Below are 56,812 nucleotides of genomic sequence, written 5' to 3' on the forward strand. Positions count from 1 at the left end.
ATGACGGCGCTCAAGGGTCGCAAGACCACGGTGACCAACATCCTGCTGTTCGGGCTGTGGGGCGTGGCGATCTTCTTCCTGTTCGCCTTCTACAATCCGGCCAATCTCGCCGTCGACAAGATGTACTGGTGGTACATCGTCCATCTCTGGGTCGAAGGCGTCTGGGAGCTGATCATGGCCTCGATCCTGGCCTTCCTGATGATCAAGCTCAACGGCATCGATCGCGAGGTGGTCGAGAAGTGGCTCTACGTCATCATTGGCCTTGCGCTGTTCTCCGGCATCCTCGGCACCGGCCATCATTTCTACTGGATCGGCGCCCCCGGCTACTGGCAGTGGATCGGCTCGCTGTTCTCGACCCTCGAGGTCGCGCCGTTCTTCACCATGGTGATCTTCACGGTGCAGATGACGCTCAAGGCCGGCCGCAAGCATCCGAACCGCGCCGCGCTGCTGTGGTCGGTCGGCTGCTCCGTGATGGCGTTCCTCGGCGCCGGCGTGTGGGGCTTCCTGCACACGCTGTCCAGCGTGAACTACTACACCCACGGCACCCAGGTCACGGCGGCACACGGCCATCTCGCCTTCTTCGGCGCCTATGTGATGCTCAACCTCGCCGTCATGGCCTATGCGGTGCCGCAGCTGCGCCAGCGTGCGCCGTATAACCAGTGGCTCTCGATGGCGAGCTTCTGGATCATGTGCACGGCGATGATGACGATGACCTTTGCACTGACCTTCGCCGGTATCATCCAGGTGCATCTGCAGCGCGTGCTCGGCCAGAGCTACATGGACGTGCAGGACCAGCTCGCGATGTTCTACTGGGTGCGGCTCGGCTCCGGCGTGTTCGTGGCGATCGCGGCGCTGATGTTCGTCTGGGCCGTGCTGATGCCCGGCCGCACCAAGGAGGCTGCGCTGCCCGGCGCGCTGCAGCCGGCGGAGTGAAATCCCGCAGGCGGCGGCCTCGATGCCGCCGCCTGCATCCCCCTGATACGGAGAGTTGTCATGAAGCCCGCGCTGCACGCGATCCATACCGCCCCGTCGTTCCCCTCGTACACGCCGACCGGCCATGAATGCGCGCTGTTCGAGCATGCGTTCCGACATCGCCTGCCGGTGCTGCTGAAGGGGCCGACCGGCTGCGGCAAGACCCGCTTCGTCGCGCACATGGCGGCGCGACTGGGCCTGCCGCTGCACACGGTCGCCTGTCACGACGACCTCACCGCCGCCGACCTCACCGGGCGCTATCTGCTCAAGGGCGGCGACACCGTGTGGACCGACGGCCCGCTGACCCGCGCGGTGCGCGAGGGCGGAATCTGCTATCTGGACGAGGTCGTCGAGGCCCGCAAGGACGTCACCGTCGTGCTGCATCCCCTCACCGACGACCGCCGGATCCTGCCCTTGGAGCGCACCGGCGAGGAGCTGATCGCGCCCGACGGCTTCATGCTCGTGGTCTCCTACAATCCCGGCTACCAGTCGCTGCACAAGGCGCTCAAGCCGTCGACACGGCAGCGCTTCATCGCCATCGAATTCGGCTTCCTGCCGGCCGAGCAGGAGATCGTGGTGGTTGCCGCCGAGAGCGGGCTGGCGCCGGAGCGCGTTCGGCCGCTGGTGGCGCTCGCGCATCGGCTGCGCGCGCTGCAGGGCCATGACCTGGAGGAGGGCGTCTCGACGCGCTTGCTGGTCTATTGTGCGACGCTCGTCGCCGCCGGAGCATCCATCGCGGACGCCGTGCTCGCTGCGATGATCGAGCCGCTCACCGACGACGCCGACGTCAAGGCCGCGCTGCGCGAGGTCGCGCATGCCGTGATCGGGTGAGCCATGCTCGACTTCCTCGAACTGGAGGAGACCGTCGGCCGTGCCTGGCATCGCATGGTCGGCACGACCTCGAGCTATCCGGTCCATCCGGATCAGGCCGTCGCCCTGAACGAGATCAGCGGCCGCATCGCCGTGATGTTCCGCGCGCTGGGCGGCGAGAGCGGCGTGCAGGTCGCCGGAGCCAAGGCGCGCAAATCGGGCCATCGGCTCGGCTGGCGCCAGCGCATTGGCCTCGGCGACGAATGCCTCGATCAGGCCGGACGCGATGGCGCCACCGTGTTCCTGCCGGAGACCATCGCGCTGCTGCCGGGTCGCGGGCTCAATGCGCAGCTCTATCACTGGCTCGCGGCGTGGTTCGCGACCATGGCAGTCGAGCCGATCGCGGAGCGCGATCCGCTGCGGCATGATCTGCTGGCGCTGCGCCGGGCCTGTGAGACGACCTCGCTGGTGCTGGCGCGCTTCCCTGGACTGGCGCGTCCTCATGCGCAACTCGCCGAAGCGCTGGCTGTGGCGCGTCCGCGGCGGCCGCTGCCTCGGCTCGAGCAGCAGGTCGAGCACATCGTCATTGCGCTGCTCGGCGCGGGCGCGCCGCCCAAAGGCGCGCTGTGGAATGCGGTCATCGCCGGCGGCCCGTTGCCGCAGGCCGCCCCGCCCGGCTATCGGCCGATGCTGCCGTGTCCGCTGTGGGGCGATTGCTGGGGCCGCGATGCCGTTGCCGCGGCGCGCGAGGACGACGAGACGCAGACGCCGGCAGAGCAGGAGGGGACACCCGACACCCGCAAGCGATTCGCGCGGCGCGAGCGCGACGACACGGCCAAGCGCGATCCATTCATTCTCAACCGCTTCGAGAAGATCCTCGCGATGGCGGAGATGGTCAATGTCGATCGTCCGTCCGACGATGCCGACGATGACGACGCCCGCAAGGCCGCCGACGATCTCGACGAGCTTGCGATCGCCAGGCGCAAGGGGCGGCCGGCGAGCAAGCTGAAGTTCGACCTCGATCTGCCGCCCGAGGCGGTCGACACCGCGAGGCTCGACAGCGGCCGGCTGTATCCCGAATGGAATTATCGCAGCGGCGCCTATCTGCCGGATCATTGCCGCGTCGTGACCGGCGACGCCGCCGAAGCGGGCGAGGCGTGGGCTCCGGACGATGCGATGCGCCGGCGGATCCGCAGCGTCCGGCGCAGGTTCGAGACCTTGCGACCGCGCCACGAGATCATGCGCGCGCAGGCCGACGGCCACGACCTCGACATCGACGCGCTGGTGCGCGCGCGCAGCGATCTCAATGCCGGCCATGGCGGCATCGACCGCGTGCACCTCGCGATGCGCCCGCTGGCGCATGATCTCGCGGTGACTCTCCTGGTCGACGTGTCCCTGTCGACCGATGCATGGATCGATGGCGTGCGCGTCCTCGACGTCGAGAAGGAGGCGCTGCTGGTGCTGGCGCATGGGCTGTCGGCCTGCGGCGACAGCCACAGCATTCTCACCTTCACCTCGCGGCGCAACTCGTGGGTCCGCCTGGAGACCGTGAAGGCATTCGGCGAGCCGATGAGCGGGCGGGTCGAGCGCCGCATCGGCGCGCTCAGGCCCGGCTACTACACGCGTATCGGCACGGCGGTGCGTCACGCCGCCGGCGAGCTCGCCGAGCGATCCGAGCGCAAGCGCCTGCTGCTGGTGCTGACCGACGGCAAGCCGAACGACGTCGATCACTATGAGGGACGGTTCGCGATCGAGGACACGCGCAAGGCGGTGCAGGAAGCGCGACGCGGCGGCGTCGCGGTGTTCGGCGTGACCATCGATGCGTCGGCGCAGTCGTATTTTCCAACCCTGTTCGGTCGCGGCGGCTACGCCATCGTCGGCAACATCCGGCGACTACCGGCCGCACTGCCGGCGCTGTACCGGCAGTTGGCGCACTGACGCTTACGTCGCCGGCTCGCGCAGATTGCGCAGCGACACGGGCAGGTGGGCCATCAGCTTGTCGAACTCGCCGGGATCGAGCTTCTCCCAGAGAATCTCGAAGATGCCGCGCGCCGCCGTGAGCGGATCGACCGGGAATTGCGGCGGCAGTTGGCGGAAGATGTCATCGACGAAATATTCGAGATGGCGGTCCTTGGTCGGGGTTGCCGCGTGGTGCCAGCCCTCGTAGTAGATCCCGCGAATGAGCATCGGCAACTGGACGCCGAAATTCACGGCGACGGCCAGGGGCATGCGGTCGCGCAGCACATGGAGCACGGCACGCAGTGCATTGTAGGCCTGCTGCCGGCTCGCCAGCGCGAGGCGCTGCTCGATGGCCTTCAGCCAGATGTTGGTTTCCTGGACGGTGTGATCCAGGGCGGTCACGCCGGTCTCGCTCATGTGGTTCTCCATGATGACAAGTGCACAGGACCGTTCGAGGGACGCCGAACGAGGTAACGGCAAGGCCTGATTCGCTTGAACGCCTTGTCAGTAAGTGGTGCGTCCGGGCCGGGCATGTTGACCTGCATCAAATCACGATGTCGTGGTCGGACCGTGAGGTAAATGGCGGGTCAACGGTCTGCCCAGCCGTTTACGATCCCTGGCTGCCGGAGCGGCACCGGCGGTCGGCAAGCCCATCCGTCATCTTACGGAGATCGTCGTGCCCACGTGCACGGCACGCAACATTGGTCAGCAGTTCACTCTGACAAACAGCCATCGACAAACAGCCATCGACAAACAGAACGTCTACAAATCAGCACGTCGCGATCTCGCGGCGCGGATCGCGCCCGAGTCTTGCTTGACGGAACCCTCTTCAAGGGAGAGGGCGCAGGGAAGGCCGGGAGCTCGCCGCCCCCATGGCCCCCGTGCGGAAAGAATGCACGGGGCAGGAACCACAGGTTCGGCCGAGACATCCCGGCCTTCCCTGCGCGACGGTGTTACGGCTTATACGCACTCTCCCCGGTGAACGGGCTGTCTTGCCACCGTCACCCGCGCGAGGCTGAAACCTCGTCGCGAGCTTGACGCCAGCGTCGCGGCGCCAGGACCATGCGATTTCGCCGTCCGCACCGTGCCGTTCGTCCGCAGGCATGACACCCGCTGCGACACGTCGCGTCCATCGCATCCCGCACTCCACGTCTCGTGACGTTCGCGACACGCCCCTCTTCATGAGGCGGGATGCGCGGAAATGTGCAGGTGATTTGCCCGACGGCGCAAGCGCCAAACGTGCGACGAACTAACACGACGGGCAATTCGCGCATGGCGGCCATGCTGATTCGTTCGTTCGATGGTGGCGGGATTTTGCGTCTACCCGTGCTCAGTCGGAGAGCGCATCTCAAGTTGGCATCGGGCTGCTGCCTTGGGGGTGGTGCGAGGTGGGCGCTGCGGGCGCTGAGAGACGCGCGACCACAGCGCTCCTCGTTCGCGGTGGCGAGCATGATGCCGAGCCACCGGAACGTTCGCGTCGCAAGTCTGGAACTTGCGCGATTCGTTCGCGCTGAACATCCCGAGATCATCGCGGGCCGGCGCTGCGCCGTCAGGTTGAACCGTAGTTGTCCTGCTTGTGAAGAACACGTCTTCGCTTGCTCGTCGCGACAGACTCACCTTACATCGGAGTCGTCCGAGGCGGAGAGATCGCGCACTCGACACCCCTTTCAACTCACGAATCGACGTCGGCTCGCAATGCTCAAGTCTGCCCAAGAGAAGCCTGTTCACAACAAGCCTGCTCAAGACAAATCCGGCAAAGACCTTCCGCTGACCGGCTATGCCGTCGTGGTCGATGGTCAGATCAAGACCGAATTCAAGACCAAGGATGGCGCACACAACGGCGCGCATGACCTCAAGCGCCGGTTTCCGATGTTGCAGATCAGGGTGTACGACGCGGAGACGAAGCAGACCCACGACATCGAACTGACGCGGGCGTGAGACCGGCCTGCCGCGCGGGCCGTGGTGTTGTGAGGACGCAAGGCGTTGCACCTTGTCGAGCCCGCAATCGCTGTCGATGTTTGAGCGTATGGAGAGCATGCTCCTGATGTAGCCGAGGGTGCGGTCCGGGTTGCCGCGCCGTCACCCTTGTGGGAGAGGCCGCTGTATCGCGCAGTGGCGTGCAGGCCTGGCTGCACGCAGGCCACTGTCGGCTTGCGCGCAAGAGACGCCGAGATGGGCTGTTGCGGTCGCTGCGTGATCTGAGCCAATCTGCCTCATCTCCGACCACGCGAGCAGCCATCATGACCGAAACCGCCTGGAATAGACTTTCCGCCGCAGCGCTTCGCGCGCTCGCGGCCCGTGACGCGCTCGTGCTGTTGCCGGTGGCCTCGACCGAGCAGCACGGCCCGCATCTGCCGACGGGAGTCGACGACTTCCTGTGCAGCGAGGTCTGCCGCCGCACCGCGCTGGAGCTGGCTCCAGACCATCCCATCGTGGTCGCGCCGACTGTCTGGTGCGGGCTCGCCGACCATCACGTTCCATTCGGCGGCACCTTTACCCTCAGTCTCTCCACCTACCACGCTGTGCTCAGGGACCTTTGCCGCTCGATCCTGAATGCCGGCTTCCGCCGCATCGTGATCGTCAACGGCCATGGCGGCAACATCCAGGCGCTGGCCGCCCTCACCGGCGAACTGACGCGCGAGCTCAATGCCCCGATCGCGACCACGACCTATTTCATGGAAGGGCGGGAGACGATGGCCGAGGTCCTCGAGGATCAGGACGGTGTGATGCACGCCTGCGAAGCCGAGACGTCGATGATGATGGCGGCTCATCCGAGCCTCGTCGATGCGGCGAGGCTCGACGCGGCCTTCGGGCCGAGCTTCGACATCATGGGCTCGATGGTGCCGTCGCTGAAAATGTTCAGATCGTTCGCCGACATCACCACCTCCGGCGTCGCAGGCGATGCGCGCAAGGCATCTGCTGCAAAGGGCGAGAAGCTGCTCGTCGGCTGCGCGGCTGCGCTGGCGGCGCGATTGCGGGCGGGCGAGCCATGGTCCACAATGTCTCCTGCAACCATTCCGCCGCCAGCCGCAAGATGACGGAGGCGCAGAGCATCATCGCGAGAAGCCCGCCGCAGGCAGGCATTTCGGATGATGGACCGCAAACGATACGTCCACGGGTCTATTGGACGCGTCGTGCCGATCGGCAATCAGCCGCGTTCCGCGGAAGCGGCGAGACTCGGAGCCGCCGCGTCGAGGCCATCCGCGAGACTGCGGCTCGCGTTTCGCACCTCGCTGCGAAACGTCTTCGCCAGGTTCGACAGCGGCCGCGCCTCCGACCACAACACATAGGCCGAGACTTTGGTGCTCGGCGTGAACGGCCGTACCACGAGATCATGCCCGCCCTGGCGCGGCGAGAATGGATCGACCACGGCGACGCCGACGCCGGTCGAAGCCAGCACGCAGGCCGTGTTGCAGTAACGCACTTCGACCGTCGGCTGGAAGTCGGCGTCGGCTTGCCGGAAGCTCTCGCGCACGGCTTCGCCGAGGCGTGTGCCGCGTTCGAGGCCGATCAGCGGGAACCCGGCAAGGTCCCGCGCTGAAATCATGTCGCGTTCCGCAAGCGGATGCCGGGCCGGCATCACGCACACCATCTCGCCGGTGTGCACGACCTCGTGCGCGATCCCGGGATGGTCAGACAGTCCGAGCGCGAAACCGAGCTCGGCGACGTTTCCGAGCACGCCCTCGATGATGCCCTCGTAGCGGCGCACGTCGAAGAACATCCGCGTCTGCGGCCGGCGCCGCAGGAAGCCTGACAAGGTCGGTGGGATGATGCTGTAGGCGAGCGGCGGCGTGGCGACGATCGACAGATGACCCGTCTTCTGCTCGCGCAGGTCACGCACGCGGCTTTCCAGCCGGGCATGCAAGGTGAAGATCGCCTCGCTCTCCTCATAGAGCGTCATCGCCTCGGGCGTCGGGAACAGCCGGTTGTTGACGCGCTCGAACAGCGTGAAGCCGGCCTGCGCCTCCATCGCCTTCAGCGCATTGCTGATCGCGGGCTGCGACAGCGCCAGCTCCTCGGCGGCGGCGACCGTGGTGTGGTGGCGGATGACCGCCCGCAGGATCTCCAGCTGGCGCAGGTTCATGTGAACGCCCTATAAGCCCAGGTTATGGTCTCGGCCAAAATATCATAGCGCGCGGCCGTGTGGGCAGATTGCAAATCCCGCGCCGCTTTCGCCAAATGATCCCTTCTTTCAGTGCGCGCATTCAGGCGGCGTTCCGCCTGATCGTTCGGCATGACGCACAGATTGGAGGCACTATTGAGCCGTATCTTCCGCGCCGCCGCGGCCCAGATGGGACCGACCCAGCGCGCCGACAGCCGGACGCACACGCTGTCCCGCATGATCGCGCTGCTGGATCAGGCCGCCAGCGAGGGCGCGAAGCTGGTGGTCTTCCCCGAACTCGCATTCACGACCTTCTTCCCGCGCTGGATCCTCGAAGGCGAGGCGCTCGACGGCCACTTCGAGCGTTCGATGCCGAATCCGTCCGTTGCCGCGCTGTTCGACCGGGCGCGGGCGCTTCGCGTCGGCTTCTATGTCGGCTATGCCGAGCTGACACCGGACGGACGCCGCTTCAACAGCTCCATCCTGGTCGATCCCGACGGTGAGATCATCAGCAAATATCGCAAGGTGCATCTGCCCGGCTCCGTCGAGCCGCGCCCGGGTGCCAAGTATCAGCAGCTGGAGAAGCGCTATTTCGGCTATGGCGATCTCGGCTTTCCGGCCGTGCGCGCCGGCCGCGAGTGGGGCGGCGCCATCATGGGCATGATGATCTGCAACGACCGGCGCTGGCCGGAATCGTGGCGCGTGCTCGGACTGCAGGGCGTCGAGCTGGTCTGCGTCGGTTACAATTCCGCGGCCTACGATCCGAACGGCGGCAACACCGAGGATGCCGCGCTGCGCACCTTCCATTCCACGCTGGTGGCGCAGGCCAACGCCTACATGAATGCGACGTGGGCGATCGCGGTCGCAAAGGCGGGCGACGAGGATGGCAGCGGGCTGATCGGCGGCTCCTGCATCATCGATCCCAATGGCTGCATCGTGGCGCAGGCGAGGACGCTCGCTGACGAGGTCGTCGTCGCCGACATCGACCTCGATCTGTGCCGCCAGGGCAAGGACAAGATGTTCAACTTCGCGGCCCATCGCCGGCCGGATCAGTACAGGCTCATCACCGAGCGCGCCGGCGTCGTCGAGCCGGTCGTGGTCGATTAGCCGTTCACATGGGGGAGTGTTGCAGGATGCGCCGTTCGTTGTTTGCAGGTCTCGTCATCCTCGCCTCGTTTGCTGCGGCGGGGGCGGCGGAGCTGCCCGCTGAGATCAAGCAGGCTGGCGTGCTCAAGCTCACGGTCAACTCGACCTACGCGCCGATGGAATATCACGACCCCGCCACCAACGAGCTGAAGGGTCTCGACATCGACCTCGCCAACGCGTTGGCGAAGCGCCTCGGCGTCAAGATCGTCTGGAGCGAGACGCCGTTCGCCGAGCTCATTCCGTCGCTGCAGACGAAGCGCGCCGACTTCATCATCTCCGGCATCTCGGATCGTGCGTCGCGGCGCGAGACCGCCGATTTCGTCGACTATCTCGTCACCGGTCCGCAGTTCTTCGTGCTGGCGGACAGCGATGCCAAGGCCGCGACCGATCTGTGCGGCCGGAAGATCGGCACCACGCGCTCGACCAGCTTCCCGCAGGAGATCGAGAAATGGAGCAAGGCCAATTGCGAGGCCGCAGGGAAGCCCGCCGCGCAATATGTGCCGGGGGAGAACTCGATCGATGTCCGCAATCAGCTCAAGCAGGGCCGCATCGATGCTGCCGTGCAGGGCAGCGAGACCTTGCCCTATGCGCAGTCGCAGGAGGCCGGCAAGTATCGCATCGTCGGTGAGCCCATCGCCTTCGGCTACCAGGGCATCATGTTCCGCAAGGATGATGCCGCGCTGCGTGAAGTGGTGACCGAGCAGCTCAAGGCGATGATCGCCGACGGCAGCTACAAGGCCATCCTGGACACATGGGGGCTCGGGGCCAATGCGGTCCGCGAGCCCATGCTCAACGCGGCGCCGCAATGAGCCGCAGCGAGGCCCTGGCCGACGGCTTCCCGGATCTGTCCGGACACGGGATTGCGCGGCAGGCGCATTGGGGCCGCTGGCTCGCGGCCGCTGTCATCGTCGTCGTCCTCGTCGCGATCGGGCGGGCCTTCGCCAAGGGGCAGATCGAGTGGGTGTTCGTCGAACGCTTCCTGACGGCGCCGGTGATCCTGCGCGGCATCGTCAACACCATGGTCATGGCGGTCCTGGCGATGATGCTCGGAATCGCGCTCGGCGTCGTCGTTGCGATCATGCGGCTGTCGCCCAATCCGGTGCTGCGGTCGGTCGCGGCCGGCTACACCTGGCTGTTCCGCGGCACGCCGCTGATCCTCCAGTTGTTGTTGTGGTTCAATCTGGCGCTGGTGTTTCCGACCATCGGCATTCCCGGCCTGTGGAGCGCGCGCGCGGTCGACGTGATGACGCCGTTCTTGGCCGCGCTGCTCGGGCTCGGCATCAACCAGGGCGCCTACACGTCCGAGGTGATGCGCGCGGGCCTGCTGTCGGTCGATATCGGGCAATACGAGGCGGCGCAGGCGATCGGCATGGGACGATTGCAGGCGCTGCGCCGGATCATTCTGCCGCAGGCGATGCGCGTGGTGATCCCGCCGCTCGGCAACGAGTTCATCGGCCTGGTCAAGGCGACCTCGCTCGCCAGCGTGATCCAGTACCCGGAGGTGCTGCATTCGGCCGAGAACATCTACTACGCCAATTCGCGCGTCATCGAGCTCCTGATCGTCGCCGGCCTGTGGTATCTGCTCGTGGTCTCGATCCTGACGCCGCTGCAGATGCTGCTCGAACGCCGCTTTGCCCGCGGCATCGCGCGAGGCGGCCGCTGATGAGGCCGCTGGTCGCCATCCGCCAACTGAGCAAGCGCTTCGGTGAATTTCAGGCGCTGAAGCAGGTCTCGCTCGACGTCTCCGAGGGCGAGGTGGTTTGCCTGATCGGGCAATCCGGTTCCGGCAAGACCACCTTGCTCCGCTGCGTCAACCAGTTGACCACGGCCGACAGCGGCGGCATCTGGCTCGACGGCGCGCTGCTCGGCTTCCGCGAGCAGGACGGCCGGCTGCACCGGCTGTCGGAGCGCGAGATCGCGCGGCAGCGGCTCGCCTGCGGCATGGTGTTCCAGCGCTTCAACCTGTTTCCGCACATGACGGCGCTGGAGAACGTGATCGAGGGGCCGGTGCAGGTGCAGAGGCGCAGGCCGGCCGAGGCGAAGGACGAGGCGATGGCGCTGCTGCGCCGGGTCGGCCTCGCCGACAAGGCGGGCTCCTATCCGTCACAATTGTCGGGCGGCCAGCAGCAGCGCGTCGCGATTGCGCGGGCGCTTGCGATGAAGCCGCGGCTGGTGCTGTTCGACGAGCCGACCTCGGCGCTCGATCCGGAGCTGGTCGGCGAGGTGCTTGCCGTGATGAAGGAGCTCGCGACATCGGGCATGACCATGCTGGTGGTGACGCATGAGCTCGGCTTTGCGCGCGAGGTCGCCGACCGGGTGGTCTACATGGACCAGGGCGTGATCGTGGAGAGCGGCCCGGCCCGCGAGGTGCTGCGCGCGCCGCGCGAGGCGAGAACAAGAGCGTTTCTGGCAGCGGAAGTGGGGTGAGGTGATGGATTTGAAGTGGATCGTGTTGGCTGGACTCATGAGCGCCGCCGTGGCGGGCACGGCTCTCGCCGCCGAACTGCCGGCCGAGATCAATCAGAACGGCCTGCGCATCGCGGTGGTGCCGAACTATCCGCCGATGGAGTTCAAGGATCCGGCCACATCGACCCTGACCGGCTTCGATGTCGAGCTCGGCGAGGCGCTGGCCAAGAAGCTCGGCGTCAAGGCTGTCTGGCAGGAGACGAGCTTCGACCAGTTGATGCCGGGCCTCGCCACGCAGCGTTTCGACATCATCCTGACCGGCATGACCGACTACAAGAGCCGGCAGGACACCGCGACCTTCATCGATTATCTGCGCAGCGGCCCGCGCTTCTTCGTGCAGGCGTCGCGCGCGGCCGAGCTCAAGGAGCCGACCGCGCTGTGCGGCAGGAAGGTCGGCGCCTCCAGGCGCACCAAGTTTCCGGACCAGATCGCGGCCTGGAGCGAGAAGAACTGCGGATCAAGCCCGATCCAGTTCGTCGGCACTGAAGGCTCGGCCGACGCGCGGACGCAATTGAAGCAGGGCCGCATCGATGCCGCCGTGCAGGGCAACGAGACCTTGCCCTACATCATGGACCTCGAGCCGAACGCCTACGCGCCGGTCGGCGAGATGATCGCGCTGCAATATACCGGACTCGCGACGCCGGTGAAGGCGGACGAGCTCCGTGGCGCGCTGCACGCTGCGCTGGAGGGCCTGATCGCCGACGGCAGCTACAAGGCGCTTCTGGCGAAGTGGAAGCTCAGCGACAACGGAATCGAGAAGGTGCTGATCAATGCTGGACAGTAGGGCGCTCGCGGGGATCCCGGTCGTTCCCGCCAACACTGCGCCGCCGGCGCCGGACTATCCATGGCCTGCGCCGTACAGAGCGGCGATGTTCCTGTCGTTCGACATCGACGCCGAGAGCGCCTGGACGTCGAAGGATCCGGCGCACGCCGCGCGCCTGGTCACGATGAGCTTCGGCGGCTACGAGGCGCGCGTCGGCACGCCGAAGCTGCTCGAGCTGCTCGCCGAGCTCGATCTCAAGGCGACGTTCTTCATCACGGGATGGGCGGTCGATGCGCATCCGGCGATGGCGGAGGCCGTGCTGAAGGCGGGCCACGAGATCGGCCATCACGGCTATCACCATCTGCTGCCCGATCCGGGCGATCCCTTCATCGTCGAGGAGATCGAGCGCGGCTTCGAGGCGATCCAGCGCCGGCTCGGCATCCGGCCGATCGGCTACCGCGCGCCGTTCGGCGAGTTCTGCGAGGAGCTGCGGATAGCGCTGGTGCGCCAGGGAATCGTCTACACCTCGTCGTTCCGCGACGACGTCAGGCCCTATCGCCATTGCCTCGCCGACGGCAGGCCGGGCACGATCGAGATCCCGGTGACCGCGAGCTATGACGACTGGATGCACGGCCTGTCGGCGCGGTTCTCGCCGCGCTCGATCTTTCCGAAGGAGCACGTGCTGTCGATGTGGAAGGATGAGCTGGACGAAGTCCGCGACTGGGGCGCGATGGTGACGACCGTGCTGCATCCGCAGGTCTCGGGCCGGCCGATGCGCTTCCGCCTGCTGCGCGAGTTCCTGACCTACGCCAAATCGTGCCAGGACGTCTGGATCACGACCGGCGCCGAGATCGCCGCGAACTACCAGCGTCACGAGGCGGCGGAAGCGAAGAGCGCATGAGCACGACCGCGATCTTCGGCAGCTATGTGCTGACGCGCAGGGACGGCGCGCAGGACGTGCTGCGCGATCACTGGGTGCTGGTCGAGGGCAGGCGCATCGCGGCCGTGACGCGCGACAGGCCGGCGGCGGACGAGGTGTTCGATCGTCCGGGCCGATTCGTGCTGCCGGGCCTGTTGAACCTGCACAACCACGTCTTCAGCGAGGCGATCGCACGCACGCTGACCGAGGACGGCAACGGCCGCCGCAACAACAAGAGCATCGTCTACACGGTGCTGCTGCCGCTGTCCAAGCGCGGCGCGGAGATCCTCACCGCGGAGGAGCGCTTGGCGATCGGCCGCATGGGCGTGCTGCAGCTCCTGAAGGGCGGCGCGACCACGGTGATGGAGCCGTTCCGCAACGCCATCCCGGAGCTGTTCGATGCGGCATTCGAGATGGGCCTGCGCTTCTACGGCGCGCCCTATCTGTTCTCGACCTCGGACGCCAAGGCGGATGCCTCGGGCACCGTGCACTATGCCGGTGACGACGGCGAAGCCGACATGGCGACCTGGAACGCGCTGCATCAGCGCTGGCACGGGCAGGGCGACGGCCGCATCCGGCTCGCGATGAGCCCGCACGCGACGGATACCTGCGGGCCGGATCTCTTGCGCGCGGCCGCGAGCCGGGCGCGCGAGCTCGACGTTCCCATCACGACGCACATGGCGCAGAGCCCAGGCGAAGTCGCGACGATTGCGCAGCACCATGGCGGCCGCACGCCGGCCGAATATCTCGACTGGCTCGGCCTGCTCGGTCCCGATCTGCTGGCCGCGCACTGCCATGCCTCGACCGATGCCGACCTCGCGCTGATGGCGGCGCGCGGCGCCGGCGTGCTGAACTGCCCGCGCGTGTTCGCGCGCGCCGGCGTCACCGCCGCCTTCGGCCGCTTCGCCGCGCACGGCATACGCACCGCGGTCGGCACCGACGGCTACAACATGGATCTGCTCGGCGAGCTCAACGCGGCGTCGATGATCTCGAAGATCGCGCTGGGAAGCGCCGAGACGGCGAGCGCGCCGGAATTGATCGACGCCGTCACCACGACGGCCGCCGCCATGATCAAGCGCGACGATCTCGGCGTCCTCGCGGCGGGGGCGACCGCCGACCTCACCGTCGTCGACATGACGCATCCACATCTTCGGCCGCTACATGACCCGCGCCGCGGCCTGATCGCGCTCGCCAACCGCGCCAACATCGACCAGGTGATGATCGATGGCCGGCTGCTGATCCACGACGGCCGCTATCTCCACGGCGACGAGGCGGCCATCACCGCCGCGGGTACTGCTGCGATCGAGAGGATCTGGGCGCTGCCGGAGGCAGAGGCGGCATTCGCCGGCTGAATGCTGCTACCGCGTGCCGTAGGCGCGGTCGCCGGCGTCGCCGAGGCCGGGAACGATGAAGGCGTCGTCGTCGAGGCCTTCATCGATCGCGGCGGTCCACAGGGCGACATCCGGATGCAGGCCGCGGACGCGCTCGACGCCCTCCGGAGCTGCGATCATGCAAACCATGCGGATATCCTTGGCGCCGCGCTCCTTGAGCCGGTCGACCGCGGCGACGGCGCTGTTGCCGGTCGCGAGCACCGGGGTGACGACGACGGCCAGGCGCTCCTGCAGGTCGGACGGCGCCTTGAAGAAGTACTCGACTGCGGTGAACGTCTGCGGCTCGCGGTAGAGGCCGATATGGGCGACGCGAGCGGTCGGCACCAGATCGAGCATGCCGTCGACGAAGGTGACGCCGGCGCGCAGCACGGGCACGAACACCAGCTTCTTGCCGGCGATCTTGGCCGACTGCATCCGCGCCAGCGGCGTCTCGACCTCGACCTCGGTCAGCGGCAGGTCGCGCGTGACCTCGTAGCAGAGCAGCATGCCGATCTCCTTCAAGAGCTCGCGGAACGACTTGGTCGAGATCGACTTGTCGCGGATCAGGGTCAGCTTGTGCTGCACCAGCGGATGATCGACGACCGTGACGCCTTCCATGGCTTTCATCTCCGAAGCGGTGGTGGGCAAAGGCGCGACGCGCCGTGCCCACCGCGATCTTAGCTCAGCTTGGAATGGTGGGCACGCTGCGCTTTGCCCACCGTACGCGCAACTGATCAGTTTCGTCATGGCGAGGAGCGAAGCGACGAAGCAATCCAGACGTCCTTCCCGCTTTGCTCGCAATGACGGAACCGCGAGGTCGGCGACCTCAGGCCCAAACCCCTTAAAACACCGTGCCGTCGGTGAGGATGGTCAGCGGCGGCGAACCGTCCGGGCGGCGGGCGAAGGCGAGCTTGCGGCCGGCGGCCCAGCTGCCGCCTTCGAGGATGCGCGCCAGCGGTAGCTGCTCCGCGGTCTGGCCGGTGCGCCGGCGGATCAGTTCGGCCAGCCGGTCGAGCAGGGCGACGGTCAACGCGCGCCATTCCACCACCAGCGGAGAATCGACCTCATGCACGCGCGCGGCATCGGCGGGATCGCGCAAGCTCAGCACACCGCCGTCGACGAACAGGCCGCCATTGCGGTATTCGGCGAGGCCGGTGAGGCCGTCGATGTTGTCCACCACAAGGCCGGCGCGCTGCAGCGGTTCGATCAGCGAATAGCTCAGCCATTGCGACAGCTTGTGCAGCGGGACGAGACCGGTGGTCGCGTCATCGGTGATCAATGATGGATGCCGCCAGCAATCGCCGAGCGCCGTGCCGTGCAGCGTCAGGCGTGACGGCCAGATCGGGCCGAGCTGACGCAGCACCTGCTGCAAAATCGAAGGGGCCTCGATGCGGCCGCCAGCAGCCAACCGATCGAACAGGCCACCCGGCCGCGGACCGTCCTTCGCACCGAAGACCTCGGGGCTTGCCGCCACGACGGCGCCTAGCCGCCGCAGCAACTCCACGCGCCCCTCGAGCCCGACCAGCGGATTGTCGGCACCGACCTGAAAACCGCGTTCGAGATCCGCGACCGTGAGCTGCCTGAGCCTCGCCGCATCGGCCCGCAGCGGATCGCTCGCATTGGACGAGAACGCGCCGCTTGCGAACATCTCGAGGCTGGCCAGCGCCAGCCCCTCGGAGCGGCCGACGCTGAAGCCGCTGGCTTCGTCATGATAGCGCCACGCCGCGCCGGCGCCGGCGTCGAGCAGCACGCTCGCGATGGCGAGATCGAACTCGGCGCGCGCCCGCGACGCCGCATTCGGCCAATTCACTTTGTCGGCGATCGCGGCCCAGCGATCGACACCACCGACCACGAAATGCCGCCAGCGCGAGTGGAACGGCACCTCGCCGTCGGGATAGGCCTTGCGGGTCACATCGAGCACGACGTCGGCGATCGCGTCGAGCCGGGCGATGTCGATGCGGAAATGCGGCAGCTTGTCGGCGAGACCGAGCGCAAGCAGCTGATGCGACCGCTCGCGCACGGCGCGGGCCGACAGGAGATATGAGACGTCGTCCATGATCTGCTGCTGCGCTCAGTACTTCTCGAGCGGGCGGCCGACGGTGTCGCCGAGCGCCTCGGGTTTCTGCGGCTCCAGCGAGAAATAGCCGGCCGCCTTCTTGGCCGCGATCTCGACATGGGCGTCGGCGGGAATCAGCTCGTCCGGGATCGGCACGCGCTCGACGATGTCGACGCCTTGGCCCACCAGCGCGTCGTGCTTCATGTCGCTCATCGAGATGAAGCGGTCGATGCGTTTGATGCCGAGCCAGTGGATGACGTCGGGCATCAACTGCTGGAACCGGGCGTCCTGCACGCCGGCGACGCATTCGGTGCGCTCGAAATAGGCCGCTGCGGCGTCGCCGTCCTCCTGGCGCTTGCGCGCATTGTAGACCAGGAATTTCGTCACCTCGCCGAGCGCGCGGCCTTCCTTGCGGTTGTAGACGATGATGCCGAGCCCGCCGTTCTGCCCGGCCGCAACGCATTCCTCGATACCGTGGATCAGATAGGGGCGGCAGGTGCAGATGTCGGAGCCGAACACGTCGGAGCCGTTGCACTCGTCGTGTACGCGGCACGTGATCTTCGTTCGGCCGTCGTTCAGCTTGGTGACGTCGCCGAACAGATAGACCGTGGTGCCGCCGATCGGCGGCAGGAACACCTGCAGATCGGGCCGGGTCACCAGCTCCGGATACATGCCGCCGGTCTGCTCGAACAGGCCGCGGCGCAGACTGGTCTCGCTGGTGCCGAAGCGCGCGGCGACGCCGGGCAGGTACCACACCGGGTCGATCGCGACCTTCACCACCGAGACGCTGCCATTGGCATGCACGACGTCGCCGTCATGGACGAGCCGCTTGGCCGCGAGCGCTGCATGCAGCTCAGGGAGCTCGATCCGCGCCTTGGTCACGGCGATGGTCGGTCGGATATCGATTCCTTCCGCGATCTCGCCGCCGAAATTCTCGGCCACCAGATGGCCCCAGGGATCGAGCGCGACGATCTTCGCCGGATCGCGCCACTGCGCGAACGGGCCGATCGTGGCGGCGGGATGGGTGTTGGTGAGATCGGGGCGGCGGATCGGATCGAGCGCACCGGATGATACCGCGAGCGCGCGGTAGACTGTGTAGGAGCCACCATGGCTGCCGATTACGTTGCGGTCCTGCGGACGCGACACCGTGCCGATCACGGGTCCGCGCTCGCGCGCGTTCTCGGCGCCCCAGTGGAGCGGGAAGTTGTGCTTGGCGCCTGGCACCGGGTGCGAGGTCAGGCGGATATGATCCGTACGGTTGGAGCGAGTCATCGGACAGCCACCCCCAAAACGGCAACGGCCCGCCTTGACGACGGGCCTGAGCAGAACGCGTTCACGTTTTCCATGCATCAATATAGCAGTTTTTCCCCAGCGAACAAGTGGTCCGCGGCGGCCGTCTATTTGTAAACGAATGGTATCGGCCGCTGGCCGCGCGTTGCGGCGGAGGGACCTTGGCATGGCGCTTGCCTTTTTGTGGCCGGGCCGCCAGCTTGGCGCGCGTATGGAATCCCTGGTGGCAGCGGCAGCATGGACCTGATCATTCGCAACGCGGTGCTGGCGCAGCAGGGCGAGCTGCGCCGTGCCGATATCGGAATTTCCGACGGTGCCATCGTGGCGATCGCGCCGTCGCTGCAGGCCGACGGCGCGGAGCGTGACGCGGAGAATTGCCTCGTCGTTCCCGGCTTCATCGAGACGCACATCCACCTCGACAAGACCTGCATCCTCGACCGCTGCAGCATCCGGGAGGGGACAGTCGCCGAGGCGGTGCGGGAGACCGCGGCGGCCAAGCGCAACTTCACGCCGGAGGATGTCTATGCCAGGGCGAAGCAGACCGTTGAGCGCTGCGTCAGCCATGGCACGATGCGGATGCGCACCCATGTCGAGCTCGATCCCGGCATCGGCTTCATCGCGTTCGAAGCCATCCAACAGCTCGCGCGCGACTACGCCTGGGCGCTCGATCTCGAGATCTGCGTGTTCCCGCAGGAAGGCCTGACGAACTATCCGGGCACCGAGGAGCTGCTGATCGAAGGACTGCGTCGTGGCGCGCGCACCATCGGCGCCGCCCCGTATTTCGACACCAACCCGCCGGCGCAGATCGACCGCATCTTCGCGATCGCGCGCGAACACGACGTCGACATCGACATGCATCTCGATCTCGCCGAGACGCTCGACCACATGCAGATCGAATATGTCTGCCGCAAGACCGAGGAGTACAAGTGGGGCGGGCGCGTCGCTGTCGGCCATGTCACGCAGCTGTCGCTGCTGCCGCCGGAACGCTTCAACGCGATCGCCGCGCAGCTCGCCAATGCCGGTGTCGCCGTGACCGTGCTGCCCTCGACCGACCTGCATCTGATGGGACGGCGGCAGGATCATGCGATCCCGCGCGGCGTGGTCCCGCTGGAGCCGTTGCGCGAGAGGGGCGTGACCTGCTCGCTCTCGACCAACAACGTGCTCAACCCGTTCACGCCCTATGGCGACGGCTCGCTGATCCGGATGGCCAACCTCTACGCCAATGTCTGCCACGTCTCGCGCCCTGACCATCTCGCCGGCTGCCTCGACATGGTGACCCATGATGCGGCGAAGCTGATGCGGCTCGGCAACTACGGCATCACCGTCGGCGCGCCGGCCGATCTCGTCTGCATCGATGCCGCCGATCCGACCGAGGCGGTCGCAACGCTGGCGCAACCGCTGTGGGGCCTGAAGCGGGGGCGGCCGTCGTTCTCGCGCACGCGCCCGGTGCTGCATCGGCCGGGATGATGGCGGCACCAGGTACTTTCGGCATAGTGGCACACGCCGCTCTCTCGATATCGGTTCGGTGCCGCCGGTCATCTCAGCGCTGTCCGATGCAGCGCCCTCTCCCCTTGTGGGAGAGGGCATGTACGGCCATCCGCGTACGCGGTCGGGTGAGGGGTCTCGTTCGACGAGTGCCGCTCGTGGAGAAAGACCCCTCACCCAACCGAGCTTGCCGAGACGTCATACATGCCCTCTCCCACAAGGGGAGAGGGCGCATATACGAACTGATTGTGGAGTTCCATCATGCGCATCATCAACGTTGCCGCGGCCCAGATGGGGCCGATCCAGCGCGCTGACAGCCGCGAGGCCGTCGTCACGCGCATGATCGCGCTGCTGGACGAGGCCAAGCGCAGGGGCGCTGATCTCATCGTCTATCCGGAGCTGGCGCTCACCACGTTCTTTCCGCGCTGGTACATGGAGGATCAGGCCGATGTCGATGCCTGGTTCGAGCGCGAGATGCCCAACGCCGCGGTGCAGCCGCTGTTCGACCGCGCAGCGCAGCACGGCATCGCGATGTATCTCGGCTATGCCGAGCTGACGCCGGATGGGCATCACTACAACACGGCAGTTCTCACCGATCGCGCCGGCAACATCGTCGGCAAGTATCGCAAGGTACATCTGCCAGGCCACGAGGAGTTCGAACCGGAGCGCAGCCACCAGCATCTGGAGAAGCGCTATTTCGAGCCGGGCGATCTCGGCTTTCCCGTCTGGCGCAATCTCGGCGGCATCATCGGTATGGCGATCTGCAACGACCGCCGCTGGCCGGAGACTTATCGGGTCATGGGCCTGCAGGACGTCGAACTGGTGCTGATCGGCTACAACACGCCGTCGGTGAATTCGCTGAAGTCAGCGGAGGGACTGCAGCAGCGCCTGTTCCACAACCGGCTGTCCGCGCAGGCCGGCGCCTATCAGAACTCGTGCTGGGTCGTGGCGGTCGCGAAGGCTGGCGTCGAGGACGGTCATCACCTGATCGGCGGCAGCCTGATCGTCAATCCCGACGGCGAGATCGTCGCGGAAGCGCTGACGGAGGGCGACGAGGTGCTGGTCGTACCTTGCGATCTCGATGCGACACGGTTCGGCAAGGAGACGATCTTCGACTTCGGGCGGCATCGCCGGGTCGAGCATTACGGGCTCATCACCAGCCGCACCGGCGCAGTGCCGCCGGAGTGACCCAATGTTGTAGTTTGTAGGCGAAATCCTCGCGCGGATCTCGGTGCGCTCCCTCTCCCCGTTCTTACGGGGAGAGGGTTGGGGTGAGGGGCAGCCACGCGCACCGACCGTGCGGAGAGTCCCCCTCACCCGGATTGCATCTGACGATGCAATCCGACCTCTCCCCGCAAGCCGGGCGAGGTGCACCGAGGTCGCCGCGCGAGTGTTGCCACCAAACAATGCGCTCAGCTGGCAAACGCCACCGCGCCCAGAGCCATGGTCACCGCAGCCTGGGTCGGATCGATCACCGGAATCCCCAGCGCGTCCTCCATGTTCTTGCGATGCCGCGCCATGCCGGCGCAGCCCATCACGATGGCGCCGGCGCCGTCCTCCTCCTTCAGCGCGCGGCCGACCGCGATCATCTTCGCCAAGGTGCCTTCACCAGATGCCGTCTCGGCCACCGTCATGTCGAGCGGACGCTCGGCGGCGAGGCGGTCCATCAGCCCCATCTGGCGGAGATAGCGGATGTGGCGGCGGATCGAGCGCTGCGCGATGGCGAGCACGCCGAACGTATCGGCGCGGGTCAGCGCGGTGAGCACGCCGCATTCGGCGATGCCGAGCACCGGCCGTGCCGTGGCCTCGCGGCAGACATGCAGGCCAGGGTCGCTGTAGCAGGCGATCACGAACGCGCTGGACGCGTTGTCGCCTTCGACGAAACGTCGCAGCGGCAGGGTGACGCTGTCGGCGTCCTTCTGGCTCTCGATGCCGTAGGGTCCTTCCTTCAAGGTCTCGCAGACGATCTCCGGTCCGCCGGCGAACATCAGCGGCTTGAGCGCCGCCGCCAGGCCGTCGGTCACCACCTGGTTGGAGTTCGGGTTGATCACGGTGATGCGCGGGCGGGACATGGGAGCTACCTGCTTCTTCAGTGTTGACGGCGCGTGACAGGCAATCACTATGCCACGGCTGACGCAATAGGGCCGATGCGGCCATCTCGCGTCGACGGCGTTCCATTTGACAGAACTAGGAGATCGCGATGACCGAGCCGGCCTATGACCTGATCATCCGGGGCGGGCGCGTCGCCACCACCACGGATACGTTCGAGGCCGATGTCGCCGTATCAGGCGAGACGATCGCGGCGATCGGCCGCGCGCTCGGGCCCGCCAGGCGCGAGATCGACGCGCGCGGCAAATACGTTCTTCCCGGCGGCGTCGATAGCCATTGCCACATCGAGCAGCTCTCGGCTGCCGGCATCGTCAATGCCGACACGTTCGAGAGCGCGACGACCTCCGCCGCGTTCGGCGGCACCACCAGCGTGATCTCGTTCGCCGCGCAGCATGTCGGTATGCAGCTGCCGCAGGTGCTCGAGGACTACCACGCGCTGGCGCGCAAGGGTGCGGTGATCGACTACGCGTTCCACATGATCATTGCCGATCCGACCAAGGAGACCTTGGAGCGCGACCTGCCGGCGCTGATCCGGCAGGGGCACGGTTCGATCAAGATCTTCATGACCTATGACCGGCTCAAGATCGACGACGAGCCGCTGCTCGACATTCTCGTCGCCGCGCGCGAGGGCGGCGCGATGCTGTGCGCGCACGCCGAGAATCACGGCATCATTTCGTGGATGGTGAAGCGGCTGCTGGCACGCGGCTACACCGCGCCGAAATATCACGCCATCAGCCATGCGCGCTTTTCCGAGGCCGAGGCGTTCAACCGCCTGATCGGCATGGCGGCGCTGGTCGATCAGCCGATCATGATCTTCCACGTCTCGACCGCGGAAGGCGCCAAGGTGATCCGCGACGCGCGCGGGCAGGGGCTGAAGGTGTTCGCGGAAACCTGTCCGCAATATCTGTTCATGACGGCTGATGATCTCGACAAGCCCGGCATCGATGGCGCCAAGTGGATGTGCAGCCCGCCGCCGCGCCGCGCGCCCGACCAGGAGGCGCTGTGGCAGGCGCTGGCGCTCGGCGATTTGCAGACCGTCTCCTCCGATCACGCGCCGTATCGGTTTGACGAGACCGGCAAGCTGCGCGCCGGTCCCAACCCCAACTTCAAGCAGATCGCCAACGGCCTGCCGGGCCTCGAGCTGCGGCTGCCGCTGCTGTTCGACGCGATGGTGTCGAAGGGCGGGCTCGGCCTCAACAAGTTCGTCGAGCTGACGGCGACGGCGCCGGCGAAGATTTACAATCTGCATCCGCGCAAGGGGGCGATCGCGATCGGGGCCGATGCCGATATCGCGCTGTGGGATCCGGACAAGCGCGTCACGATCACGGATGCCGCGATGCACGACCTCGCCGGCTACACGCCGTTCGCCGGACGCAGCGTGCAGGGCTGGCCGGTGACCGTGCTGTCGCGTGGCCGGGTGATCGTCGATGGCGGCAAGGTCTCGGTGCAGCCCGGCTCGGGCCAGTTCCTCGCTCGCAGCGGCGGCGAGGCGGCGAAGCCGACGGGACGACTGGTGGCGGACATGGACCCGGAGCAGAATTTCGGGGCGACGCTGCTGTGAGGGCGCGAGCACACGTCGGCCGGTGGCCTCGTGCTTCGAGACGGGCGCTACGCGCCCTCCTCAGCATGAGGAGCGAGGGCGAGGTTCGCGGCGCGCGAGCCGTGTCCCCTCATGGTGAGGAGGCTGCGTCAGCAGCCGTCTCGAACCATGAGGCCCTCGGGGAGGCGTCTTTCGCATGCATGTCCTGATCTTCGGCGGGGCCGGCTTCGTCGGCCTCAACATCGCGCAAGGCCTGCTGGAGCGCGGCCATGCCGTGACGATCTTCGACGCAACAGGTCTGCCCGCGGCGGCGCAGCGTGCGTTTGAACCCTATCGCGAGCGTCTGCACCTGGTGCAGGGCGACGTCACCGATGCGAGCGCTGTGGCGGCCGCGATCGGCAATGGCTGCGATGCCGTCGTGATGGGCGCTGCGATCACCGCCGGAGCCGAGCGCGATGCCGCCGACCCCGAGCGCATCCTCGCGGTCAATCTGCTGGCGCAGGTGCCGATCCTGCGGGCGGCGCGCGGCAGCGGCATCCGCCGGGTCATCAACCTGTCCTCGGCGGCGTCCTATGGCGCGAGCGGTCAGCGCTTTGCCGTGCTGGAGGAGACGACGCCGTGCGAGCCGGTGTCGCTCTATGCGATCAGCAAGTTCGCCTCCGAGCGCGTCGCCGCGCGGCTGAGCGATCTGTGGAAGACGGATGTCATCAGCGTGCGCCTGTCCGCCGTGTTCGGCCCGTTCGAGCGCGGCGGCGGCGTGCGCGACACGCCCTCGCCGCAGGCGCTCATCGCCGCCTGCTGCGCGCGCAACGAGTCGGCGCTGTTGAACGAACCCGGTGACAAGGACTGGGTCTACGCGGTCGACGTCGCGGATGCTGTCTGTCTGCTGTTGGAGGCTGAGAAGCCGCAGCACGCGCTCTACAACATCTCCAACGCGGCGACGTTCACAGCCGAAACCTGGGGCCGCGCCTTCGCGACCGGTCGAGCTGGATTCACCTGCCGGCTCAAGGAGCAGGGGGAAACGCCGACGGTGCCGGTGTTCGCGCCCAATCGCGGCCGGCTGTCGACGACGCGGCTGGCCGAGGAGTTCGGCTGGCGCGCGCGCTTCGACTGCGCGGCTTCCGCCGAGCATTTCGGCCGCTGGTTCGATCAGTACGGGAGAGACTGAGATGAGGCTCAAGGCCAAGGTCGCCGTCATCACCGGCGGCGGCTCCGGCATCGGCCGCGCCAGTGCCGTGATGTTCGCGCGCGAAGGTGCGTTCCTCGCGTTGGTCGATCGCGATGCTGCAGGCGCCGAGGAGACACTGGCGCTGGTGCGCAATGCGGGCGGCGACGGCAGCGTCCATGTCGGCGATGTCGGCGACGCCGACTTTGCCAAGGCAACCATCGAGAGCGTGGCCGCCGCGCGCCGCCGGCTGGACGTGCTGATGACCGCGGCCGGTTTTTCCTGTGGCGGCACCGTCGTCACGACCGATCCGGCGGATTGGGATGCGGTGTTCCGAGCCAACGTCGGCGGCACCTGGCTGTGGGCCAAGGTCGCGGTGCCGATCATGCAGAAGCAGAAGGCCGGCTCGATCATCACCGTCGCATCGCAGCTCGCGGTCGCCGGCGGCAAGGGCAATAGCGCCTATATCGCCGCCAAGGGCGCGATCATCAGCCTGACCCGCACCATGGCGGTGGACTTCGCCACCGATGGCATCCGCGTCAACGCACTGGCCCCCGGCGCGATCGACACGCCGCTGCTGCGTCGGAGCTTCGCGCGCCACGCCGATCCCGAGCCGGTGCGCGAGGCCTCGCGCCAGCGCCATGCCATGAAGCGGTTCGGCGCGGCCGACGAGGTCGCCGCCGCCGCGTTATTCTTGGCGAGCGACGAGGCGTCGTTCACCACAGGCATCGTGCTGCCGGTGGATGGCGGCTGGCTCGCGGCGTAACTCAACGCTTCGTAGCCACAGGCTTGCGATCCCGCCCTCGCAAAATATCCGCGAGCGCGGCTGCGTTGCGCGACAGCGGCTCGAACCGAGGCGTCAGCAGATAGGCCCGCATCGGCGTCTTGGGCGCCAGCGGCCGCGCGATCAGGTCGGGCCAGGCGCGGCCGCGCAGCACGAACTCGTCGACGACGGCGAGGCCGGCGCCGGCGCGCACCATGGCGCAGGCGTCGGGCGTGTAGCGCACGATCGTGGCTGGCTCCGGGCCGCCGGCCAGGGCCGACGTGACGATGTGACCATAAGGCGTCTGCGGGCCGAAGCCGACCAGCGGATAGGGCAGCATGTCCTTCGGCCTGATGCTGCGCAGCCTCGTCAGGGCATGGTCGGCCGGCATGATCACGTGTAGCGCGCCCTCCGCGATCGTCTCTACCGCGACTGTCGGCTCGTCGACCGGCAGCACAGTGATGCCGAGATCGGCGCGGGCTGTGCCGACGCGGCCGACGATCTCCAGCAGGGTCAACGATTCGAACTCGACGCGCAGATCTGGAAAGCGGCCGCGCAGCCGCGACAGTGCCTCCGGCAGCATGCCGTGGCCCGCGCTCGGGCTCGCCACCACGCGGATGGTGCCGGTGCCGCCGGCGCGCAGTTCGTCGGCGAGGTCGTTGATGCGCGCGACGCCGCGATGGACGTGCTCGACCTCGGCGAATAACCGCTTGGCCTCCGGCGTCGGCTGCACCCGGCCGCTGATGCGCTCGAACAGCTTGAGCTTGAGGCCATCCTCGGTATAGGCCAGCAGCCGGCTGATCGCGGGCTGCGATACCGAGAGCAGCCGCGCAGCGCCGCTGATCGAGCCTGTCATCATGATCGCGCGGAACACCTCGATCTGGCGCAGATTGAGCGGCATGCGACCTCTTGTCTCGCTGTGGATGGCTGTCGACTCTAGCCGCGGCTGCCGCCCCATAACAAGCTGTTATGGGCGGCGGACAAATCGGTATGGTCGGTCCCAGACCTGCTTTGCTAAGCTTCGCGTGCCGGGTGACATGACTGATGGAGAGAGCGTGAGCGACAGCGAGCGTTCCGATCGCGATTGCGCGTGTTTCATCCGGTGGCCGGCATGAGCGACGGTCTTGCCGCGCTGACGGCCCAGGTTCGCAGCGATCTTGCCAGGATCGCGCATCCCAGCATGCCATGGCTGACGCCTGTCACCGGTCCCGATGGCGGACCTGCGTTCGATGTGCTGATCGTCGGGGGCGGGCAATCGGGTCTCGCGACCGCCTTCGCGCTGCTGCGCTCCCGCGTCGGCAACATTCTCGTGCTCGACAAGGCTGAGGCAGGCCGCGAAGGACCGTGGCTCAGCTATGCGCGCATGCCGACCCTGCGCAGCCCGAAAGACTTCACCGGACCCGATCTCGACATACCTTGTCTGACCTATCAGGCGTGGCACGAGGCGAAGTTTGGCGGCGAGAGCTGGCGCAATCTTGATCTGATTCCGCGCGAATATTGGGCAGACTATCTCGCCTGGTATCGCGAGGTGCTCGACCTTCCCGTGCGCAACGGCTGCGACGTCGTCGATATCGCACCCGCCGCTGACGGACTGCTGCAGGCGACCGTGCGCAGCAAGGATGGTGAGACGACGATCCATGCCCGCAAGATCGTGCTGGCGACCGGGCAGGAGGGGATGGGCGACTGGAGCATTCCGGAGCCGCTGCGCTATCTGCCCGCCACGCGCGGCGCCCATTCCGGCGCCGAGATCGATTTCGACAGCCTGCGCGGCCGCCGCGTCGCCGTGATCGGCGCCGGTGCCTCGGCGTTCGACAATGCGGCGGCTGCACTCGAAGCCGGTGCGGCGCGTGTCGATCTGCTATGCCGCCGCGCGGAAATCCAGCTGATCCAGCCCTATCGCTGGCTGACGTTCCGCGGCTTTCTCAGGCACTTCTCCGAGCTCGACGATGCCTGGCGCTGGCGCTTCATGCGCGCAGTCCTGGAACTGCGCGAAGGTTTTCCGCAGCACACTTATGATCGCTGCGCCCGCCACGCGGCGTTCCGCCTGCAAGAAGGCGCGCCGGTCACGGGCGCGCGCGAGACGGCCGACGGCGTCGTGCTGCAGACAGCGAAGGGCGAGATCACGGCGGACTTCGTGATCAGCGCAACCGGCATCTCGATGGACTTCGCAAAGCGGCCGGAGCTGCGGCGCTTCGCGGCCAACATCGCGCGCTGGTCTGACCGCTACACGCCCGATGCGAGCGAACGCAACGATCGGCTCGGCGCCTTCCCTTATCTTGCAGACGACTATGCGCTGTGCGAGCGCAACGCGGGAGAGACGCCGTGGATCGGCAACATTCACGTGTTCGCCATCGCCTCGACGATGAGCTTCGGCGCGTCGGGATCGTCGATCAACGCAATGACGACCGCAGTGCCGAAGCTCGTGCATGGTTTGACGCGTGGGCTGTTCACGGCTGATATCGACAAGCATTGGGCGAACTTCCGGGCCTATGATGTGAAGCAGGCGACGGTGCGCCGTGGCACGTGATTTGCTGTTGAGCGTCGATGCTGAGAGTCGATCTTGTGCGTCGATCTCATGGTAGCGCGTCGCGGATCTCCGCCGACGCGCGATTTCAGTGCCGGATTTTGAGACCAATGAGGGAACAGGGGCGATGAGTTTCGAGATGTCCAAACGTTCGTTGTTCGCGGCGACCGCGTGGCTCGCGGTGATGCTGGCTGCGCCGTCGGTGCATGCGCAGAGCCGCGCCGAGACTCTGCGCTACGTCACCGGCGCCACCGTCAACACGCTCGATCCGAACATTCCGGGCTCGACGCGCGAGGCCTTCGCGCTGTCGATGTCGAGCTACGACCGGCTGGTGTCGTTCGGCCGCAAGCAGCTCAATGGTAAGTGGGTGTTCGATCTCGACACGATCACCGGCGAGCTCGCCGAATCCTATTCTGTCAGCGCCGACGGTCTGAAGATCACCTTCAAGCTGCGCCCTGATGCGAAGTTCCAGGACGGCTCGCCGGTCACCGCCGAGGACGTCAAATGGTCGCTCGACCGCTGCGTCACCGCGCCGATCCTCGGCAAGGCGCAATTGCTGACGGGGTCGCTGACGTCGGCCGATCAGTTCAAGGTCATCGATCCCCTGACGTTCGAAGTGACCTTGCCGAAGCCGGACAAGCTGGCACTGCCGAATCTCGCGACCGTCTACCCGATCATCATCAACTCCAAGCTCGCCAAGGCGCATGCGACGGCCGAAGATCCGTGGGCGCTGAACTGGACCAAGGAGAATGCGGCCGGCAGCGGCGCCTACATCGTCGAGACCTTCAAGCCCGGCGAGCAGGTGATCGCCAAGCGCAACGAGGCCTGGAATCGCGGCACGCCGGACAAGCCGGCGGCATTCAAGCGCCTGATCATCCAGTCGGTGCCGGAGCCGGCGACGCGCGCCAACCTCGTCGAGCGCGGAGACGCCGATCTCGTGATCGACCTGCAGGCCAGCGACGTGCAGTCGTTGGAGGGCAAGGGCAAGCTGAAGGTGATCTCGACGCCGCAGTATAATGCGGTGACCTTCATCTCGATGAATAACACCATTCCGCCGTTCGACAACGTCAATGTGCGCCGCGCGATCGCCTATGCGCTGCCTTATGACGACATGTTCAAGGCCGCGCTGTTCAGCCGCGGCGCGCCGCTCTATGGCGCGACCTGGGCCGACGGCAAGCCGCCGAGCGGCGGCTATCCGATCCCGCAGCCGATCAAGCTCGACCTGGAGAAGGCCAAGGCCTATCTGAAGGACGCCGGCATGCCCGACGGCTTCTCGACCACCTTCAGCTTCAATGTCGGCCAGGCTGCGACCGCCGAGCCGATGGCGGCGCTGGTGAAGGAGCAGCTCGCCAAGATCGGCATCAAGGTCGACATCCAGAAGCTGCCGGACGCGCAGATGTCGACCGCGATCAACGAGAAGAAGCTGCCGTTCTTCACCGAGGGCATCGTCGCCTGGCTGCCCTCGACGGACTATTTCTACCGCAACTTCTACACCGGCAAGCAGCGCTGGAACTATTCCTCGACCGACAATGCCGAATTGGAGAAGATCGCGCAGGAGGCGCGCTTCGAGGCCGACAAGGCGAAATACGAGGAGCAGGGCAAGGCGCTCAACGCGATCCATTTCGACCAGATGTTCCAGATCCCGATCTGGCAGGCGGCGCAGGATGCGGTGATGCAGCCGACGGTGGACGGCTACGTCTACCAGTTCACGCGACAGGTCGATTATCGTAACCTGAGCCGCAAGTAACCGGGACGGCTGAGGACCATGGGCACGATCGGCGCAACATTGCTGCGGGCGGGACGGCGTTTCGTCTCGTCGCTGCCGGCACTGTTCGGTGTCCTGGTCTTCACCTTCCTCTTGATGCGCGTGCTGCCGGGGGATCCGGCCGTGTTCTTTGCCTCCGGCCCCAATGCCGGCCAGGAGGAGATCGAGGTCATCCGCCGGCAGCTCGGGCTCGACAAGCCGCTGCCGAATCAGCTCGCGATCTACCTCTATGATGTCGGTCGCGGCAACCTCGGCCGCTCGATGATGACCGGGCAGCCGGTCGCCAAGGATCTCAAGGAGCGACTGCCGGCCTCGCTGGAGCTGACCTTGACGGCGCTGCTGATCGCGCTGGTCTCGGCGGTGCCGCTCGGCGTGCTGGCTGCGCTGCGGCCGGGCTCGCTGGTCGATCACGGCGTCCGGCTATTTTGTTCGTTCGGCGTCTGCGTGCCGACCTTCGTCTCCGGGCTCCTGCTGATCTACGTGTTCTATTATCTGCTCGGTTTCGCGCCGGATCCGACAGGGCGGATCGATATCTTCACCACGATGCCGCCATCGCGCACCGGCTTCCTGATCATCGACTTCCTGCTCGCAGGCGATGTCGAGGGCTGGTGGGCGGCGGCGCGGCAGCTGATGCTGCCGGCGCTGACCATGGCGTTGTTCGTGATCGCGCCGCTGGCGCGCATCACGCGGGCCTCGATGCTGGTCTCGCTCGGCAGCGATTTCGTCCGCACCGCGCGCTCGGTCGGGCTGTCGTGGTGGCGCATCGTCGTCACCTATGCCTTGAGGAACGCGATCCTTCCCGTCATCACCATCGCCGGCATCGTGTTCTCGACCATGCTGGGCGCGAACGTGCTGGTGGAGAAGGTGTTCTCTTGGCCCGGCGTCGCCTCCTACGCGCTCGATGCGCTGCTGGTCTCCGACTACGCGCCGGTACAGGGCTTCGTGCTGCTGATGGCGACGATCTTCGTGATCGTCAATCTCCTGGTCGATGTGCTCTATGGCATCGCCGATCCCAGGGCGACGGTGGCGTGAGCATGAGCACGATAGAGACCGCCTCAACCCTGCGCCACACGGCCTTCGTGCTGCGCGGCAACCCGGTCACCGCCGTCGCGGCTGGCGGCGCGCTGCTGCTGGCGCTCATCGCGGTCTTTGCGCCGTGGCTGGCGCCTTACGATCCCGTTGCGTCCGAGGTCTCTGCCGCGTTGCAGCCGCCGAGCTCCGCGCACTGGTTCGGCACCGACCAGCTCGGCCGCGATGTGCTCAGCCGCCTGATCGTCGCCAGCCGGCTCGACCTCACGATCGCGGTGACGGCGGTCGCGGTGTCCTTTGCGCTCGGCTCCGTCATCGGTGCGCTGTGCGGCTATGCCGGCGGCCGTCTCGACAAGGCGGTCGGCCGCTTCGTCGACGTGCTGATGGCGTTTCCGCTGTTCGTGCTGGCGATGGCGATGGTCGCGGCGCTCGGCAACCGCGTCGAGAACATCGTGATCGCGACCGCGATCATCAACCTGCCGTTCTACATCCGCTTCGCCCGCGCCGAGGTGAACATCCGCCGCAATCTCGGCTGGGTCGAGGCCGCGCGTGCCTGTGGCGAGAGCCATGTTGCTGTCGTGCTGCGCTTCCTGTTGCCGAACGTGCTGCCGGCGATGGCGGTGCAGATGTCGCTCAATCTCGGCTGGGCGATCCTCAATGCCGCGGGCCTCTCCTTCATCGGCCTCGGCGTCAAGCCGCCGACGCCGGAATGGGGCATCATGGTCGCCGAGGGCGCGCGCTTCATCTCCACCGGGCGCTGGTGGCTGGTGGCGTTTCCCGGCTTCGCGCTGATGACAGCGGTGCTGTGCTTCAATCTGCTCGGCGACGGCCTGCGCGACATCCTGGATCCCCGGATGCGCACATGATGTCTCGTCAGAACACAAACAGCTGGGGCGCATCCGAGGATGCGGACGTGACAGCGCCTGATATTTCCAAGCCGCTGCTCGAGGTCGAGAATCTCAAAGTGACCTTCTCGACCCGTCGTGGGCTCGTCGAGGCGGTGCGCGGCGTGTCGCTGTCGCTCCAGCCGGGCGAGATGCTGGGTCTCGTCGGCGAGAGCGGCTCGGGCAAATCGGTGACCGGCTTTGCCATCACCCATCTGCTCGACAAGGCCGGCCGCATCACCGATGGCTGCATCCGCTTCAAGGGCCAGGACGTCACCCGGGCCGGCGGTGCCGATCTGCGCAGCCTGCACGGCGCGGCCATGGCGATGATCTTCCAGAATCCGCGTGCCGCGCTCAACCCGATCCGCACCATCGGCCAGCAGATCGCGGATGCGATCCTCGCCCATCGCCGGCTGTCGCGGCAGGAGGCGCATGCGGAGGCCTTGTCGCTGCTGAAGGCCGTGCAGATCCGCGATCCCGGGCGCCGCATGGGCGCCTATCCGCACGAACTCTCCGGCGGCATGTGCCAGCGGGTGATGATCGCAATCGCGATCTCCTGCAGCCCGCAGCTGCTGATCGCGGACGAGCCGACCACCGGCCTCGACGTCACCACGCAGAAGGTGGTCATGGATCTTCTTGCGAAGATCGCCGCCGAGCGCGGCATGGCGACGATCCTGATCACGCATGATCTCGGGCTTGCCGCGCGCTATTGCGCGCGCGTGGTCGTGATGGAGCAGGGCAGGCTGGTCGAGGAGGCCGCGCCGTTGACGCTGTTCCACCGGCCGCAGCATCCCTACACCAAGCGCCTCGTTGCGGCCTCGCCGACGGCAACCTCGCGTGTCGAGGATCTGGTGCCGGACGGCGAAAAAATTCCCCTGGTCACGGTGACGGAGCTGCCGCCGCTGCCGCACGGCACGCCGCTGCTGCTCGACGTCAAGGGCGTCAGCAAGCGCTTCGACGACGGTACGGTCGGCGTCGCCGACTTCTCGATGACGATGCGCGGCGGCGAGAGCGTCGGTCTCGTCGGCGAGAGCGGCTCCGGCAAGAGCACGACCTCGCGGATGATCTGCCGTCTGATCGACGCCAGCGCCGGCGAGATCCTGTTCGACGGCCAGGCGATCGGCCAGATCCCGGCGCGGGACTTCCACCGTTCCGAGCTGCGCAAGGACATCCAGATCGTCTTCCAGGATCCGAACGACAGCCTCAATCCGCGCTACACGGCGTTCGACTGCATCGCCCATCCGCTGCTGCGGCTGATGAACATGCGCTCGGGCGACAGACTGCGCCAGCGCGTCGAGGAATGCGCCGATCGCGTCGGCCTGCCGCGCGAGCTGTTGTCGCGCTTTCCGCATCAGCTCTCCGGCGGGCAGAAGGCGCGCGTCGGCATTGCTCGCGCGATTGCCTGCAAGCCGCGGCTGCTGGTGCTGGACGAGCCGACCGCGGCGCTCGACGTCTCCGTGCAGGCCGTGGTGCTGCAGCTCCTGAACCGGCTTCGGTGCGAGGACAACCTCGCCTTCCTGTTCGTGAGCCACGATCTCAACGTCGTGCGCATGATGTGCGACCGCACCATCGTGCTGCGCACAGGTCTCATCATCGAGCAGGGCGAGAGCCGGGCGCTGTTCGCCAATCCGCAGACCGACTACACGCGCGAGCTGGTCGACGCCGTCCCGCATATCGCCCCGCCGGCGGCTTTCGCGTCCGCCTGAGCCGCCCATAACATTCGATTATGGGTGGCGGACAACTCGGTATTGGGGACGAGAGGCACTGTCCTGTTAGTTTGTGCGCATCGCAAGTGCAGCCTCCGGAGTCATCGAAGCGCGCGTCATGACCGAACTGATCGAACGCCTGCAACGCCTCGTCGGTGTCGCGCATGTTCTCGTCGCAGCCGAGGATCAGGCGCCTTATCTGCACGACTGGCTCGGCAAGTATCACGGGGCCACGCCGGCGGTGGTTCGGCCGGGATCGACGGACGAGGTCGCGGCGGTGATGGAGGCCTGCGCCGCCGCCCGCGTGGCCGTCGTGCCGCAGGGCGGACACACCAGCCTGTCGGGCGGCGCGACTCCGGATGCGAGCGGCCGGGCGATCGTGCTGTCCCTGTCGCGGATGAACCGCATCCGCGCGGTGGATCCCGTCGGCCAGACCATCGTCGTCGATGCCGGCATCGTGCTGGCGAGGGTGCAGGACGCGGCGCGCGAGGCCGGCCTGTTCTTTCCGCTCAGCCTCGGCTCGGAGGGCAGTTGCACCGTCGGCGGCAATCTCGCCGCGAATGCCGGCGGCGTCGCCGTGCTGCGCTATGGCGTGATGCGCGAGCTGACGCTGGGGCTCGAAGTGGTGCTGCCGGATGGCCGCATCTGGGACGGCCTGCGCGCCTTGCGCAAGGACAACACCGGTTATGCGCTGCGCGATCTCTTCATCGGCTCCGAAGGCACGCTGGGGGTCATCACCGGCGCCGTGTTGAAGCTGTTTCCGCAGCCGACCGCACGGGCCACCGCGTTCGTCGCGGTCGCCGATGCGGCCGCCGCGCTGAACCTGCTGCGGCTATCGCGCGCGCGTTGTGGCGATCGCCTCACCGCATTCGAGTTCCTGACCTCGGCAACGCTCGAGATGATCCTGCGCCAGATGCCGGATATACGGCTGCCGTTCGCTGCACTTCCCGAGGCTGCTGTCCTGATCGAGCTGAGCGATATCGGCGAGGAAGCCGCGCTGACCGCACGGCTCGAAACCACGCTGGCCGCCGCGATGACGGAAGGGCTCGCCTCCGACGCCGTCGTCGCCCAGGACGGCACCCAGGCCAAGGCGTTCTGGCGGGTGCGCGAGAGCGTCTCCGAGGCTCTGGTCCGCGAAGGCAGGGCGCTCAAGCACGACATCTCGGTGCCCGTCGCCGAGATCGCCGATTTCGTCACGATCATGGACACTGCGGTCGGCGCGGCGCTGACCGGCATCCGTCCGATGGTGTTCGGCCATCTCGGCGACGGCAACCTGCACTACAATCTGATGCGCCCGCTCGACATGAGCGAAGACGAGTTCTATCGGTACGGTCCGCGCATCACCCGCCTGGTCCATGACGAGATCACCCGCCGCCGCGGCTCGATCAGCGCCGAGCACGGCATCGGCCAGCTCCGCACCGCCGAGATGCCGCTGTGCAAGCCGCCGCTCGAGCTGGAGCTGATGCGTCAGCTCAAGCGCGCGCTCGATCCGTATGGTCTGATGAACCCGGGGAAATTGCTGCCTCGGTTGTAGTCAGCACCCGGCGGCCGGCTCAATCCGCCTCGTAGCCATACACCTCCGGCAGGATGAAGATGGCGGCGAGCAGTCCGACCAGCGGGAAGATCGCGACGAACAGTGTCGCGTTGGCCTGGCCGATGGCGGTGAACAGCGCCGGGAACAGGAAGATCGCGAGGAACGACGGCAGCTTCACGAACATGTAGGCGAAGCCGCTTGCCGTGCCGCGATAGCGCGGGCGCGCCACCATGGTCGGGATGGTCATGCAGTTCGAGGCGTCCCAATAGTGGCCCCACAGCATGCCGGCTGCGGCAAAAGGCAGGATTACGGTGTGGCCGGTGTAGAGGGCACCCGCGGCGATCAACAGCGACACCAGCACGATCGCAAAGCCGGCGATGCCGATGCCGCGATGGCCGATCTTCGGCGTCAGCAGCGGCCCGACCCAGCCCGAGACGGCGGCGAGGCAGAACAGCGCCATCGTGACGAGGTTGTTGCCCAACACCGAGGAGACGCCGACCATCGTGAACAGCACCGGGAGATAGAATGCGAAGGTCGAAAACTCCGCGCCCTGGGCGAAGCAGGCGATCCAGCCATAGATGGTCGCTCGCCAGCGGATCGGGTCCTTGCGCAGATCCGAGAGGAAGTCCCAGGTGCTCGGCTTGTCCACCGGCATGTCCTGGTTCGGCAGCATCGCGAGCTCATCATTGTACATCTGGCGGGCCACCGTCTTGGCCTCGCGGAAGCGGCCGTGCTGCACCAGCCAGACGGCAGTCTCGGGCACGTCGTGGCGCAGGAACAGGATGATCAGCGCCGGCAGCGCGCCGAGGCCCAGGGTGACGCGCCAGACCGTCTCGTGATCGATCTCGGCAACGAGGAAGATCGCGATGACGCCGAGCGTGAGGACCTCGCCGACCGCGAACATGAACTGCCAGCGATTGCCCATGACCTCGCGCTGGCCCTTGGCCATCGATTCCATGATGTAGGTGTAGCCGGTGGAGATGTCGCTGCCGAGCGGCAGGCCGAGCAGGAAGCGGACCACGATCAGCCACGCCACGTTCGGAACGAACGCCTGCGCGATCGCCAGCGCGACGAACATCGTCATCGTGCCGAGAAACATCCAGCGCCGGCCGATCTTGTCGGACAGCCAGCCGCCGAGCAGGGCGCCGATCAGCGCCCCGCCTTGCGTGCCGGCGGCCGCAAGGCCGAGTTCCAGCGGACCGGGATTGAACTGCTCCTTGATGAAGATCAGGACGAAGGCGATCGAATAGAGGTCCCAGGCCTCGACCAGGATCGAGGCCATCATCAGCCAGCCGACACGGTTGCCCTTGGGGCTGTAGTTCTGGACAAGATAGCGCACGGCGTCGTCGATCGCCGCCCGTTGAGGCGTGATGTCGGATGTGGCTGCGAGACTCATGACGGGTACCTTTCGATGCCGAAGGGCGACTCGCAACGCTTTCCGCAGCGGAGGTCGCGCGCGGAGGATCGGTCGCCGTTCCAATGTCCGTTTTGTTTTGACGGTTGAGATCGATCAAGGTTCCCCCGCGTTGTAACGCCGCACGAGATTGCTGGTCTGCGGCTGGAACCGTGGGCCGAGCCACAGGAGCCGACAATGAAGATCACCGCGATCGAGACCGTCCGCACCGATGAATTCGCCAACGTCATCTGGGTGCGGGTGCACACTGATGCCGAGGTGATCGGTCTCGGCGAGACGTTCTATGGGACCGGCGCGGTCGAAGCGCACATCCATGACACCCTGGCCGCGCGCCTGCTCGGGCGCGATCCGCTGCGCATCGAGGCCATTCATCGCGACATGGTGAACCTGCCGATGGCGCAGTCCTCGACCGGTGTCGAATATCGGTCGGCGTCCGCAATCGACATCGCGTTGTGGGACCTGTTCGGCAAGGTCTGCGGCCAGCCAGTGCACCAGATGCTCGGCGGCCTCTGCCGCGACCGGCAGCGCATCTACAACACCTGCGCCGGCACGCGTTACGTGCGCTCCTCCAACATCCGCCCGGTGTCGAACTGGAGCCTGGAGACGAATGGACGCTATGAGGATCTCGACGCCTTCATGAACCGCGCTGACGCCCTTGCCGAGGATCTGTTGGCGAGCGGCATCTCGGCCATGAAGATCTGGCCGTTCGATCCGGCGGCGCAGGAGAACGAGGGCCTGTTCATCACCGCGGCGCAGATGAAGGAGGCGGTCGCGCCGTTCGAGAAGATCCGCAGAGCGGTCGGCGACCGCATGGAGATCATGGTCGAGCTGCATTCGTTGTGGAATCTGCCGGCCGCCAAGCAGATCGCGCGTGTGCTGGAAGACTATCAGCCGACCTGGTACGAGGATCCGATCCGCATGAACTCGCCGCAGGCGCTGGCCGAATATGCCCGATCGACGGATGTGTGGGTGACCGCCAGCGAGACGCTCGGCTCGCGCTATCCCTACAAGGACATGCTCGACCGCGACGCGGTCCACGTCGTGATGGCCGACCTGTGCTGGACCGGCGGGCTGACGGAGGGCCGCAAGATCGCCGCGCTCGCCGAAACCTATCACCGTCCGTTCGCGCCGCATGACTGCATCGGACCTGTCGGCTTCGTCGCCGCCGTGCACATGTCGTTCAGCCAACCGAACACGCTGATCCAGGAATCGGTGCGCGCGTTCTACAAGGGCTGGTACAACGAGCTTGTCACGGCGATGCCCGAGATCAGGGAGGGCTACGTCTATCCGATGCAGGGGCCGGGGCTCGGCGTCGAGCTGCTGCCGGCCGTGTTCGAGCGGACCGACTTGACCGTTCGCCGCAGTGCGGCTTGAACACCGCGAGGCCGATCGCAGGCGGCAAGATCGCGCCGCAAAGGCGTGAGATGGATCGACCTCGGCAGCGAGACTTGCGGAACGGCCCAGGCGAACTCGACAAGGTGACGACATGGAACAGACGTGGCGCTGGTTCGGACCCGATGATCCCATCACTTTGCCGCAGGTTCGCCAGACCGGCGCGACCGGCATCGTGACGGCGCTGCATCACATCCCCTACGGCGTGGTGTGGAGCACCGATGAGATCATCAAGCGCATCGGCGTGATCGAGGGCGATTCATCGCTGCGGCTGCGCTGGAGCGTGGTCGAGAGCCTGCCGGTCTCCGAGGCCATCAAGCTGGGCGAGGGCGATCTGACGTCCTTGTTCGACAACTACCGCCAGTCGCTGCGCAACCTCGCCGCCTGCGGCGTCACCACCGTCTGCTACAATTTCATGGCGGTGCTGGACTGGACCCGCACCGAGCTCGCCTTCCGTCTGCCGGGCGGCGCCACGGCGCTGCGCTTCGATATGGATCGCCTTGCTGCGTTCGACTGCTACATCCTGCAGCGGCCCGGTGCCGGGGCGGAGTTCTCCGCCGACGTGCTCGACCGCGCCAAGGCCTGGGTGGCACAGGCGTCCGAATCCGACAAGGACCGGCTGCTCGCGACCATCATGGCCGGCCTGCCCGGCGCCTATGACCGCTATGACGTGCCCGGCCTGCGCCGCATGCTGGAGAAATATCGCGGCATCGGCCATGCCGAGCTGCGCGCCAACTACGCGCGCTTCCTGCGCGAGGTGGTGCCTACGGCCGAGGAATGCGGCGTCAGCCTCTGTGTCCATCCCGATGATCCGCCGCGTGACCTGTTCGGTCTGCCGCGCGTGGTGTCCTCAGCCGAGGATCTGCAGTTCATCGTCGATGCCGCCCCGTCGAAGGCCAACGGCCTCACCTTCTGCACCGGCGCGCTCGGCGCCGGCGGCCACAACAACGTCCCGGCGCTCGCCGAGCGGTTCGCGCCGCACATCCGCTTCGTGCACCTGCGCAACGTCACCAAGATGCTCGACGGCTCGTTCATGGAGGCGGAGCATCTGCGCGGCGACGTCGACATGGTCGCGGTCGTGACGACCTTGCTGAAGGAGCAGGCCCGGCGCAAGGCGGAAGGCGAGCCGGACTGGCGGATCCCGTTCCGGCCCGACCACGGCCATGAGCTCGCCGACGACATCGGCCGCGGCACCCATCCGGGCTATCCGCTGGTCGGCCGCCTCAAGGGCCTCGCCGAGATTCGCGGGATCATGACCGCGGTGGCTGCCATTAACCGCTTGCCGGTCTGATCCCGCCGGTGCCGGACAACCCGCTTGTCAGCGCGCGTCCCGTGGCCGAGGATGCCGGCCCGCATTTGCCCATTCGAGTTGAACAAATGTCGACCTCGCTCTTCGATCTCTCCGGCAAGACCGCGCTGGTGACCGGCTCCTCGCGCGGCCTTGGCCGCGCCATCGCGGAGGGTTTTGCCAAGGCGGGGGCGCGGCTCGTCATTAACGGAACCGACCCCGCGCGTACCCTGGCTGCCGTGGAAGAATTCCGCGCCGCGGGCCATCAGGCCGAGGCCTGTCCGTTCGACGTGACCGATGAGGACGCCGTCGTCGGCGCCTTCACGCGCTTCGACGCCGAGGGGATCGCGATCGACATCCTCGTCAACAATGCCGGCATCCAGCACCGCAAGCCGCTGGTCGAGTTCACCACGGATGAGTGGCGCCGCGTCATCGAGACCAACCTCACCAGCGCCTTCGTGATCGGGCGCGAGGCTGCCAAACGCATGATCCCGCGCAAGAGCGGCAAGATCATCAATATCGGCTCGCTCGGCAGCGAGCTGGCACGGCCGACCATCGGGCCCTACACCACGGCGAAGGGCGGCATCCGCAACCTGACCCGCGCGATGGCGGTCGAATGGGCGGCGCACGGCATCCAGGCCAATGCAATCGGACCGGGCTACATGCTCACCGACATGAACCAGGCGCTGATGAGCAACCCCGACTTCAACAACTGGCTGATGTCGCGCGTCCCGTCGAAGCGCTGGGGCCGGCCGGACGAGCTGGTCGGCACCGCGATCTTCCTGGCCTCGGAGGCGTCGACCTATGTCAACGGCCAGACCATCTATGTCGACGGCGGCATGCTGGCGGCGATGTAGGATCGCGGAAGACAAGAGACAGGGAGGCCGGCCATGCGTGCGGTCGTCATTCACGCGCCGAAGGATCTGCGCATCGACAGCTTTCCCGATCCGGCGCCGGGACCCGGCGAGGTGCGGGTCAAGATCGAGGCCGGCGGCATCTGCGGCTCGGACCTGCATTACTATCATCACGGCGGCTTCGGCACCGTGCGCATCAGGCAGCCGATGGCGCTGGGCCATGAGATCGCAGGCCACGTTGCCGCGGTCGGTGCCGGCGTGACCGGCCTCGCCGAGGGCACCCGCGTCGCCGTCAATCCGAGCCTGCCCTGCGGCCGCTGCAGCTATTGCCGCGAGGGGCTGCGCAACCAATGCCTCGACATGCGCTTCATGGGCAGCGCGATGCGTGATCCCCACGTGCAGGGCGGCTTCCGCGAGTTCGTCACCATCGATGTCTCGCAGGCAGTGCCGATCGCGCCGTCGCTGTCGCTCGGTGAGGCCGCGATGGCCGAGCCGCTGTCGGTCTGCCTGCATGCGGCGCATCAGGCCGGCTCGCTGCTCGGCAAGCGCGTGCTGGTGACCGGCTGCGGCCCGATCGGCGCGCTGTCGATCCTGGTGGCGCGCTACGGCGGTGCGGCCGAGATCGTGGTCACCGACATTGCCGATGCGCCGCTGGCGGTGGCGCGCACGCTCGGTGCCAGCCATGCGTTCAATGTCGGGGCGGAGCCGTCGGCGCTCGATCCGTGGCGGAGCGGGAAGGGCACGTTCGACGTGCTGTTCGAGGCCTCCGGCAACCAGGCCGCCTTGCGGGCCGCGCTCGACGTCATGAGGCCCGGCGGCGTCATCGTCCAGCTCGGGCTCGGCGGCGAGATGACCTTGCCGCTCAACACGCTGGTCACGAAGGAGCTGCAATTGCGCGGCACGTTCCGGTTCGACCGCGAATTCGAGCTGGCGCTGCGGCTGATGGGCGAGGGGCTGCTGGACGTCAAGCCGCTGATCTCGGCTGCGCTGCCATTCGAGCAGGCGGTCGCCGCCTTCGAGCTCGCCAGCGATCGCAGCCGGTCGATGAAGGTTCATTTGACGTTTTGATGGATGGATTGACGCCGATGAAAGTCGCCTGCATCGGAGAGTGCATGGTGGAGTTTGCGCAGGAGGACGGCTCGCTGTTCCGGCGCGGCTTCGGCGGCGACACGCTCAACACCGCGCTCTATCTGGCCCGGCTCGGCGTGCCCACCTCCTACGTGACGGCGCTCGGCGATGATCCCCTGAGTGCCATGATGCTGGCGGCCTGGCAGGCCGAGGGCATCGACACCTCGGAGGTGCTGCAGGTCGAGGGCCGCGTGCCCGGCCTGTACATGATCGAGCGCGATGCCAAGGGCGAGCGCAGCTTCCTGTATTGGCGCGACCGCGCGCCGGCGCGCGAGCTGTTCGATCGCGCCGACCGCGACATGCTCGACAGGCTCTCGCGATTCGACTGGATCTATCTCTCCGGCATCAGCCTCTCGCTCTATGGCGAGACCGGCAAGGCCAAGCTGCGCGAGCTCTTGACGGTCGCACGCAAGCGCGGCGCGCGCGTGGTGTTCGACGGCAACTACCGGCCGCGCGGCTGGGCCAGCCGCGAGGTCGCCCAGCGCGCGTTCCGTGCGATCCTGCCGCTGGTCGACGTTGCGCTGCCGACCTTGGAGGACGAGCAGATGCTGTTCGGCGATGCCGACGCCTCCGTCAGCCTGCGCCGCTTCAAGGACGCCGGGGTCAACGAGGTCGTGGTCAAGCGCGGCGCGCGCGGCTGCCTGATCCATGCCGATGGCGTGCTGGTCGACATCGCGCCACCTGCGGTGCTCAAGCCAATCGACACCACGGCGGCCGGCGATTCCTTCAATGCGGGGTATCTCGCCGCGCGCATCAAGGGCGCGCCGCCGCGCAAGGCGGCGTTGGCAGGGCACCGGCTCGCCGGTGCCGTGATCATGGCGCCGGGGGCCGTGATCCCGGCCACCGCGATGCCGCGGGACATTCTGACGATGAGCGAGGCGTGATGAACAATTTGGACAAGCGCGCGAAGCTCGATGCGGTCTTCGCGCTGGCGCCGGTGATCCCGGTGATCACGATCGAGGACGCGGCGCATGCCGTGCCGCTTGCGCGTGCGCTCGTCGCCGGCGGCCTCCGCGTCATCGAAATCACTTTGCGGACGCAGGCGGGGCTCGATGCCGCGCGCGCGATCATCGATGAGGTGCCGGACGCCGTCGTCGGCATCGGCACGGTGCTGACGCCGGCGGACTACGAGCGCGCCGCCAAGCTCGGCGCCGCCTTCGCGATCAGTCCGGGCCTCTCGCTCGGCCTGCTCGACGCCGCGAATGCCGGCGAGATGCCGTTCGCGCCGGGCATTCAGACCGCCTCTGATCTCATCGCCTGCGTGACGCGGGGCTATGAGCTGGTGAAGTTCTTTCCCGCGGTGCCGGCCGGCGGGCTCGCGGCGCTCGACGCGCTAGCGGGTCCCTTCCCGAACGTGCGCTTCTGTCCGACCGGCGGCATCAATGCCGGCAACGCCGCGCAATGGCTGGCGCACAAGAAGGTCGTTGCGATCGGCGGCTCGTGGGTCGCGCCCGCGGCCGACATCAAGGCCGGTGCGTGGGCCGCGATCGAGCAGCGCGCCCGCGAAGCGACGAAGCTGCGCTGATCCAGCCTATCCACAACTTAAAATTTTGTTTGTGTCCGACGATTATCTTCGGCGGCAGTGGAGCCGCGCCGGCGCCTGTCATTCTCAAAAAGTATTACGGTCAAATAATATGACTAGTCATCTCCTGGGTTCCGTGAAATAACGGACGTCACCGGCCGTCGAGGCGGGTGAATAGGTGCGTCGGCACCGCTGTTCGCGGCGGCGCATCAAAAAACAGTACCTTTTTGGGAGAGAACGTCTGATGACCCTGAAAGCCCTCTTTGCGGCCTCGGCCACGGCCGCCTTGTTGTTTGCCACGTCCGCTGGCGCCGCGGAGCTGACCGTCGGCTTCTCGCAGATCGGATCGGAGTCCGGCTGGCGCGCCGCCGAGACCTCGGTCTCGAAATCGGAAGCCACCAAGCGCAAGATCAACCTGAAGATCGCCGACGCCCAGCAGAAGCAGGAAAACCAGATCAAGGCGATCCGCTCCTTCATCGCCCAGGGCGTGGACGCGATCTTCCTCGCGCCGGTCGTGGCTTCGGGTTGGGACGCCGTGCTGAAGGAAGCCAAGGAAGCCAAGATCCCGGTCGTACTGCTCGACCGCGACATCGATCCCTCCGGCAAGGACCTCTATCTGACCGCCGTCACCTCCGACAGCGTGCACGAGGGCGAGGTGGCAGGCGAGTGGCTCGCCAAGACGGTCGGCGGCAAGGCCTGCAACGTCGTCGAGCTGCAGGGCACGGTCGGCGCCAGCGTCGCCACCAACCGCAAGAAGGGCTTTGACGCCGTTGTCGCCAAGAACGCCAACCTGAAGGTCGTGCGCAGCCAGACCGGCGACTTCACCCGTGCCAAGGGCAAGGAGGTGATGGAGAGCTTCATCAAGGCCGAGAACGGCGGCAAGTCGATCTGCGCGGTCTATGCCCACAACGACGACATGATGGTCGGCGCGATCCAGGCAATGAAGGAGGCCGGCCTGAAGCCGGGCAAGGACATCCTGACCGTCTCGATCGACGCCGTGCCGGACATCTTCAAGGCAATCGCCGCCGGCGAGGCCAACGCCACCGTCGAGCTGACGCCGAACATGGCGGGGCCGGCGTTCGACGCGATCGTGGCCTTCAAGGAGAAGGGCACCGTTCCGCCGAAGTGGATCCAGACGGAATCCAAGCTCTACACCGCGACTGACGATCCGCAGAAGGTCTACGACAGCAAGAAGGGCTTGGGCTACTGAGCTGAAGCCTATGTTGTTGCCGTCGTCCTGGCGAACGCCAGGACCCATAGCCACCGATCTTTGTGAGGTCTGCGGTATTGGCCCAGTGCCTCAATCGACTATTCCGCGGTATGGGTCCCGGCGTTCGCCGGGACGACGAAATCAGGTGCTGGCGTCCGCTCATTCGGCGGGCGTCGGCTTCCTGGCTGATGTCCAATCGTCGCGCCAAGTAGTTCGTCATGTCTGATCCTTCAGCTCCGCCGGCGACGCGTCCAGCCCTGCTGGAGATCCGCGGCCTGACCAAGAGCTTCGGGGCGCTGAAGGCGCTTGATGACGTCGACTTCACTCTGGGGGAGGGCGAGATCCATGCGCTGCTCGGCGAGAACGGCGCCGGCAAGTCGACCCTGATCAAGGTGGTCACCGGCGTGTTCGCGCGGGACGCCGGCACTGTGCGGCTGGCCGATCGGGAGATCGCGCCGCGCTCGGCCAAGGACGCTGTCGATGCCGGCATCGCCACCGTCTATCAGGAAGTCAATCTGCTGCCGAACCTCTCGGTGGCGCAAAATCTCTATCTCGGCCGGCAGCCGACGCGGTTCGGCGTCGTGCGCGAGGCCGAGATGCGGCGGCGCGCGCACGCGCTGCTGCTGGATTATGGGCTGGACATCGACGTCGGTGCGCCGCTTTCGAGCTACTCGGTCGCGGTCCAGCATATCACGGCGATCGCGCGCGCGGTCGATCTGTCGGCGCGCGTCCTCATTCTCGACGAGCCCACGGCGAGCCTCGACCGCCACGAGGTCGAGATCCTGTTCAAGGTGATGCGAAAGCTCGCGGCTGATGGCATCGGCATCGTGTTCGTCAGCCACTTCCTCGATCAGGTCTACGAGATCTGCGATCGCGTCACCGTGCTGCGCAACGGCCGGCTGATCGGTTCGCGCGACGTCGCCGACCTGCCGCGGCTCGACCTTATCAGAATGATGCTGGGGCGCGAGCTGGCCGAGACCACGCATGAACGCGCGGCGAGCCAGCCGGACACGGCGCGCGAGGTCTGCATCAGTTTCAAGGGCTATGGCAAGCAGGGCTACCTTGCGCCGTTCGATCTCGAGCTGCGCCGCGGCGAGGTCGTCGGGCTCGCGGGCCTGCTCGGCTCCGGCCGCACCGAGACGGCGCGGCTGGTGTTCGGGGCCGAACGCGCCGACACCGGTGCGGCCACCGTCGACGGCGAGACCGTCCGGCTGAATTCGCCGCGCGATGCCGCCGGGCTCGGCTTCGGCTACTGCCCCGAGGAGCGCAAGACCGAGGGCATAATCGCCGATCTCACCGTGCGCGAGAACATCGTGCTGGCGCTGCAGGCCCGGCGCGGCCTGCACCGGCCACTGTCGCGGCGCGAGCAGGACGAGATCGCGCTGCGTTACATCCGCATGCTCGACATCCGGCCGCCGGATCCGGAACGTCCCATTGGGCTGCTGTCGGGCGGCAACCAGCAGAAGGCGCTACTGGCGCGCTGGCTCGCCACGTCGCCGAAGCTCCTCGTTCTGGACGAGCCGACGCGCGGCATCGACGTCGGGGCCCATGCCGAGATCATCCGGCTGGTGCGCGAGCTGTGCGAGCAGGGGCTGGCGCTGCTCGTGATCTCCTCCGAGCTCGACGAGATCGTGACCTATTCCAACCGGGTCGTCGTGCTGCGCGACCGCGCCCATGTCGAGGAGCTGAAGGGCGACGCCGTCGAGGTTTCCAGCATTCTTGCGGCGATCGCGGCCGATGGTGAGCCTGTGCGCGAGGCCGTGTCATGACGCTTCGCATTCCCCGCCGTGGCCTGGCACAGGCGTTCGCGCTGATCGTGATCCTGATCATCGATCGCGCGGTCTCGCCGCAGTTCTTCAACCTCCATCTGCAGGACGGCCGGCTGTTCGGCAGCGTCATCGACGTGCTCAACCGCGGCACGCCGGTGGCGCTGCTGTCGCTCGGCATGGTGCTCGTCATCGCCACCGGCGGCATCGACCTTTCGGTCGGCGCCGTCATGGCGATCGCGGGCGCCACCGCGGCGAGCCTCGCCGATACGCATTCGCTGCCGGTGGTCATCGGCGCCGCGCTCGCTGTCGGTTTGGTGTGCGGGCTCTGGAACGGCATCCTCGTCGCTGTCCTGCGTATCCAGCCGATCGTCGCCACGCTCATTCTGATGGTCGCAGGACGCGGCATCGCGCAGCTCATCACGGAAGGTCGGATCGTCACCTTCACCTCGCCCGATCTGGTCTGGATGGGCAACGGCGCCGTGCTCGGCCTGCCGACGCCGGTCGTGATCGCGATCGGCATGCTGCTGGTGACGGGGGCGGTCGTGCGCGGCACCGCGCTCGGGCTCTTGATCGAGGCGACCGGCGGCAACGCCCGCGCCAGCGAGCTCTCCGGCGTCGGCACCCGCGCCATGATCCTGTCGGTCTATGTCTGGTGCGGCCTGTGCGCGGCGCTCGCTGGCGTCATCGCCGCAGCCGACATCATGGGGGCGGACGCCAACAATGCCGGGCTGTGGCTCGAGCTCGATGCGATCCTCGCCGTCGTGATCGGCGGCACCTCGCTGTTCGGCGGCCGCTTCAGCCTGGTGCTGGCGGTGGCCGGCGCGCTGATCATCCAGGCCATGAACACCGGCATTCTGTTGTCGGGCTATCCGCCGGAGCTCAATCTGCTGGTCAAGGCCGTGGTCGTTCTCGCCGTCCTGCTGGCGCAGTCGCCGCGGCTCGGCGATCTCTCGCGCTTCACCGCGCGCTGGCGGAGGACCAAGCCATGAAGGCCTCGACCTCGGCTGCGATCACCGCCTTCGTGCTGGTCGCCGGCTTTGCGCTGTGCGCGCTGCAATTCCCGAACATCGCCTCGACCCGCGTCGTCGCCAATCTGCTCACCGACAATGCCTTCCTCGGCATCGTCGCCGCGGGCATGACCTTCGTCATCATCTCCGGCGGCATCGATCTCTCGGTCGGCTCGGTGATCGGCTTCACCACGGTATTCGTGGCGCTCGCGGTCGAGCGCTGGGGCATCCCGCCCTTCGCCGCCTTCGCACTGGTGCTGGTGCTGTGCGCGCTGTTCGGTGCCGCGATGGGCGCGGTGATCCACGTGTTCGAGCTGCCGCCCTTCATCGTGACCCTCGCCGGCATGTTCCTGGCGCGCGGCGTCAGCTTCCTGCTGTCGACCGAATCGATTCCGATCACCGCCCCGATCTACAGTGCCGTCTCCGACTTCGCGATCCGCCTGCCAGGCGGCGGACGGCTCACCGCGATCGCGATTGCGATGCTGGTGATCCTGGTGCTCTGCGCGTTGCTGCTGCATTTGACCCGGTTCGGCGTCAACGTCTACGCGCTCGGTGGCAGCCGTGTGGCGACAGCCCTGATGGGCATTCCGGTCGGGCCGATGACCATCCGCATCTATATGCTGTCGAGCGTGCTTGCGGGCCTCGCCGGCATCGTCTTCTCGTTCTACACCGCGGCCGGCTATTCGCTTTCGGCCGTCGGTGTCGAACTCGATACCATCGCTGCCGTGGTGATCGGCGGAACCTTGTTGACCGGCGGACAGGGCTCGGTCATCGGCACCTTCCTTGGCGTCCTGATACAGGGCATGATCCAGACCTACATCAATTTCGACGGCACGCTGTCGAGCTGGTGGACCAAGATCGCCACGGGGGTTCTGTTGTTCGTTTTCATTGCGCTGCAGCAAGGTCTGATGGCGCTCGCGCGCCGCTCATCCGTCAAGCCCGCCGCGGCCAAGCCGGTGGGGGCGCCGACATGACGACGTCGCACATCGTCTCGATTCCGACCCGGCGCGCGCATTCCAACCATGCCGAGGTCGCCCGCAGCATCGGCATCGACATCATCTCGGGCCGTCTGGCCGAGGGCGCGCGGTTGCCGGGTGACGCCGAGCTGACCGCGACTTTCGGCGTCTCACGGCCGGTGCTGCGCGAGAGCGTGAAGACCCTCGTTGCAAAAGGTCTGCTGTCGACCAAGGCCCGCGTCGGCACCGTGGTGCGCGGACGCTCGGACTGGAACATGTTCGATCCCGACGTGCTCGCCTGGCACCTCGACGCGGGGATCGACAAGCGCTTTCTTGCCGACCTCGCCGAGATCCGGTTGGCGATCGAGCCGCGCGCCGCGGCGCTCGCGGCAGAGCGCCGCAGCGACGACGATCTCGCCGCGATGAACCAGGCGATGGCGCAGATGGAACGCGAGCCGTCGACCTCGATCGCCTTTGCCGAAGCCGACCTCGCTCTGCACATCGCGATCGCCAATGCCTCGGGCAATCCCTTCATGCGATCGATCGGCGCGGTCATCGAGGCGGCATTGCGCGCGTCGTTCGTCCTGAGCGCGCCGATCGAAACCGCCGACCGGGACACCGTGCTGGTCTGGCACCAGCGCATCATCGATGCGATCGCAGATGGCAATCCCGAGGGCGCCTCGGAGGCCATGATCGAAGTCATCTACAACGGCCGGCGGCGTCATGCGCAATCGGCTGCACGAACGGACCAGGAATGAGCAACGACAACGAGAAGAAGACGCTGCGGAGCCAGGCGTGGTTTGGCCGCCAGGACAAAATGGGCTTCTACTATCGCTCGTTCCTGAAGAACAGCGGCACGCCGCAGGATCGCTTCGAGGGCCGTCCGGTCATCGGCATCTGCAACACCTGGTCGGAGCTGACGCCCTGCAATGCGCATTTCCGCGTCATCGCCGAGCATGTCCGCCAGGGCGTGCTCGATGCCGGCGGCTATCCGCTGGAGTTTCCGGTCTCCTCGCTCGGCGAGGTGACGATGCGTCCCACTGCGATGCTGTTCCGCAATCTCGCCTCGATGGATGTGGAGGAGGCGATCCGTGCGCATCCGCTCGACGGTGTCGTGCTCTTGATGGGCTGCGACAAGACCACGCCGGCGCTCTTGATGGGCGCGGCCTCCGCCGACCTGCCTGCGATCGGCGTCTCCGGCGGTCCGCAATTGCGCGGCGTCTATCGCGGCCAGATCATCGGCTCCGGCACCAACATCATCTCGATGAGCGAGCAGCTGCGCGCCGGCGAGATCACCTTGAAGGAATTCCACGAGGCCGAGGCCGGCATGAACCGCTCCGCCGGCAGCTGCATGACCATGGGCACGGCCTCGACGATGGCCTCGATGGTCGAGGCACTCGGCATCGGCCTGCCGGAGAATGCGGCGATTCCCGCCGCCGATGCGCGCCGCAACCTGCTCGCGCGCATGGCGGGACGGCGCATCGTCGAGATGGTCGGCGAAGACCTCAAGCCATCGGACATTCTGACCCGTCAGGCGTTCGAGAATGCGATCCGCACGCTCGCGGCGATCGGCGGCTCGACCAACGCTGTGGTGCATCTGCTTGCGATCGCCGGACGTGTCGGCGTCGAGCTGACGCTCGACGACTTCGACCGTCTGTGTCGCGACGTGCACTGCCTGGTCGACCTGATGCCGTCGGGCCGCTTCCTGATGGAGGACTTCTACTACGCAGGCGGCCTGCCGGCGGTGCTGCGCGCACTCGGCGAGCGCGGCCTGTTGCACAAGGACGCCCGGACCGTCAATGGCAGGACGCTGTGGGACAATGTCGCCGTGGCGCCGAATTACAATGCCGAGGTCATCACGCCGTTCGAGACGCCGTTCAAGACCGAAGCCGGCATCGCGATCCTGACCGGCAACCTCGCCCCCAACGGCGCCGTTATCAAGCCGTCGGCGGCCTCGCCGGAGCTGATGAACCACACCGGACGCGCCGTCGTGTTCGAAAGCGTCGAGGAAATGCACGATGCGGTCGACGACGACAATCTCGACATCGATGCGTCCTGCATCATGGTGCTGAAGAATTGCGGGCCGAAGGGCTATCCGGGCATGGCCGAGGTCGGCAACATGCCGCTGCCCGCGAAAGTGCTGCGCCAGGGCGTGCGCGACATGATCCGAATCTCGGACGCACGCATGTCCGGCACGGCGTACGGCACCGTGGTGCTGCATGTCGCCCCGGAAGCCACCGTCGGCGGGCCGCTGGCGCTGGTCAAGAATGGCGACATGATCACGCTGGACGTCGCTGGCCGCCGGCTGCATCTGCATGTCAGCGACGAGGAGCTCGCCGCGCGCCGCGCCGCCTGGAGGCCGCCGAAGCCGCATGCGGCCCGCGGCTATCAGAAGCTCTACATCGATCACGTGCTGCAGGCCGATCGCGGCGTCGATTTCGACTTCCTGGTCGGCCGCACCGGCTCGCCCGTGCCGCGCGACAATCACTAAAGAGGTGCCCATGACCGCTTCCGCCAAAAAGCTCTACAAGGGCGTCTTCCCGGTGGCGCCGACCGTGTTCGACGCCGACGGCCGTCTCGACCTCGAGGGCCAGAAGCGCGCGATCGACTTCATGATCGATGCCGGCTCGCACGGCATCTGCATCCTCGCCAACTTCTCCGAGCAGTTCGTGCTGACCGATGACGAGCGCGATCTGGTGATGACCACGGTGCTAGAGCATGTCGCCGGCCGCGTGCCGATCATCGTCACGACGACGCATTTCTCGACCTTTGTCTGCGCCGAGCGCTCGCGCCGGGCGCAGGAGAGGGGCGCCGCCATGGTCATGGTGATGCCGCCCTACCATGGCGCGACCTTCCGCGTGCCGGATAGCTCGATCTACGAGTTCTATCGCGGCGTGTCCGACGCGATCTCGATCCCGATCATGGTGCAGGATGCGCCGGTCGCCGGCACGCCGCTGTCGGTGCCGTTCTTGGCGCGCATGGCCAAGGAGATCGAGAACCTCGCTTATTTCAAGATCGAGGTGCCGCGCGCGGCGGACAAGCTGCGCGCGCTGATCGAGGCCGGCGGCGCTGATATCGAAGGCCCGTGGGACGGCGAGGAGGCGATCACGCTGATGGCCGATCTCGATGCCGGCGCCACCGGCGCGATGACCGGCGGCGGCTATCCCGACGGTATCCGCAAGATCATCGATCCGTATTTCGCGGGCGACCGCGAGGCCGCGGCCGCGGCCTATGAGCGCTGGCTGCCGCTGATCAACTACGAGAACCGGCAGTGCGGCCTTGCGACCTGCAAGATCCTGATGAAGGCTGGCGGCGTGATCAAGCACGACACGCTGCGCGCGCCGCAGCCGCCGATCCATCCGGCGACACAGAAGGGTCTGATCGAGATCGCGCGCCGGCTCGACCCGGTCGTGCTGCGCTGGGGACGCTAGAGATGAGCGAGCTTCGTGTCGCCATCGTCGGCTTCGGCAAGATCGCCAGGGATCAGCACGTGCCGGCCATCGCCGCCACCGAGGGCGTGACCTTGACGGCCGTCGCAAGCCGTAACGCCTCGCTGCCCGGCCTGCCGCATTTCGGCACCATCGAGGAACTGCTGCGCGATGGTCCCGAGATCGACGCGGTTGCGTTGTGCACGCCGCCGCAGGTGCGCCGTGCGCAGGCGCTGGCGGCGCTCGAGGCCGGCAAGCATGTGATGCTGGAAAAGCCGCCCGGTGCTGCCGTCAGCGAGCTCGATCCGCTGATTGCACTCGCCGCCGCAAAGGGGCGCACGCTGTTCGCGACCTGGCATTCGCGCTACGCGCCGGCCGTCGAGCCGGCGCGGGAATGGCTGTCACAGCGTCGGATCCGCAGCGTGCGGATCGACTGGAAGGAGGACGTGCGCGTCTGGCATCCCGGCCAGGCCTGGATCTGGGAGCCGGGCGGTCTCGGCGTGTTCGATCCCGGCATCAACGCGCTGTCGATCCTGACCCGCATCCTGCCCGAGCCGGTGTTCCTGACCGAGGCCGAGCTGTCGTTTCCGTCCAACCGTCAGGCGCCGATCGCGGCCAACCTGTCGTTGTCGACAGCCAGCGAGCTGCCGATCGCGGCCGAGTTCGACTTCCGCCAGACCGGGCCGCAGAGCTGGGACATCCGGATCGAGACCGACGCCGGGCAACTCAAGCTGTCGCTCGGCGGCGCGCGGATGACCGCGGATGACCAAGTGATGATCGACGAGAAGGAGCGCGAATATCCCGGCCTCTATCGCCGCTTCGTCGAGCTGACGAAGACCGGCGCTGGTGACGTCGATCTCGCGCCGCTGCGGCTGGTGGCCGACGCGTTCCTGCTCGGCCGCCGCCACTTCGTCGAGCCGTTCGAGGACTAGAGCGATGGCAGAGGCTGATATCACCAGGGATGTGTTTGGCAGCCTGCCGGACGGCCGCGAGGTCGAGCGCGTCACCTTGCGTGGCGCTCACGGCTTCGAGGCGCGGATCGTCACCTACGGCGCGGCGCTGCAGACGCTGCTGGTGCCGGATGCGAAGGGGCTTGTCGATGACGTGGTGCTCGGACATGACGACTTGCTGAGCTACGTCAAGCTCCGAAAGTTCTTCGGTGCGACGGTCGGGCGCTATGCCAACCGCATCGCCAAGGCGCGCTTCCCGCTCGACGGTCAGGATCTGCGCCTCGACGCCAACAATGGTGCACATGCATTGCATGGCGGTCCCGACGGCTTCGACCGCAAGCTCTGGCAGATCGTCGCCACCGAAGACGGCGCCCAGCCCTCGGTCACGATGCTCTATGTCAGTCCCGACGGCGAGGCCAATTATCCGGGGCGGCTCGACGTTCGTGTCACCTATCAGTTGACCGGGCCGATGGAGTTGGCTGTCAGCTTCAGCGCCCGGACCACCCGGACGACGGTGGTCAACCTGACCAACCACAGCTTCTTCAATCTCGATGGCCTGGCCGCCGGCAGCGACATCCTTGATCATCGTCTGACGGTCGAAGCCGACCATTATCTCGCGATCGACGAGACCGCGATCCCGCTGGAAGGGCCGCCGCACGCCGTCGCCGGCACGCCGTTCGATTTCCGCGAGCCGTATGCGGTCGGTGCCCGCATCCGCGCTGACGACCCGCAGATCAAATGCGGTCGCGGCTACGATCATAATTTCTGCCTTCGACAGCAGGCGGGGGTGCGCTTGGCCGCCCGGCTGGCGTCCCCGCGCTCGGGGCGCGTCATGGAGTTGCTCACCGATCAGCCCGGCCTGCAGGTCTATTCCGGCAACTATCTTGACGGGACCGTGACCGGCAAGGGGCGTGTCTATCGTCAATCCGACGCGCTCTGCCTGGAGCCGCAGGTCTGGCCGGACAGTCCGAACCGCCCGGATTTTCCCAGCGCGCGTCTTGCGCCCGATGACGTCTACAAGCACGAGACGGTGTATCGCTTCTCGACCGCGGGAGCGTCCGCATGATGGAGCAGGTGCCGACCACGATTCTTTGCGACGAGCGCTGCCATCTCGGCGAGGGGCCGACCTACGATCCCCACACCGACACCGCCTGGTGGTTCGACATCCGCGAGGGCCTGCTGTTCGAGGCCAAGATCGGCAGCGGCGAGGTCCGCCGCCATGGCCTCGGCAGGATGGCGAGCGCGCTCGGCCGTATCGATGCCAACAGGCAGTTGATCGTGGCCGAGGACGGGCTCTACATCCGCAGCATCGCCGACGGTGCGCTATCCCTGTATCTGGCGCTCGAAGCCGACAATCCGGCGACGCGGTCGAACGACTCGCGGGTCCATCCCTCCGGGACGTTCTGGATCGGCACCATGGGGCGCAACGCCGAGTGCGGCCTGGGCTCGATCTATGCGCTGCATCGCGGTGAGATCATCCGCCTGTTCCCCAACGTCACCATTCCCAACGCAATCTGCTTCTCGCCGGATGGCGCGATCGGCTATTTCGCCGATACGGACGAGAACGTGCTCTACCGCGTCGCGCTCGACCCGACGACCGGCCTGCCGCGCGGCGAGCCGGAGGTGCTGCTGCGCCATGCCGGCGTCGGCGGGCTCGACGGTGCCGTCGTCGACGCCGAGGGGCGGATCTGGAACGCGCGCTGGGGCGGCGGTTGTGTCGATGTCTACAGCCCGCAGGGCGAGCATCTGCGCTGCATCGCGGTTCCGGCCAGCCAGGCGAGCTGCCCGGCCTTCGTCGGTCCCGGTCTGTCGCGCCTGCTGGTCACGTCGGCCTGGCAGGACATGGACGCGGCGGCCAAGGCGGCCGACCCCGGCCACGGCCAGACTTTCCTGCTTGAGGTCGGCGCTCACGGTCGCGCCGAGCCTGACGTGAAGCTGTCGATCTGAGAGGAGGAACAATCGAGTCGAGCGTCGTTCAGCCTAACAGCTATCTGGTATCGAGATACGCAATCGCGTATTCCTAGTTCAAATCTGAAAATCTTAGAGGGAGTGAAGCATGCTGAATTTCAAGACCATCATGGCCGCCGCGCTGGCCGGCCTCGGCGCCGTGGCGCTGTCCAGCGCCGCAATGGCGCAGGGCAAGGCAACCGTCGGCATCGCGATGCCGACCAAGTCCTCGGCGCGCTGGATCGACGACGGCAACAACATCGTGAAGGTGCTGAAGGAGCGTGGCTACAACACCGACCTGCAATATGCCGAGGACGACATCCCGAACCAGCTCTCGCAGGTCGAGAACATGGTCACCAAGGGCGCCAAGGTGCTGGTCATCGCCGCGATCGACGGCACGACGCTGTCCGACGCGCTGAAGCAGGCCAAGGAGAAGGGCGTCACCGTCATCGCCTATGACCGCCTGATCCGCGACACGCCGAATGTCGACTACTACGCGACCTTCGACAATTTCCAGGTCGGCGTGCTGCAGGCGCAGTCGATCGTCGACAAGCTCGGCCTGAAGGACGGCAAGGGCCCGTTCAACATCGAGCTGTTCGGCGGCTCGCCGGACGACAACAACGCCTACTTCTTCTACAACGGCTCGATGTCGGTGCTGCAGCCGTACATCGACTCCGGCAAGCTCAAGGTTGCGTCCGGCCAGATGGGCATGGACAAGGTCGCGACCCTGCGCTGGGACGGCGCCACCGCCCAGGCCCGCATGGACAACCTGCTCAGTGCCTATTACGGCAACAAGCGTGTCGACGCGGTGCTGTCGCCCTATGACGGCCTCTCGATCGGCATCATCTCGTCGCTGAAGGGCGTCGGCTATGGCAGCGGCAACCAGCCGATGCCGGTCATCTCAGGCCAGGACGCCGAGGTGCCGTCGGTCAAGGCGATCCTGCGCGGCGACCAGTACTCGACGATCTTCAAGGACACCCGCGACCTCGCCAAGGTGACCGCCGATATGGTCGATGCCGTGCTCAACGGCAAGCAGGTGCAGGTCAACGACACCAAGACCTACAACAACGGCGTCAAGGTCGTTCCCGCTTATCTGCTCAAGCCGGTCGTGGTCGACAAGAGCAATTGGGAGAAGGTCCTGATCGAGGGCGGCTACTACAAGAAGTCGCAGGTCGAGTGATCACCGGTGGCCGGCGAGCGCGGTCATGCGCTCGCCGGCCACCTCCAAGACGGCTCAAGTTGCGGGATACAGAGCGATGACGGCAATCCTCGAAATGCGCGGCGTCAGCAAGAGCTTCGTGGGCGTGCAGGCGCTGCGCGACGTCAGCTTCACGGTCGAGGCGGGCGAGATCCACGCTTTGGTCGGCGAGAACGGCGCCGGCAAGTCGACCCTGATGAAGGTGCTGAGCGGCGTCTATCCGTACGGTCGCTATGAGGGCCAGATCATCTTCGAGGGCGAGGAGCGGCGCTTCCGCGACATCAACGATTCCGAGGCGCTCGGCATCATCATCATCCACCAGGAGCTCGCGCTGATCCCGCTGATGTCGATCGCCGAGAACATCTTCCTGTCGCATGCGCCGCAGCGCTTCGGCGTCATCGACCGCGACGAGGTCTACCGGCGCACCCAGCAATTGCTGGCCCAGGTCGGCCTGAAGGAATCGCCGGATACACTGATCACTGATCTCGGTGTCGGCAAGCAGCAGCTCGTGGAGATCGCCAAGGCGCTGTCCAAGCGCGTCAAGCTGCTGATCCTGGACGAGCCTACGGCGAGCCTGAACGAGGCCGACAGCCAGGCGCTGCTCGACCGCCTCGTCGCCTTCCGCGAGCAGGGCATCTCCTCGATCCTGATCACGCACAAGCTCAACGAGGTCGCCCGCGTCGCCGACCGCATCACGGTGCTGCGCGACGGGCGCAGCGTCGACAGCATCGACTGCCGCGCCGAGCCGGTCCTGGAGGACCGCATCATCAAGAGCATGGTCAATCGCGACATGGCGCACCGCTTCCCGGAGCGGCAACCCAAGATCGGCGAGCCCGTGTTCACGGTCGAGAACTGGTCGGTCTACCACCCGCAGCATACCGATCGGCAGGTGATCAAGAACGTCGACTTCCAGGTCCGCCGCGGCGAGATCGTCGGCATCGCCGGCCTGATGGGGGCGGGGCGCACCGAATTCGCCATGAGCCTGTTCGGCCGCTCCTGGGGCATCAACATCACCGGCCGCGCCCGGCTCGAAGGCCACGACGTCCATCTCACCAGCGTCCCGGCGGCGATCGATGCCGGCCTCGCCTATGTCACCGAAGACCGCAAGCAGCTCGGCCTGATCCTGGCCGACGACGTCCGCAAGAACATCACCCTGGCGTCTCTCTCCCAGGTCGCGCCGAAGGGCGTGATCGACGACATCGCCGAGCTCAAGGCGGCGTCCGGTTACCGCGGCCGGATGCGGATTCGCTGCTCGGACGTCTACCAGGAGGCCGGCCAGCTCTCCGGCGGCAACCAGCAGAAGGTCGTGCTGTCGAAATGGCTGATGACAGATCCCAAGGTCTTGATCCTGGACGAGCCGACGCGCGGCATCGACGTTGGCGCAAAGTACGAGATTTACTGTATCATCCAGGAGCTCGCTGATGCCGGCCGGGGTGTGGTGGTGATCTCCTCGGAGATGCCGGAGCTGCTCGGGATCTGCGACCGCATCTGCGTGATGAATGACGGCGCCTTCGTCGGCGAGTTCGCCGGGCCGGAGGCGACGCAGGAAAAGATCATGCGCGCCATCATGCGCAACGAAACCATCAAGAACCAGGAGACGGCCGCGTAAGCGGCCGGGAGGACGCCAGCAATGACCGACAAGACGGTTTCGCTCCCGGAGGAGAAGTCGCACAGCGGCTTCCTGAAGAACAATCTGCGCAGCTACGGCATGCTGCTGTCGCTGTTCGTGATCATGCTGTTCTTCCAGTTCATGACGGACGGCACCCTGCTGCAGCCGCTCAACCTCACCAACCTGGTGCTGCAGAACAGCTACATCGTCATCATGGCGCTGGGCATGCTGCTGGTGATCGTCACCGGGCACATCGACCTGTCGGTCGGCTCGGTCGCGGGCTTCGTCGGCGCGGTCGCCGCCGTGCTGATGGTGCGCTATCACGTCGACTTCCCGCTCGCGATCATTGCCTGCCTGATCGTCGGCGCCGCGATCGGCGCCGCGCAGGGCTATTGGGTGGCCTATTTCGGCATTCCCTCCTTCATCGTGACCCTGGCGGGCATGCTGGTGTTCAAGGGGCTGGCGCTGGCGCTGCTGCAGGGGCAGTCGGTCGGGCCGTTCCCGGGCACGTTCCAGAAGCTGTCGTCCGGCTTCATCCCTGAGTTCATGCCGAGCGCGGCGCACCTTTATCCCACCTCGCTCGCGATCGGGGCGGTGCTGACGCTCATCCTGGTCTATGCCAGCGTCAAGGGCCGCGCGCGCGAGGTGGAGCACGGCATCGAGGTCGAGCCGTTCGGATTCTTCGCTGCCAAGAACGTCGTGCTGGCCGGCGCCCTGATGTATTTCACCTACCTGATCGCCTCGCATCGCGGCCTGCCCAACGTGCTGGTCATCATGACCGCG

50 protein-coding genes (2 of these 50 cut by a window edge) are annotated in these 56,812 nt (G+C 66.8%); 42 read left to right on the top strand and 8 right to left on the bottom strand.

Translation table 11 applies throughout. The features are described from left to right. The 3 genes in view from QX128_RS21005 to QX128_RS21015 are tightly spaced (at most 60 nt apart) and all read left to right on the top strand, a layout consistent with a single transcriptional unit that may run on beyond the window. Positions 1-933: the 3' portion of a cbb3-type cytochrome c oxidase subunit I gene (locus QX128_RS21005; RefSeq protein ID WP_316238405.1), read on the top strand. It extends 414 nt beyond the left edge of the window; only the last 933 of its 1,347 coding nucleotides appear in the window; its start codon lies beyond the left edge, outside the window; it ends in the stop codon at positions 931-933. Between the two features lie 60 nt (positions 934-993). Further along, positions 994-1,803: a CbbQ/NirQ/NorQ/GpvN family protein gene (locus QX128_RS21010; RefSeq protein WP_315804430.1), complete on the top strand. Its 810-nt coding sequence runs from the start codon at positions 994-996 to the stop codon at positions 1,801-1,803. Positions 1,804-1,806: 3 nt separating this feature from the next. Beyond that, complete coding sequence (locus QX128_RS21015) at positions 1,807-3,720, top strand: nitric oxide reductase activation protein NorD (protein ID WP_316238406.1); 1,914 nt, start codon at positions 1,807-1,809, stop codon at positions 3,718-3,720. Between the two features lie 3 nt (positions 3,721-3,723). Here the strand turns inward: QX128_RS21015 and QX128_RS21020 are convergent, their stop codons facing one another. Continuing rightward, positions 3,724-4,158 (bottom strand): DUF2267 domain-containing protein, encoded by a 435-nt coding sequence (locus tag QX128_RS21020; RefSeq protein WP_315804432.1) that lies wholly within the window; start codon positions 4,156-4,158, stop codon positions 3,724-3,726. 1,278 nt (positions 4,159-5,436) lie between these two features. On the opposite strand from QX128_RS21020, the gene QX128_RS21025 reads away from it, so the two are divergent. Then, the gene (locus QX128_RS21025) at positions 5,437-5,679 is read left to right on the top strand and encodes a hypothetical protein (protein WP_316238407.1); all 243 of its coding nucleotides are present in this window, start codon (positions 5,437-5,439) and stop codon (positions 5,677-5,679) included. Positions 5,680-5,981: 302 nt separating this feature from the next. Next, positions 5,982-6,779 carry a creatininase family protein gene (locus QX128_RS21030; RefSeq protein WP_316238408.1) on the top strand — a complete coding sequence of 266 codons (798 nt, stop codon included), beginning with the start codon at positions 5,982-5,984 and terminating at the stop codon, positions 6,777-6,779. 110 nt (positions 6,780-6,889) lie between these two features. Here the strand turns inward: QX128_RS21030 and QX128_RS21035 are convergent, their stop codons facing one another. Then, a complete protein-coding gene (locus tag QX128_RS21035; RefSeq protein ID WP_316177923.1) occupies positions 6,890-7,825 on the bottom strand; it encodes a LysR family transcriptional regulator in 936 nt (311 codons plus the stop codon). Positions 7,826-7,975: 150 nt separating this feature from the next. Between QX128_RS21035 and QX128_RS21040 the strand changes: the two genes are divergently transcribed. The 7 genes from QX128_RS21040 to QX128_RS21070 are packed head-to-tail and all read left to right on the top strand — an operon-like array spanning position 7,976 to position 14,489. Further along, positions 7,976-8,950 (top strand): N-carbamoyl-D-amino-acid hydrolase, encoded by a 975-nt coding sequence (locus QX128_RS21040; RefSeq protein WP_316217563.1) that lies wholly within the window; start codon positions 7,976-7,978, stop codon positions 8,948-8,950. Positions 8,951-8,976: 26 nt separating this feature from the next. Further along, entirely contained in the window at positions 8,977-9,798 is an 822-nt protein-coding gene (locus QX128_RS21045) for an ABC transporter substrate-binding protein (RefSeq protein ID WP_316238409.1), read from the top strand. Further along, on the top strand, positions 9,795-10,652 hold the full coding sequence (locus QX128_RS21050; protein ID WP_315804438.1) for an amino acid ABC transporter permease: 858 nt from the start codon (positions 9,795-9,797) through the stop codon (positions 10,650-10,652). Before QX128_RS21045 ends, QX128_RS21050 begins: the two co-directional genes overlap by 4 nt. Continuing rightward, complete coding sequence (locus QX128_RS21055; protein ID WP_316238494.1) at positions 10,649-11,416, top strand: amino acid ABC transporter ATP-binding protein; 768 nt, start codon at positions 10,649-10,651, stop codon at positions 11,414-11,416. Before QX128_RS21050 ends, QX128_RS21055 begins: the two co-directional genes overlap by 4 nt. Before the next feature lie 4 nt (positions 11,417-11,420). After that, a complete protein-coding gene (locus QX128_RS21060) occupies positions 11,421-12,239 on the top strand; it encodes an ABC transporter substrate-binding protein (protein WP_315804439.1) in 819 nt (272 codons plus the stop codon). After that, complete coding sequence (locus QX128_RS21065; protein ID WP_316238410.1) at positions 12,226-13,119, top strand: polysaccharide deacetylase; 894 nt, start codon at positions 12,226-12,228, stop codon at positions 13,117-13,119. Before QX128_RS21060 ends, QX128_RS21065 begins: the two co-directional genes overlap by 14 nt. Further along, on the top strand, positions 13,116-14,489 hold the full coding sequence (locus tag QX128_RS21070) for an amidohydrolase family protein (RefSeq protein ID WP_316238411.1): 1,374 nt from the start codon (positions 13,116-13,118) through the stop codon (positions 14,487-14,489). The genes QX128_RS21065 and QX128_RS21070 overlap by 4 nt, the downstream gene beginning before the upstream one ends. A 6-nt stretch (positions 14,490-14,495) precedes the next feature. Here QX128_RS21070 and upp read toward each other — a convergent pair whose 3' ends face one another. The 3 genes from upp to QX128_RS21085 form a co-directional block, all read right to left on the bottom strand. Further along, a complete protein-coding gene (upp, locus tag QX128_RS21075; protein WP_316238412.1) occupies positions 14,496-15,125 on the bottom strand; it encodes a uracil phosphoribosyltransferase in 630 nt (209 codons plus the stop codon). 223 nt (positions 15,126-15,348) lie between these two features. After that, positions 15,349-16,563 carry a URC4/urg3 family protein gene (locus QX128_RS21080; protein WP_315804442.1) on the bottom strand — a complete coding sequence of 405 codons (1,215 nt, stop codon included), beginning with the start codon at positions 16,561-16,563 and terminating at the stop codon, positions 15,349-15,351. A 15-nt stretch (positions 16,564-16,578) separates the two neighbouring features. After that, positions 16,579-17,835: a GTP cyclohydrolase II gene (locus QX128_RS21085; protein WP_316238413.1), complete on the bottom strand. Its 1,257-nt coding sequence runs from the start codon at positions 17,833-17,835 to the stop codon at positions 16,579-16,581. 255 nt (positions 17,836-18,090) lie between these two features. Here QX128_RS21085 and QX128_RS21090 point away from each other — a divergent pair, with 255 nt between their 5' ends. Next, positions 18,091-19,320, top strand: coding sequence for an amidohydrolase family protein (locus tag QX128_RS21090; protein WP_316238414.1), 1,230 nt, complete (start codon positions 18,091-18,093; stop codon positions 19,318-19,320). A gap of 279 nt (positions 19,321-19,599) precedes the next feature. Further along, positions 19,600-20,526, top strand: coding sequence for an N-carbamoyl-D-amino-acid hydrolase (locus QX128_RS21095; protein WP_315804445.1), 927 nt, complete (start codon positions 19,600-19,602; stop codon positions 20,524-20,526). A gap of 224 nt (positions 20,527-20,750) precedes the next feature. Here QX128_RS21095 and QX128_RS21100 read toward each other — a convergent pair whose 3' ends face one another. Further along, entirely contained in the window at positions 20,751-21,410 is a 660-nt protein-coding gene (locus QX128_RS21100; RefSeq protein WP_316238415.1) for an aspartate/glutamate racemase family protein, read from the bottom strand. A gap of 128 nt (positions 21,411-21,538) precedes the next feature. Between QX128_RS21100 and hydA the strand changes: the two genes are divergently transcribed. The 3 genes from hydA to QX128_RS21115 all read left to right on the top strand — a co-directional run bounded on the left by hydA (position 21,539) and on the right by QX128_RS21115 (position 24,918). After that, entirely contained in the window at positions 21,539-23,008 is a 1,470-nt protein-coding gene (gene hydA / locus QX128_RS21105) for a dihydropyrimidinase (protein ID WP_316238416.1), read from the top strand. Positions 23,009-23,183: 175 nt separating this feature from the next. Continuing rightward, complete coding sequence (locus QX128_RS21110) at positions 23,184-24,155, top strand: NAD(P)-dependent oxidoreductase (RefSeq protein WP_316238417.1); 972 nt, start codon at positions 23,184-23,186, stop codon at positions 24,153-24,155. A 1-nt stretch (position 24,156) separates the two neighbouring features. Beyond that, positions 24,157-24,918, top strand: coding sequence for an SDR family oxidoreductase (locus QX128_RS21115; RefSeq protein WP_316177944.1), 762 nt, complete (start codon positions 24,157-24,159; stop codon positions 24,916-24,918). A gap of 1 nt (position 24,919) precedes the next feature. Here the strand turns inward: QX128_RS21115 and QX128_RS21120 are convergent, their stop codons facing one another. After that, positions 24,920-25,816 (bottom strand): LysR family transcriptional regulator, encoded by an 897-nt coding sequence (locus QX128_RS21120; protein WP_316238418.1) that lies wholly within the window; start codon positions 25,814-25,816, stop codon positions 24,920-24,922. A gap of 210 nt (positions 25,817-26,026) precedes the next feature. Between QX128_RS21120 and QX128_RS21125 the strand changes: the two genes are divergently transcribed. From QX128_RS21125 to QX128_RS21150, 6 genes are all read left to right on the top strand, one after another. Further along, a complete protein-coding gene (locus QX128_RS21125) occupies positions 26,027-27,442 on the top strand; it encodes an NAD(P)/FAD-dependent oxidoreductase (RefSeq protein WP_316238419.1) in 1,416 nt (471 codons plus the stop codon). 124 nt (positions 27,443-27,566) lie between these two features. Continuing rightward, complete coding sequence (locus QX128_RS21130) at positions 27,567-29,186, top strand: ABC transporter substrate-binding protein (protein WP_315804452.1); 1,620 nt, start codon at positions 27,567-27,569, stop codon at positions 29,184-29,186. Between the two features lie 18 nt (positions 29,187-29,204). Continuing rightward, entirely contained in the window at positions 29,205-30,236 is a 1,032-nt protein-coding gene (locus QX128_RS21135; RefSeq protein ID WP_316177948.1) for an ABC transporter permease, read from the top strand. A gap of 2 nt (positions 30,237-30,238) precedes the next feature. Beyond that, on the top strand, positions 30,239-31,099 hold the full coding sequence (locus tag QX128_RS21140; RefSeq protein ID WP_316238420.1) for an ABC transporter permease: 861 nt from the start codon (positions 30,239-30,241) through the stop codon (positions 31,097-31,099). Between the two features lie 74 nt (positions 31,100-31,173). Beyond that, positions 31,174-32,823 carry an ATP-binding cassette domain-containing protein gene (locus tag QX128_RS21145; RefSeq protein ID WP_410053170.1) on the top strand — a complete coding sequence of 550 codons (1,650 nt, stop codon included), beginning with the start codon at positions 31,174-31,176 and terminating at the stop codon, positions 32,821-32,823. Positions 32,824-32,941: 118 nt separating this feature from the next. Then, a complete protein-coding gene (locus QX128_RS21150) occupies positions 32,942-34,357 on the top strand; it encodes an FAD-binding oxidoreductase (protein WP_316238421.1) in 1,416 nt (471 codons plus the stop codon). Between the two features lie 19 nt (positions 34,358-34,376). Here the strand turns inward: QX128_RS21150 and QX128_RS21155 are convergent, their stop codons facing one another. Further along, the gene (locus tag QX128_RS21155; RefSeq protein WP_316238422.1) at positions 34,377-35,753 is read right to left on the bottom strand and encodes an MFS transporter; all 1,377 of its coding nucleotides are present in this window, start codon (positions 35,751-35,753) and stop codon (positions 34,377-34,379) included. Between the two features lie 195 nt (positions 35,754-35,948). On the opposite strand from QX128_RS21155, the gene QX128_RS21160 reads away from it, so the two are divergent. The 19 genes from QX128_RS21160 to mmsB form a co-directional block, all read left to right on the top strand. Further along, on the top strand, positions 35,949-37,145 hold the full coding sequence (locus QX128_RS21160; RefSeq protein WP_316238423.1) for a mandelate racemase/muconate lactonizing enzyme family protein: 1,197 nt from the start codon (positions 35,949-35,951) through the stop codon (positions 37,143-37,145). Between the two features lie 112 nt (positions 37,146-37,257). Next, the gene (gene uxuA / locus QX128_RS21165) at positions 37,258-38,454 is read left to right on the top strand and encodes a mannonate dehydratase (RefSeq protein ID WP_316238424.1); all 1,197 of its coding nucleotides are present in this window, start codon (positions 37,258-37,260) and stop codon (positions 38,452-38,454) included. A gap of 86 nt (positions 38,455-38,540) precedes the next feature. After that, positions 38,541-39,308 carry an SDR family oxidoreductase gene (locus QX128_RS21170; RefSeq protein WP_315804462.1) on the top strand — a complete coding sequence of 256 codons (768 nt, stop codon included), beginning with the start codon at positions 38,541-38,543 and terminating at the stop codon, positions 39,306-39,308. Between the two features lie 33 nt (positions 39,309-39,341). Further along, positions 39,342-40,373, top strand: a complete 1,032-nt coding sequence (locus QX128_RS21175; RefSeq protein ID WP_316238425.1) for an L-idonate 5-dehydrogenase — start codon at positions 39,342-39,344, stop codon at positions 40,371-40,373. 47 nt (positions 40,374-40,420) lie between these two features. Further along, positions 40,421-41,317 (top strand): sugar kinase, encoded by an 897-nt coding sequence (locus QX128_RS21180; protein WP_409997971.1) that lies wholly within the window; start codon positions 40,421-40,423, stop codon positions 41,315-41,317. Then, the gene (gene eda / locus QX128_RS21185; RefSeq protein ID WP_410053167.1) at positions 41,317-41,958 is read left to right on the top strand and encodes a bifunctional 4-hydroxy-2-oxoglutarate aldolase/2-dehydro-3-deoxy-phosphogluconate aldolase; all 642 of its coding nucleotides are present in this window, start codon (positions 41,317-41,319) and stop codon (positions 41,956-41,958) included. The genes QX128_RS21180 and eda overlap by 1 nt, the downstream gene beginning before the upstream one ends. Positions 41,959-42,199: 241 nt before the next feature. Next, positions 42,200-43,165 (top strand): galactofuranose ABC transporter, galactofuranose-binding protein YtfQ, encoded by a 966-nt coding sequence (ytfQ, locus tag QX128_RS21190; protein ID WP_316238427.1) that lies wholly within the window; start codon positions 42,200-42,202, stop codon positions 43,163-43,165. Between the two features lie 218 nt (positions 43,166-43,383). After that, positions 43,384-44,934: a sugar ABC transporter ATP-binding protein gene (locus QX128_RS21195; RefSeq protein ID WP_316238428.1), complete on the top strand. Its 1,551-nt coding sequence runs from the start codon at positions 43,384-43,386 to the stop codon at positions 44,932-44,934. Continuing rightward, entirely contained in the window at positions 44,931-45,923 is a 993-nt protein-coding gene (locus tag QX128_RS21200) for an ABC transporter permease (RefSeq protein WP_316238429.1), read from the top strand. Before QX128_RS21195 ends, QX128_RS21200 begins: the two co-directional genes overlap by 4 nt. Then, positions 45,920-46,915, top strand: a complete 996-nt coding sequence (yjfF, locus tag QX128_RS21205) for a galactofuranose ABC transporter, permease protein YjfF (RefSeq protein ID WP_316238430.1) — start codon at positions 45,920-45,922, stop codon at positions 46,913-46,915. Before QX128_RS21200 ends, yjfF begins: the two co-directional genes overlap by 4 nt. Then, the gene (locus QX128_RS21210) at positions 46,912-47,655 is read left to right on the top strand and encodes a FadR/GntR family transcriptional regulator (RefSeq protein WP_316177969.1); all 744 of its coding nucleotides are present in this window, start codon (positions 46,912-46,914) and stop codon (positions 47,653-47,655) included. Before yjfF ends, QX128_RS21210 begins: the two co-directional genes overlap by 4 nt. After that, entirely contained in the window at positions 47,652-49,388 is a 1,737-nt protein-coding gene (locus QX128_RS21215) for an IlvD/Edd family dehydratase (protein WP_316238431.1), read from the top strand. The genes QX128_RS21210 and QX128_RS21215 overlap by 4 nt, the downstream gene beginning before the upstream one ends. Before the next feature lie 10 nt (positions 49,389-49,398). Further along, complete coding sequence (locus tag QX128_RS21220) at positions 49,399-50,328, top strand: dihydrodipicolinate synthase family protein (protein ID WP_316238432.1); 930 nt, start codon at positions 49,399-49,401, stop codon at positions 50,326-50,328. Between the two features lie 2 nt (positions 50,329-50,330). Continuing rightward, the gene (locus QX128_RS21225; protein ID WP_316238433.1) at positions 50,331-51,257 is read left to right on the top strand and encodes a Gfo/Idh/MocA family oxidoreductase; all 927 of its coding nucleotides are present in this window, start codon (positions 50,331-50,333) and stop codon (positions 51,255-51,257) included. Between the two features lie 4 nt (positions 51,258-51,261). Further along, the gene (locus QX128_RS21230) at positions 51,262-52,341 is read left to right on the top strand and encodes an aldose epimerase family protein (protein ID WP_316238434.1); all 1,080 of its coding nucleotides are present in this window, start codon (positions 51,262-51,264) and stop codon (positions 52,339-52,341) included. Beyond that, positions 52,341-53,222, top strand: coding sequence for an SMP-30/gluconolactonase/LRE family protein (locus QX128_RS21235; protein ID WP_316238496.1), 882 nt, complete (start codon positions 52,341-52,343; stop codon positions 53,220-53,222). Before QX128_RS21230 ends, QX128_RS21235 begins: the two co-directional genes overlap by 1 nt. A 109-nt stretch (positions 53,223-53,331) precedes the next feature. Then, entirely contained in the window at positions 53,332-54,402 is a 1,071-nt protein-coding gene (gene chvE / locus QX128_RS21240; RefSeq protein ID WP_315804475.1) for a multiple monosaccharide ABC transporter substrate-binding protein, read from the top strand. Positions 54,403-54,478: 76 nt separating this feature from the next. Beyond that, the gene (mmsA, locus tag QX128_RS21245) at positions 54,479-56,029 is read left to right on the top strand and encodes a multiple monosaccharide ABC transporter ATP-binding protein (protein ID WP_316218647.1); all 1,551 of its coding nucleotides are present in this window, start codon (positions 54,479-54,481) and stop codon (positions 56,027-56,029) included. A 21-nt stretch (positions 56,030-56,050) separates the two neighbouring features. After that, positions 56,051-56,812, top strand: the 5' portion of a protein-coding gene (mmsB, locus tag QX128_RS21250) for a multiple monosaccharide ABC transporter permease (RefSeq protein ID WP_315755454.1). The gene runs 429 nt beyond the window's last position; the window shows 762 of its 1,191 coding nt (coding positions 1-762); the start codon lies at positions 56,051-56,053; its stop codon lies off the right edge, out of view.

This window comes from Bradyrhizobium sp. SZCCHNR1015, assembly GCF_032489875.1.
Lineage (GTDB): Bacteria > Pseudomonadota > Alphaproteobacteria > Rhizobiales > Xanthobacteraceae > Bradyrhizobium.

What these genes read in the sequence shown, in the direction of transcription:
- yjfF (WP_316238430.1), top strand. Translation starts at nt 45,920, where the DNA reads ATGAAGGCCTCGACCTCGGCTGCGATCACCGCCTTCGTGCTGGTCGCC.
- QX128_RS21225 (WP_316238433.1), top strand. Translation starts at nt 50,331, where the DNA reads ATGAGCGAGCTTCGTGTCGCCATCGTCGGCTTCGGCAAGATCGCCAGG.
- QX128_RS21045 (WP_316238409.1), top strand. Translation starts at nt 8,977, where the DNA reads ATGCGCCGTTCGTTGTTTGCAGGTCTCGTCATCCTCGCCTCGTTTGCT.
- ytfQ (WP_316238427.1), top strand. Translation starts at nt 42,200, where the DNA reads ATGACCCTGAAAGCCCTCTTTGCGGCCTCGGCCACGGCCGCCTTGTTG.
- QX128_RS21060 (WP_315804439.1), top strand. Translation starts at nt 11,421, where the DNA reads ATGGATTTGAAGTGGATCGTGTTGGCTGGACTCATGAGCGCCGCCGTG.
- QX128_RS21135 (WP_316177948.1), top strand. Translation starts at nt 29,205, where the DNA reads ATGGGCACGATCGGCGCAACATTGCTGCGGGCGGGACGGCGTTTCGTC.
- QX128_RS21235 (WP_316238496.1), top strand. Translation starts at nt 52,341, where the DNA reads ATGGAGCAGGTGCCGACCACGATTCTTTGCGACGAGCGCTGCCATCTC.
- QX128_RS21125 (WP_316238419.1), top strand. Translation starts at nt 26,027, where the DNA reads ATGAGCGACGGTCTTGCCGCGCTGACGGCCCAGGTTCGCAGCGATCTT.
- hydA (WP_316238416.1), top strand. Translation starts at nt 21,539, where the DNA reads ATGACCGAGCCGGCCTATGACCTGATCATCCGGGGCGGGCGCGTCGCC.
- QX128_RS21090 (WP_316238414.1), top strand. Translation starts at nt 18,091, where the DNA reads ATGGACCTGATCATTCGCAACGCGGTGCTGGCGCAGCAGGGCGAGCTG.
- QX128_RS21215 (WP_316238431.1), top strand. Translation starts at nt 47,652, where the DNA reads ATGAGCAACGACAACGAGAAGAAGACGCTGCGGAGCCAGGCGTGGTTT.
- eda (WP_410053167.1), top strand. Translation starts at nt 41,317, where the DNA reads ATGAACAATTTGGACAAGCGCGCGAAGCTCGATGCGGTCTTCGCGCTG.
- QX128_RS21200 (WP_316238429.1), top strand. Translation starts at nt 44,931, where the DNA reads ATGACGCTTCGCATTCCCCGCCGTGGCCTGGCACAGGCGTTCGCGCTG.
- QX128_RS21230 (WP_316238434.1), top strand. Translation starts at nt 51,262, where the DNA reads ATGGCAGAGGCTGATATCACCAGGGATGTGTTTGGCAGCCTGCCGGAC.
- QX128_RS21195 (WP_316238428.1), top strand. Translation starts at nt 43,384, where the DNA reads ATGTCTGATCCTTCAGCTCCGCCGGCGACGCGTCCAGCCCTGCTGGAG.
- QX128_RS21175 (WP_316238425.1), top strand. Translation starts at nt 39,342, where the DNA reads ATGCGTGCGGTCGTCATTCACGCGCCGAAGGATCTGCGCATCGACAGC.
- uxuA (WP_316238424.1), top strand. Translation starts at nt 37,258, where the DNA reads ATGGAACAGACGTGGCGCTGGTTCGGACCCGATGATCCCATCACTTTG.
- upp (WP_316238412.1), bottom strand. Translation starts at nt 15,125, where the DNA reads ATGGAAGGCGTCACGGTCGTCGATCATCCGCTGGTGCAGCACAAGCTG.
- QX128_RS21050 (WP_315804438.1), top strand. Translation starts at nt 9,795, where the DNA reads ATGAGCCGCAGCGAGGCCCTGGCCGACGGCTTCCCGGATCTGTCCGGA.
- QX128_RS21100 (WP_316238415.1), bottom strand. Translation starts at nt 21,410, where the DNA reads ATGTCCCGCCCGCGCATCACCGTGATCAACCCGAACTCCAACCAGGTG.
- QX128_RS21095 (WP_315804445.1), top strand. Translation starts at nt 19,600, where the DNA reads ATGCGCATCATCAACGTTGCCGCGGCCCAGATGGGGCCGATCCAGCGC.
- QX128_RS21160 (WP_316238423.1), top strand. Translation starts at nt 35,949, where the DNA reads ATGAAGATCACCGCGATCGAGACCGTCCGCACCGATGAATTCGCCAAC.
- mmsA (WP_316218647.1), top strand. Translation starts at nt 54,479, where the DNA reads ATGACGGCAATCCTCGAAATGCGCGGCGTCAGCAAGAGCTTCGTGGGC.
- QX128_RS21115 (WP_316177944.1), top strand. Translation starts at nt 24,157, where the DNA reads ATGAGGCTCAAGGCCAAGGTCGCCGTCATCACCGGCGGCGGCTCCGGC.
- QX128_RS21030 (WP_316238408.1), top strand. Translation starts at nt 5,982, where the DNA reads ATGACCGAAACCGCCTGGAATAGACTTTCCGCCGCAGCGCTTCGCGCG.
- QX128_RS21210 (WP_316177969.1), top strand. Translation starts at nt 46,912, where the DNA reads ATGACGACGTCGCACATCGTCTCGATTCCGACCCGGCGCGCGCATTCC.
- QX128_RS21110 (WP_316238417.1), top strand. Translation starts at nt 23,184, where the DNA reads ATGCATGTCCTGATCTTCGGCGGGGCCGGCTTCGTCGGCCTCAACATC.
- QX128_RS21070 (WP_316238411.1), top strand. Translation starts at nt 13,116, where the DNA reads ATGAGCACGACCGCGATCTTCGGCAGCTATGTGCTGACGCGCAGGGAC.
- QX128_RS21065 (WP_316238410.1), top strand. Translation starts at nt 12,226, where the DNA reads ATGCTGGACAGTAGGGCGCTCGCGGGGATCCCGGTCGTTCCCGCCAAC.
- QX128_RS21035 (WP_316177923.1), bottom strand. Translation starts at nt 7,825, where the DNA reads ATGAACCTGCGCCAGCTGGAGATCCTGCGGGCGGTCATCCGCCACCAC.
- QX128_RS21130 (WP_315804452.1), top strand. Translation starts at nt 27,567, where the DNA reads ATGAGTTTCGAGATGTCCAAACGTTCGTTGTTCGCGGCGACCGCGTGG.
- QX128_RS21170 (WP_315804462.1), top strand. Translation starts at nt 38,541, where the DNA reads ATGTCGACCTCGCTCTTCGATCTCTCCGGCAAGACCGCGCTGGTGACC.
- QX128_RS21120 (WP_316238418.1), bottom strand. Translation starts at nt 25,816, where the DNA reads ATGCCGCTCAATCTGCGCCAGATCGAGGTGTTCCGCGCGATCATGATG.
- chvE (WP_315804475.1), top strand. Translation starts at nt 53,332, where the DNA reads ATGCTGAATTTCAAGACCATCATGGCCGCCGCGCTGGCCGGCCTCGGC.
- QX128_RS21150 (WP_316238421.1), top strand. Translation starts at nt 32,942, where the DNA reads ATGACCGAACTGATCGAACGCCTGCAACGCCTCGTCGGTGTCGCGCAT.
- QX128_RS21010 (WP_315804430.1), top strand. Translation starts at nt 994, where the DNA reads ATGAAGCCCGCGCTGCACGCGATCCATACCGCCCCGTCGTTCCCCTCG.
- QX128_RS21085 (WP_316238413.1), bottom strand. Translation starts at nt 17,835, where the DNA reads ATGACTCGCTCCAACCGTACGGATCATATCCGCCTGACCTCGCACCCG.
- QX128_RS21025 (WP_316238407.1), top strand. Translation starts at nt 5,437, where the DNA reads ATGCTCAAGTCTGCCCAAGAGAAGCCTGTTCACAACAAGCCTGCTCAA.
- QX128_RS21155 (WP_316238422.1), bottom strand. Translation starts at nt 35,753, where the DNA reads ATGAGTCTCGCAGCCACATCCGACATCACGCCTCAACGGGCGGCGATC.
- QX128_RS21220 (WP_316238432.1), top strand. Translation starts at nt 49,399, where the DNA reads ATGACCGCTTCCGCCAAAAAGCTCTACAAGGGCGTCTTCCCGGTGGCG.
- QX128_RS21020 (WP_315804432.1), bottom strand. Translation starts at nt 4,158, where the DNA reads ATGAGCGAGACCGGCGTGACCGCCCTGGATCACACCGTCCAGGAAACC.
- QX128_RS21140 (WP_316238420.1), top strand. Translation starts at nt 30,239, where the DNA reads ATGAGCACGATAGAGACCGCCTCAACCCTGCGCCACACGGCCTTCGTG.
- QX128_RS21040 (WP_316217563.1), top strand. Translation starts at nt 7,976, where the DNA reads ATGACGCACAGATTGGAGGCACTATTGAGCCGTATCTTCCGCGCCGCC.
- QX128_RS21015 (WP_316238406.1), top strand. Translation starts at nt 1,807, where the DNA reads ATGCTCGACTTCCTCGAACTGGAGGAGACCGTCGGCCGTGCCTGGCAT.
- QX128_RS21080 (WP_315804442.1), bottom strand. Translation starts at nt 16,563, where the DNA reads ATGGACGACGTCTCATATCTCCTGTCGGCCCGCGCCGTGCGCGAGCGG.